This is a genomic window from Geomonas sp. Red276 (genome assembly GCF_054784495.1).
The window spans coordinates 1-56,158 of the sequence record NZ_BLXW01000001.1 but is presented as its reverse complement, the minus strand read 5'-3'; the positions used below and the strand labels follow the sequence as shown (position 1 = coordinate 56,158).

Below are 56,158 nucleotides of genomic sequence, written 5' to 3'. Positions count from 1 at the left end.
GGCGAGGGTATATTGTGGAGGGGCTCCGGCCACTCTCCCCTGAAGGGGCGAGGGGATATTGTGGAGGGGCTCCGGTCACTCTCTCATGAAGGGGCGAGGGGCAATTGTGAGGGCCTTCGGCCATTCTCTCCCGGGGAGGGTAAGACAGCGGGAATAAAAAAGGGAAAGCCCATTGAGCGTGATGCTCTTCGGCTTTCCCTTTTTGTTGCTGACGGTTTGGTGTGGCCTAGTCGGCCATGGTCCGCATCTGCTTGCGGCAGTTCCTGATCCGGTTGATCTCTTCCTTGCAGACATAGCGGACGATGGCATCGCGGTCGCGCTCGTTGATGTGCATGAAGGATAGGCCGGAGCTGACCACCGAGACGCCGTCGCGTTCCAGCACCTCGCTGTGGACTACCTGGGCCACCACCGGGACCACTTTCGGCTCGGTCAGCGGAAGATGGAAGGTGGCGTAGACGATGTCCCCCATGGCCATGGCCATCTCGGTCTCGGTCCTTAACCCCCCGCCGCTGATGTTCACGATCCGCGGGACGCCTCCCTTGCCGGCCACCCGCAGTCCGCCGAACCCGTTCTCCTCGGCGGTGCCGGCTGTCACGTTGAAGAGCACCACCGGGATCTCGGTCCCCAGCCGGAAAAACTCCCGGCTGTCCTCGGGGACCACCGGACCGGCAAAGCCCGCCCTCAGCTCCTCGCTCGAGTCGTCGAGCAGGACCACCTTGCAGCTGTAGCCGTACCCGATGCCTCCGACCCGGACCACCAGCGGGGCCTCGCGGTGGAGCTGCGCGCCAAGGGGTACCTTGTCCCAGCTAAGGCGAAGGCCGATGTGCCCGTCATCCACCGCGGTGACGACGGCGCCGTCGTTGAATACCTTGCCGCCCTCTACGTTCACTTCGACGACAGCACGCTGCCCCGGGTGAAAGTAGTCCCTATAATTGCAGGGTTCCTTTTCCATTTCCCGCCGCCCATCATTGAATTGAATGACAATAAACAAGTCTGCTTGAGTACCGACAGAATGCAAGCGCGAAGCCAACCGCAGCTGCATTCATTAGTGCCATGAAATTGCTAGTGATATACACCTCCTGCGACCTTATTTCAACGAGATATTTCCCGGGGGCGGTTGGTACGTTCCAGGCCCCAGTTATTTCACGGAAATTTCCCCGCCGGCCCCGTCATCTGGCGGACATATATTCCTTGACTTTGCGTCCCCGGTGGCTATGCTAAAAAGAAATCATTTCCATTTAGGAGCGCAGATGGACCAGCGTCACGTCCAGGCTCTCAAACAGGCCGGCATGAAGGCCACCCCCAAGCGGCTCGCCATCCTCGACATGCTGGACGGCGAGAGCTCCTACGCAAGCCCGGAAGAGCTCTGGAAGCGGCTTCGCGACCGCTTCGAGCGGCTCGGGCTCCCCACCGTGTACCGTAACCTCGAGGAGCTGGCGGCCAGCGGGGTGATCACCAAGGTGATCCACCCGAACCGGCAGCTGTATTACTTTTTCTGCGGCAACCGCGAACACCACCATCATTTCGTCTGCCTCAACTGCCGCAAGGTGGAGGACATCCCCTCCTGCGGAATCGAGGCCCTGGAGCGCGAGGTGAGCGGGAAGACGGGGGGGAAGGTCCTCTCGCACATCCTGCAGTTGAACGGGCTGTGCGGCGGGTGCCTGGAAAAGGGAGAGAACAAATGACATCGTCACCGACGCCGCCGGGGAGCGACCAGGTCGTCCTTTCGGTCGAGCACCTTTCGGCGGGCTATCACGGGACCGAGGTGCTGAAGGACATCTCCTTCAGCGTCCGGGCCGGCGACTACATCGGCATCTGCGGCCCCAACGGCTCCGGGAAGAGCACCATGGTCAAGGTCATCCTGGGGCTCCTGCCCCCGATCAAGGGAGAGATCTCCCTCCTGGGGATACCGCGGGGGGCCTTCAAGAACTGGGAGCGGATCGGCTACCTGCCGCAGGGACTCCAGTTTTTCAACCCCCACTTCCCGGCCAAGGTGGAAGAGGTGATCAGGCTCGGCCGCCTCTCCGCCAAGAAGTTCCCCAAGCGCTTCAACCGCGAGGACACCCTGGCCGTCGAGCGGACCATGGAGTGGATGGGGATCTCCGGGATCCGCGGTGCGATGATCGGCGAGTTGTCGGGCGGACTGCGGCAGCGGGTCCTTTTGGCGCGGGCGCTCGTGAACGAGCCGGAGCTGCTGGTCATGGACGAGCCGACCACCGCGCTCGACCCGGAGACCCGGGAGAGCTTCTACAAGCTGATCTTCGAGATGAACCAGGAGAAGAAGTCGACCGTGCTGCTGGTCACCCACGACACCGCCACCATCGGCAAGTACGCCTCCCATCTTCTCTACCTGGACAAGAAGATCATCTTCTACGGGAGTTTCGACGAGTTCTGCAACTCGAGCGAGATGACCGGCTTCTTCGGGGAGCACGGGCAGCACCTGGTCTGCCACCGGCACTAGGCTTTCATCGTCTGCCCACCCTCTTTCTCGGCAGCCAGAGACCTGGGTCGACAGGAACCTGGTGGCGCCTTCCCCACACCCCCTTGCCCCCTCTCCAGGGGAGGGGGTGGCCGGCATATGAGGTTCGCATGGTTTTAACGGAAATGCTCAGCTACGGATTCATGCAGAGGGCCTTGATCGGCGGGTCGCTGATCGCCATTCTCTGCTCGGTGCTCGGGATATTCCTGGTGCTCCGGAGGCTGTCTCTCATTGGCGACGGGCTTGCCCACGTCACCTTCGGGTCGGTGGCGCTGGCGCTCTTTTTCCGTCTCTTCTCGTTCTACATGACGCTCGCCATCATCCCGGTGGTGCTCGCCTCCGCCCTCGGCATCCTCAAGCTGGCGCAGCGGGCGCGCATCTACGGCGACGCGGCCATCGGCATCGTCTCCGCCCTGGGAATCGCCCTCGGTGTCATGCTGGCGAGCCTGTCGGGCGGCTTCAACGTCGATCTCTTCAGCTACCTCTTCGGCAACATCCTTTCCATCAGCCGCGACGAGCTGATCATCGCGGCGGTACTCTTCGCCGTGGTCATCGCCGGCGTACTCGTCTTCTACAACGACCTCTTCGCAAGCACCTTCGACGAGGAGCTCGCCAAGGCCTCCGGGATCGACACCGGCCGGATCAACGCCATCCTGGTGCTGCTGACCGCCCTCACCGTGGTGCTGGCGATGAAGGTGGTCGGCATCATGCTGATCTCGGCGCTCCTGATCCTGCCGGCCGCCACCGCCCTGCAGCTATCCAAGGGGTTCAAGACCGCCATCGTCTGCGCGGCCTGCATCGGGGTCTGCACCGTCATCCTCGGCATCGGGGTCTCCTTCCGAGCCAACCTCCCCACCGGGGCCACCATCGTGCTGGTCAACTTCATCACCTTCATCACCGCCTTTTCGACCCGCTCGCTGATCAGGCACCGGTGAAAGGCGATGACGGGGCAGCGATCCTCCCGAGCGTTTCACGGGAGGCTGCCGGGGAGGACTTCATACGTAACGGGGCTTTTTTCTGTCAACTTTCCGGCCGCACTGCCGAATAGCTGTAGAAGTGGGCTACGCCCGCGCAGGGTTTCCGCCAACGAGGCTAGTACATGAGTGAACCAAACGCGACCAACGACGGCCGGCTTGGCAGGTACTCCGGCTACGACCGGATAACCGGCCTGATCTGTTGGTTGCTCATAGCGCTGGCGTCGTGGTACGCCACCCTTCACCAGCTGGGGCAGCCCAACATCTCGGTGCTCGGGGTCGCCTGCCTCGCGCTTTGCTGTTACCGTGCGGTGGCCGCCAACTTCCTCCCCCGCGGCCAGTTCAAGGGCGCCTTCGACCTTCTCCTTCTCCATCTCTTCGTGGTGACCATCTGCTGGGTGACCGGCAAGTCCGCGAGTCCTTTTCTGCCGGTCCTCTACCTGGTCCTGATGATCACCTCCCTCACCATGGGAACCCGCATCACCTATCTCATGGCCGGCCTCTCCATCGCCTCCTTCACCGTGCTGGCCCTGGTCCAGGGACCCATCGCCGGCGTCGGGCTCATGGAACGGATCGTCGAGCTTTTCCCCTTCGTGATGACCGCCCACCTCGGTGCGCTGATCTCGGGGCAGGCGGAGGCGGCGCGCCTGGAGGTGGAAAAGCTTTCCCTGACCGACGACCTGACCGACCTCCACAACATGCGGAGCTTCGAGACCCTGGCCGGGCAGCAGGAGAAGATCTCCAAGCGTTACGAGCGACCCTACGCCATCTGCATGATCGATTCCGACAACCTGAAGCAGGTCAACGACCGCTACGGGCACCTGGCCGGCACCGCGCTGATCCGCTGGACCGCCCACATCATCACCGAGAACATCCGCGAGTGCGACATTGCCGCCCGTTTCGGCGGGGACGAGTTCATCGTCATGTACGAGGGGCACGACAAGGAGAAGATCCTTCCCGCGGTGGAGAGGATCGTGAGGGCGATGGCCACCTCCCCCTTCACCTTCGAGGGGCACCTGGTGGAGACCACCCTCTCGGCGGGGGTCGCCTCCTTCCCGGATGACGGCTACGACCTGCGGACGGTGATCATGCGGGCGGACCAGGCGATGTACAGCAGCAAGAGGCTCGGGAAAAACCGGGTGACCCTCTTCGACGGGGATGGGGTGGCCAAGCGCGGCTACCCGGGACTACAGATAGGGGGAGAGCAGTTTGGCGGCGCCGTCGCGCAGTTTCGCCGCAAGGCTGCGGCTGTCCATCTCGACGAGGGTGATCTCGCGGGCGGCGGCGAGGGCGGAGGCGCTGCGGGCTTCAAGCACCCGGGCGAAGGCTAGGTCGTAGACCTCCAGGTCGAACTCGAAGTTGAGCCTCAGGCTGCGGGGATCGAGGTTGGCGCTCCCGATCAGGCTCCAGCTGCCGTCCACCACCAGGTACTTGGTGTGCACGAACGGCCCCGGCTGGTAGTAGATCCGCACCCCCTGCTGCAGGAGCTCCCAGAGGTAGGAGCGGCTGGCCCAGTGGACGAAGGGGAGGTTGTTGACCTCCGGCAGCAGGAGCACGATCTCCACCCCCCGCAGTGCCGCGGTGATCAGCGCCGAGACCAGCGCCCGGTCGGGGATGAAGTAAGGGGTGACGATGGTCACCTGGCGCCTCGCGCAGGAGAGCGCACCCAGCACCATCCAGTGCAGTTTCCGGAAGTCCTTGTCCGGCCCGTCACTCACCGCCCTCACCAGCGCGCTCCCCGTCTCGGGGAGCTTCGGAAAGTACTTCTTCCCCGGTAACGACTCCCCTTTCACGAAACGCCAGTCATCCAGGAAGGTGCGCTGCAGGTCCGCCACCGCGGGACCGTCCACCCGGAAATGGAGATCCTTGACGACGGGGGGGCGCCCGGTCACCATGTGGCGGCCGCCGATGTTCATCCCGCCGGTGAAGCCGGTCTTGCCGTCCACCACCAGGATCTTGCGGTGGTTGCGCAGGTTGAGGTATCCCCCCGGACGCAGGGGGAGGAATCGCTCGAACTGGACCCCCGACCCCTTGAGCAGTACCCGCGCGGTCGGGCGGGAATACTTCTCACCGAGACTGTCCACGATCACCCGCACCTCGACCCCGCGGCCGGCCGCCCGGGCCAGCGCATCGGTGAAGCGTCTGCCGGTCTGGTCGCCGTCGAAGATGTAGGTGCTGAGGTGAATAGAGGAGCCGGCGGACTCGATGGCCTCGAGCATGGCGGGGTAGGCCTCCTCGCCGTTTTCCAGCGGGATGATGCTGTTGCCGGTTCTCAGTGCCCTGCTGACCACCCGGTCCGAGAGGCTGCGGAGCTCGTTCAGGTAGCCGATTTCCGCCGGCAGGGGGACGGGGAGCTCGATGCGGTGACGGGGGGGATGGGTGGGGGCCTCCGTCTTCCCATGCCAGCGCCGGGCCCGGCTGTAGATCCGGTTGACCCCGAGCCCCCAGTAGGCGAGCGGGCCGAAGAGCGGGACGGCGAGGCAGGTGACGATCCACCCCAGCGCCGAGCGCGGGTCGCGCTTGTTGATGAGCGCGTGCCCGGCCGACAGCAGGGCCAGCACGGTCAGGCAGAGCTTCATCGTGTAGGAGAGAACCAGTTCCACCCAGCCTCCGGCTCCTCGTGCCGCCGGGGGGTCCGTTCGGCGCGGGGAGCTGTGTCATGCGAAGGGCAACCACCAACCTTTCGGGTTTTGCCTGCAAAAAAGGGGCGGCAAGATGCCGCCCCAGGGATGACTTACTTCGTGCTGCGGTGACGGATACTACAACAGCGCAAACGGCTCGGCCCGTTTGGTCCAGTCGCTTTGGGGGAACTCGCTTTTGAGCTGCTGGTAGGTCTCCTTCAGGGTGGCGGCGGTCTGGCTGGTCTTGAAGCGGGACACGCCGCGGAGGTAGATGGCCTCGGGGGCAGCCGCGCTGGTGGGGTACCCGTTCATCAAGGTGTTGAACTGAAGCACCGCCTCGTTGTGCTGGCCCTTGTCGAGGGCCGTTTTGCCGATACCCAAGAGCAGCCAGGCCACCATCTCGTCGGGGGGGAGGTAGCCGACCGTCCTTTGGTGCTCCCGGCCGTAGAAGTCGAGCACCACCAGGGTCGGGGTCCATACTACGTTGAAATCTGCCGACAGGGTGCTGGTCCCGGCCGCGGCGTGAATGGGGACCATCCTGTCGGTCAGGAAGTTTGCTACCGACTGGTTGGGGAACGTCACCTCTTCCATCTGCTGGCATCCGATGCATTCAGGACTGAAGAAGTCGAGCAGGATGCATTTCTGTTCGGCTTTTCCCCGCGCCAGAGCCTTCGACATCTCGCTTTCCCAAGGGATCATTGGCAGCCTCCATGAACATCCTTTTCAGTAAATAAAGGTTAGCCGCGCTTTTATCTATGTCAAGTGCCCTAACGGCTTGCAGTTTTAGGCAGAATGCATATAATCAACGGTCATCTGTCGACTTGCCCAAAACAAAGGATCACCCTCTTGTCCAATAAAAATCCTCGCCGCGCAGCCTTTGACATACTTGTGAGAATCGAACGCGAGAGGTCGTTCGCGGACATTCTTTTGGACCACGAGCTCACTCACGGGATGATCACGGGAGCCGACCGCGGTCTCCTTACCGAACTCGTCTACGGTGTCTTGAGACGGCAGGCGACCCTGGATCATATCATCAGCCAGTTCTCCAAACAGCGTCCCCACAAGCTCGAGCTTGTGGTGCGGCTCCTTTTGAGACTGGGGCTGTACCAGTGCTTCTATCTCGACCGCGTCCCGGTGTCGGCGGCGGTGAACGAGACGGTCAACCTGGCCAAGCAGATCGTTCCCCGCGCCTCGGGATTCATCAACGCCGTGCTGAGAAACGCCGACCGCGGCCGCGACGCCATCGTCTACCCCGACCGCGAGACCGATCCCGCCCAATACCTGGCGATCCGCTATTCCCATCCGGCCTGGCTCACCGCGCAGTGGCTCAGGCAGCTGGGCGAGGAGGCCGAACCGCTGGCGGCCGCCATGGCCGAGCCTCCCCCGATCACCGTGCGGGCCAACCGGCTCAGGATCTCGCGGGACGGGCTCATCAAGAGACTCGTGGGGGAAGGGGTCGCTGCCGGCGCCACCACCTGGTCCCCCGACGGCGTCCGGCTCTCCCACGCCGGGGCGGTCACCCGGCTCGCCTCCTTCCAGGAGGGGCTCTTCACGGTGCAGGACGAGTCCTCCCAGCTGGCTCCCATCTTCCTCGACCCCAAGGAGGGGGAGCGGATCCTGGATGCCTGCGCGGCCCCCGGCGGGAAGACCACCCAGATCGCCCAGCTGATCGGCGACCGGGGGGAGATCCTCGCCTGCGACGTGAGCCAGAAGAAGCTCAAGCTGATCCGGGAGACCTGCGACCGGCTGGGGATCACCTCGGTGCGCACCTTCTCGATGGACGCCACCGCCCCCTCGGCGGCCCTGGGGGATCTCCGCTTCCGGAAGATCCTGGTGGACGCCCCCTGCTCGGGGCTCGGGGTGATCAGGCGCAACCCGGAGGGGAAGTGGTGGAAGTCGCCGGCCGATCTCCCGCAGCTCGCCGCCACCCAGCTGGCCATCCTGGAAAACCTCTCCGGGTACCTGGAGGCGGGCGGGACCCTGGTCTACGCCACCTGCTCCACCACCGTGGAGGAGAACGAGGAGGTCCTCGACCGCTTCCTGGAGCGGCATCCCGAGTTCGTCGTCGAGGATCTGCGGACCCTGTTCCCCTCCCTGTCACCCCTTTTCACCGAGCGCGGGTTCTTCAGGAGCTGGCCGCATCGTGACGGCATGGACGGCTTCTTCGCGGGCCGCCTCAAGAAAATCCAGTAGGAGATACCATGAAAAAGATAGCCCCTTCCATTCTCTCGGCCGACTTCGCCCGCCTGGGCGAGGAGGTCGCCGCCATCGAGGCGGGTGGCGCCGATTACGTGCATGTCGACGTCATGGACGGCCACTTCGTCCCCAACATCACCATCGGGCCGCTGGTGGTCGATGCGGTGCGCAAGGTCACCAGCCTCCCGCTGGACGTCCACCTCATGATCTCCCAGCCGGACCTCTACATCGAGTCCTTCGCCAAGGCCGGTGCCGACATCATCGTGGTCCACGCCGAGGCGACCGTGCATCTCCACCGCACCGTGCAGCTGATCAAGTCCTTCGGCAAGCGGGCGGGGGTCTCGCTCAACCCGGCCACCCCGCTCACCGCCCTCGACTACATCCTCGAGGACCTGGACCTGGTGCTCCTGATGACGGTCAACCCCGGCTTCGGCGGGCAGTCCTTCATCGAGAACTGCATTCCCAAGATCCAGGCACTGCGCGCCATGTTGGACAAGCGGGGTGTGGAGGCCGAACTGGAGGTGGACGGCGGGGTCAAGACCGACAACATCGCCCGCATCGCCCATGCCGGTGCCGACGTCTTCGTGGCCGGGAGCGCGGTCTTCAACAGCCCCGACTACGCCGCCACCATCTCCGAGCTGAAGAGGCGGGCCAAGGAGCCGGTTCTCTGATCCACGGGGGGGAAACCGCGCCGGGGGGCGCCATGGGAGAGATGCTCGCCATGAAGGAGAAGATCCGCTCCGTGCTTGCCGGACGGCAGCGGATTCCGATGGCGCCGGGGCCGGTCCCCGCCGCCGTGCTGGTCCCCCTGTTCGAAAAAGACGGCGAGTTCCATCTCCTCTTCACCAAGAGAACGCCCCACCTCACCCACCACAGCGGCGAGATCTCCTTCCCGGGAGGGCGCTGCGACCCCGGCGACCGGGACAGCACCGACACCGCGCTTCGCGAGGCCTGGGAAGAGGTCGGCATCCGTCCCGCCGACGTGGAGATCCTCGGCGAGCTCGACGACTGCCATTCCATCCACAACTACCTGGTGACCCCGGTGGTCGGGGTCTTCCCCGCCGGCTACCAGCTGACGGTCAACGACGCCGAGATCGAGCGGCTGATCGTGGTGCCGTTGTCGCACCTCAGCAGGCCCGAATACTTCCGGGCCGAGTGCTGGCCCTGGCGCGGGAAGCGGCACGCGGTCTACTTCTACCAGTACGGGGATGACGAGATCTGGGGATTGACGGCGAGGATCCTGAAGCAGTTCCTGGATCTTTTGGAGGGAAGGGAGCCGGCCCTGGACATCGAGTGCAGCGAGCCGGACGAGTTCGAGGACCAACCGGCGGAGTAGGAAGTGCCGGTAAGCGGAAGCACACCACATATTGCTAAAGTAAGGGCGACGTTAAGCTAGGTGACGTCGACTTTTGCTTAAACAAGACCTTCAGTAGCCTAGAGTACCTGCCGCGCACCTCACGCACCCCGCGTTTCCAGCCAGGGAAGGCACGGCCTCCGCCGGTGAGCGCCCCGCCTTTCGTATCCATCCCTGACCTTTAGCCGCCAGCCCCTCGCATTACCTTCCGGAAGGCCACCTTTGGGCCGGAAAGGGAGCGCCGTCTTCATGAGGCGTTCCCGTTAGCTTAACTGCGGTCATGTTTTGCTTAACCGCGACCGGCTTTAAGCAAAAGTTGACCTGCTTTTGCTTAGGTGTAGGCGACTTCGGCTTAACTGCGGCCGGCTCCGGCTTAACTGCGGCCGGCATCGGCTTACGTACGACCGTCTTCGGCTTACGTACGACCGTCTTCGGCTTACGTACGACCGGCTCCGGCTTAAACCTGACGGTTTCGGTTTAGACGTAGGTCGCGTTGAGGAACGAAACGCGACATCTTCCACCGGTAGCGGTGATTGTCGCTACGGTGGGTGGTCAGGCGGGGGGCACTATCGACTTGCAGATGCCGGCCAGCGGACACCCTTCGCACAAAGGCGTTTTCCGGCAGTGCCTTTTGCACTGCTCCACGATGAGGGCGTGGTACTCGTTGAACAGCTGCACCTGGTGCGGGAGGCTCCCCATGAACAGCGAGCGGACCTCCTCGTAATCCGCCGTCTCCTCCACCACGCCCAGCCTCGAGAAAACCCGCTTGGTGTAGGCGTCCACCACGAAAGACGGCTTCTCTCCCGCGTAAAGAAGAATGGAGTCGCAGGTTTCCCTCCCGATTCCCCTCACCTCGAGCAGCTCTTCCCGCAAACGTTTCCAGTCCCCCTCGAACATCTTCTCCAGGGTACCGTAACGCCCGATGATCCAGGCGACGAGCTCCTTCAGCCGCACGCTCTTCACGTTGAAGAAGCCGGAGGGGCGGATCAGGTCGGCGAGCCGCTGGTGGTCGATCTCGGCGATCGCCTCCAGGGAGAGGACGCCGGCGTGCTTTAGGTTGAAGATGGCTTTCTCGACGTTTCCCCAGTTGGTGTTCTGGGTGAGGACCGCGCCGACGCAGACCTCGAAGGGGGTGTCGGCGGGCCACCAGTCGAGCGGTCCGTAGGCTTTCAGGAGGAGGTCGAAGACCTCCATGAGAAGGGATGGTTGAGCGGGGTACTGCCGGGACATCGTTCTCAGTCGAGCTTCTCCAGTTCGTCGGCCATGAACTCCCGGGAGTAGCGGACATAGTTGCCGGCCGAGCGGGAGAGCCAGGCGATCTCTTCCGGGGTGAGGTCCCGCTTGTACTTGGCGGGGGACCCCATCCAGAGGGTGTGCGGAGGGATGACGGTCCCCTCGGTGACCAGCGCGCGGGCGCCGACCAGGGCCCCTTTGCCGACCACCGCCTTGTCCATCACCATCGCCTGCATCCCGATGAAGGCGCCGTCCTCGATGGTGCAGCCGTGCAGGGTGACGCTGTGGCCGATGGTCACGTCGTTGCCGATCACGAGCGGGGCGCCCGGATCGTCGGCGTGCTTTTTGTGGGTCACGTGGAGCATGGAGAGATCCTGCACGTTGGTCCGGTCGCCGATGCGGATGAAGTTCACGTCCCCGCGCAGTACGCAGTTGTACCAGATGCTCGATTCCTTGCCGATGGAGACCTCGCCGATGACGACCGCCCCTTCGGCAACGAAGGCGGTTTCATCTATCTGGGGCTTCATCCCCTTGAACGAACGGATCATGCGCTTTAACTCCTGACGAAATGCTCCTTGCCGGAGCTCATGGTTTTTCTGGAGGGAACTCGGGTGAGGATGGAGCCCCTCGATGGGGGCTTCCCTTTAGTCCCGGGGGATGGCCAGCATCCGGTCCAGCGCCCGTTTGGCCGGAACCCTGATCTCCTCGGGGACCTTCACCACCGGCTGCATGGTCTGGAGGGCTTCCAGGATGTCTTCCAGGGAGGTGAGCTTCATGTTCGGGCAGATCAGCGCCGGGGAGGCCAGGATGAACTCCTTGTCCGGGTTGTCGATCCTGAGCCGGTAGAGGATCCCCGCCTCGGTCCCGATGATGAAGCGCTTGGCGCTGCTCTGCTTGCAGTAGTCGTACATCCCGGTGGTGGAGCAGACGTGGTCGGCAAGGGCCACCACGGCGGGGTTGCACTCGGGGTGGCAGATGAAGAGGGCGTCGGGGTTGTTCTTCTTGAGCTCCTTGACCACCTCGGGCTTGAGCCGCTCGTGGGTGGGGCAGTACCCCTCCCAGAGGTGGAAATTCTTGTCGATGAAGCCGGAGACGTACCCGCCGAGGTTCTTGTCGGGGGCGAAGATCAGCTCGTCCTCGGAAAGCGAGCGGACCACCTTCACCGCGTTGGCCGAGGTGCAGCAGATGTCGCTTTCGGCCTTGACCGCCGCCGAGGAGTTCACGTAGGTGACCACCGGGACCCCCGGGAGCTTCGCCTTCAGGACCTTGAGATCCTCCACCGATACCATGTCGGCCATCGGGCAGCCGGCATCGAGCCGGGGGAGGAGCACGGTCTTGTGGGGGGAGAGGATGGAGGCCGATTCGGCCATGAAGTGGACTCCGCAAAAGACGATGACGTCGGCGTCGGTCTTGGCTGCCTCGATGGAGAGTCCCAGGGAGTCACCGGTGATGTCGGCGATTTCCTGCACCTCGTCCCGCATGTAATTATGGGCCAGGAGCACGGCGTTGCGCTCCTTGAGTAGCTGTCTGATTTCGGATTTGATGGACTGCTGCGTCATGTCTGTCACCGCCAGAGACTGCTTTTCTTGAGGAGTAATAGGGGTAATCGGACCGATAGTAGACAATGTTTACAATCATGTCAAACCCTTTGAGCCGTAATGTATGCAAGCTTGACACCGTTCGGCAAAACCTCTATTATTTCTGTAAATTTTTTTCATCCCGGGCGGCTTTGCCAGGGTGACAGCGAGGTAGAAAGTATGTTCGGAATCGGTATGCCTGAACTCATAATCATCATGGTCATCGCACTCATTGTGCTGGGCCCTCAGAAACTACCCGACCTGGCCAAATCCCTCGGGAAGGGGCTCGCCGAGTTCAAGAAGGCGACCGACGACTTCAAGCACAGCATCGACGCCGAAGCGAGAAGCGCCGAGGAGAAGGAGCAGCAGGCGGCGCTGGCCGAGTCCAAGGCCCAGGCCGAGAAGGAGAAGATGGAGATGGCCGAGCGCGTCAGCGGCGAGGCCAAGGAGCCGGAGCCGGCCAAGGTCGAGGCCGAAAAGAAGAGCGTCTAAGGGCGCGGTTTGAGATTGGCAACCAAGAGGCGGGCACCTGACCCGCCTCTTTTATTTAGCGCACCCGCCGCCTTGACCGGCACCGCAGGTGCGGTACCGTTTTAGCATCCCGTTCGGGTGGCTCCCCATTACTCCCGGCAGCACCGAGGCAAGGCTCATGGTCGACTGGCCCTGGAAAAAAACACCGAAGGTTCTGGAATACCGCGACAACGACCAGGCGTTCGCCCAGGCCTGCAGCGAGGGGTACCTCCCGCTGATAGGGGCGCTGATCCCGGCGCTGGTCGAGGAGGATGGGGGGCTCGGGCCGGACGGGGAGAGGACCTTCCGGATCAGGGTCGCCGATTCGGCGGGAGGGAAAAGCATCTGGAGCTGTACGCTGAAGGAGTCGCGCTCCTTTCCCTGCCCCGGGGACTTCGTCGGCTTCCGGATCGTCACCATCGCCTCCGACCTGCCGGATGAGGCGAGCCTGATCGGCTACATCGCGTGCAAGTTGCAGCCGGTCTTCGTGACGGGGAAAGGTTGGCGGGTGGGGGAGAGCTATACGCCGAAGGACATCAAGCAGGATATCCATCTCTGACGCGGGACGGTTTCCTCCTCGCCCCCTGACCGCGGGGAGGGCAGTGGACCGCAACCAGGGAAAAACGGAAGGCCGCCTCTAAGGGCGGCCTTTTCATTTTGGGACGGATGCAATAGGGCGGGCGGCTTACTGGTCGCTGATGATGAGGTCCACCGGCAAAGGGTCGCTCTCCCAGGTCACTTGCGGATACAGTTTCTTGTCGAGCTTGAGGTACGTCCCGTCCACCCCCGACTCCGCCCACCAGCACTCGTTCCCCTTGGTGGGGATCTTGTCGAAGAGGTAGAGATCGCCGTTTTTGTCTCTGGCCAGGTACATGGTCACTCCTTACGCTATGGGTCGTGATGATGGTCGGGAAGGGAACGCCTACTTGATGGAGTGCAGCTTCTCCTTGGCAACCTTCGCCTCGTCCGACTTCGGGAACTCCTCGATCAGCTTGCGGTAGACGTAGACGGCGCTCTTGGGATCCCCCATCTCCTTGAAGGCCATCCCCTGCTTGAGCATGGCGGCGGGGACCTTGTCCCGGTTGTCGGGGAAGTTGTTGATGACCTCCTGGAATTCCAGCACCGCCTGGTCGTAGTTCTTGTCGGAGTAGTAGGTCTCGCCGAGCCAGTAGTGGGCGTTGGCGGCCAGCCGGTGTTTCGGGTAGCTCTCCAGGAACTTCCCGAAGCCCTCCCGCGCCTTGGCCATGTCTCCACGCTTGTAGGCATCCTGGGCCTGCTGGTAGAGCCACTCCGGAGTCTGCTGGGCGAGCGCCGCCTTCTTCTGCTGTTCGGCCAGTCCCGCCTCCATCTTGGCCATGCGGTCCTCCAGGGCGGCCAGCCGCTTGTTGAGGTCGTCCTTCAAGAGGGCGATGTCGTCGGCGGGCTTTTGGGCCAGGATGCGGACGTCGTCGATCTTGCCGGTCAGCACCTGCATGTCGACCCGGGAGCTGTCCAGGGTTGCCTGCAGGTCCGCGGCGCTCTTTCTGATGGTCTCCATGTCCTTCTGGTAGCCCCCCACGTCCTTTTGCAGGGCCTCCAGCGATTTGCGGTTGGTGGCCAGCGACTTCTCGATCCCCTCCTTCACATCGCCGCGTACCTCGTTGAGCCCCTTCTCCATGGCGAAGATGCGGTTCTTCATCTCGTCGTTGTCCCGGCGCAGGACGTCGACGTCGGCCTTGGAGGCGCAGCCGAACAGGGCGAGTGCGATGAGCGAGGTTGCTGCTACCCTCAGTGCTTGCATGGGTGGATCTCCTTGAACGTGTATCGCGCCAAGAAAAAGGGAGCCGGTCGGCTCCCTTTCCCAGCGGCATCTGCCCTACTTGGCTATGACGAAATCGTCTCTTCTGTTCTTGGCCCAGGCGGCCTCGTCGTGCCCCTGGTCTACCGGCTTCTCCTCGCCGTAGCTGATGACCGTGATGCGGTCGGGGGCGATCCCCAGGTTCACCAGGTAATCCTTGGCGGACTTGGCGCGCCGTTCGCCGAGCGCCATGTTGTACTCGTCGGAGCCGCGCTCGTCGCAGTTACCCTCGATCCTGATCTTCATGCCGGGGTTTTTGTTGAGAATCTCGGCATTCTTGGAGAGGGCGTCGCGGGTCTCGGCGGAAAGATCGGAGGAGTCGAAGGCAAAGTAGACGGTCTTCAGGTCCATCCGCATCTCGCCGGCGGCCTGCCCGGCTTCCCCGGCAGCTGCCTGCTCCCGGGCGACGGTCTTCGGCGCCTCGCTGCTGACCGGGGCCTCGGCCGCGGGGGTCTCGGCGACCTGCGGGGCCTGCTCAGGCGGCTTGGGCGTCGGCTTCACCTGCTCGACGGCCTTCGGCTGCTCGGCCGGTGCCGGGGTTACGGGTGCTGCCTGGGCCGCGGGGGCCTCCTCAGGCTTGACCACATCCTTTTTGGCGCATCCACCGCACAGAAGGGCGCCGGCGAAGATGAAAACGACGGTTCCGATGATCCTGTTGCGCATTGCCCACTCCTTTTTGATGAATTGATATGTGCAGACCGTGTGGTCTTCACGAAAACGATAATGAATTATAGCGATCTTTGCGTTGTAATCAACGTCAATTTAATGTCAAATCACCACCCGGTGGACCAGGTGGGGTGGGAGTCCGGCCCGCGTCCACGGGAGATGCGGGTCTGGCCGCTGCCGTCGGCCCGCATGAGGTAGATGGCCTCGCCACCGTCTCGGGTGGAGCTGAAGACGATGAAGCGGCCGTCGGGCGACCAGCGGGGATGCTCGTTGCTTCCCGAGGTGGTGAGCTCGGTGTCCTGGGTGCCGTCCGGGTTGATGGCGTAGATCTGGAAGCCCCCCGGGACCTGGCGGGCATAGGCGATCCGGTCCCCCTTGGGAGACCAGCGCGGCGTCACGTTGTAGGCCCCCTCGGTGGTGAGCCTCCGCACGTTGCCGCCGTCGGAATCCATGATGAAGAGCTGCGGCTTGCCGAGGCGGTCGGATACGAAGACGAGCTTCTTGCCGTCCGGCGACCAGGCCGGCGAGACGTCGATGGCGGGGTTGCGGGTCAGGCGGGCGAGCTCCTTGCCGTCACGGCTGATCAGGTAGATTTCTGCGTTGCCATCCTTGCTCATCACCTCGGCGATCTTGCTGCCGTCCGGGGAGTAGGTTCCCTGGGCGTTGATTCCGGGGCGGGCCGATATCCTCGCTTCGGCGCCGGTGTAGATCTCACGCCGGTAGAGGTCGGGGTTCCCCTTCTTGTACGAGGTGTAGACGATCTCGCGTCCGGAGGGGGAGAAGTCGGGATTGATGTTGATGGAGCCGTTGTTGGTGAGGCGCTGGGGGTGAAAGCCGTCGTAATCCATCACGAAGATCTCCTTGTTCCCCGAGACCTTGGTGACGTAGGCGATCTTGCCGGTGAAGGGTCCTTTCTCCCCGGTCAGCGCCCGGAGGACCTCGTCGGAAAAGGCGTGCCCCATGCGGCGCAGCTCCTTGATGGACCCGCTGTAGCGCTTGGCGGTCAGCTCCCGGTTGAGGACCTGGTCGAGGAGGCGGCACTCGATGACGAGCGAGTTGCCGTCGACGGCGTAGGCGCTTTTTAGGAGCAGGGGCGCGCCCGGTGCGGCCTGGCCGGCGGTGGTGACATCGAAGAGCCCCGCCAGCCCGAGGTCGAGGCTGAAGAGCTCCGACAGCTCCTTGGCCACCTCGGGGGAGGCGGGGCCGGAGAGGGTGGTGGAGGGGGCCAGCACCAGCTGGGGTTTCCCCGATACCGGGGCGGCGATGTCTAAGTAGGTCTGCCCGCTGCAAAGGCCGGGAAGAAGGAGCAGTATCGATATCAGCAGAAGCTTCTTGATCATTTGGCTGTAACCTCTTCGGGCCGGAAGTGGAGCTCGTACCTGAACTGCTGCCCGCTGGGCGGGGGCTTGAGCGATCTTCCGGCCACGGTGACGGCGCGGGTGACGGCGTCGTCGAAGACCCGGTCTCCCGAAGGCTTGGTCACCCGGAATTCGGCGACCTTCCCGTCGGTGCCGATGGTGATGATGGCGATCAAAAGCGGCGACCTGGTCTCCTTGGCCATCTCCCTGGTCAGGGCGTCTTTGAGGCGGGACTGGATGTAGGAGGCGTAGTCGCTCCCGGCCTGGGTTCCGCGGGCGCCCGGCATCCCGGTCCTGGCGTTCTTCCTCAGCCGGGCCAGCACGTCGGCCTGGCGGCGGTCTTCGGCCTGGCGCTCGAGTTTGGCCATGCGCTCGTTGAACGCGCGGGCGTCCTCCTGGCTCTCGCCGGGAGAGGTCTGCTGCGGTTTCACCTTGGTGCTCGGCACCGCGGTTTGGCCTCTGGAGCTGCTGGCAGGTTTATTGGCCGGAAGGGCCATGGCCGCCGGGGGGGGCTTGGGCGCGGCGGGCGCTGGCGGAGTCGGTGCCTTGGACGCCGCAGGGGTGGCCGGAGCCGGCATCCCGCTTTGCGGCGAGGCTACCGGCAGGGTGACCATGTCGACGTAGGTGACCGGCTGCTCCTGGGGCTGGAAGATGGGAAGCAGGTCGCCGAAGATCATCAGGAGACCGACGGCCAGGTGAAGCGCGAAGGAGATGGCGAACATCCCTCCGGGGCCGGGGTATCGGTTTTTGAACCGCTGTGTCATCGCCGCTCGGGGGACTCCGTTACCATGCCGAGCCGCTCGACGCCCGCTCCCTTGATCTGGGCCATGACCCGCACCACCTCGCCGTAGGGAACGGCCTGATCGGCCTTCAGGAAGACCTCGCGCTTCTCGCGGCCGGCCAGCATGGTGTTCAGCTTATCCTTGAGTTGCTCGACGTCGACCGCGTTGCTGTTGATGAAGGTCCTGCCGGTCTTCTCTATCGAGACGACGATGGTGTCTTCCTTGGGGGCGAGCGACTTGGTCTCCGCCTTGGGGAGGTTCACCTGGACACCCTGCTGCATCATGGGGGCGGTGACCATGAAGATCACGAGCAGCACCAGCATGACGTCGACCAGCGGGGTGACGTTGATCTGGGACATGGTGCTGCGGTTGTCGTTTCTGTTGCCGAACTCCATGGATTATCTCCCCGCGAAGTTACGCTGAACGATGTTGAGGAATTCGGTGGAGAAGCTGTCCATCTCCGAGATCAGCACCCTGATCCTCTGCTGGAAATGGTTGTACCCCATGACGGCCGGGATGGCGGCTACCAGGCCGATGGCGGTGGCGATGAGCGCCTCGGCGATGCCCGGGGCGACGACCGCCAGCGAGGCGGAGCCGGACTGGCCGATGTTCTGGAAGGCGGACATGATCCCCCAGACGGTGCCGAACAGGCCGATGAAGGGGGCGGTGGAGCCGGTGGTGGCGAGGAAGGTCAGGTACTTCTCCAGCCGGGTGATCTCGGAGGTGGTGGCGCGGCGAAGGGCGCGGGAGATGTTCTCGATCCCCCCGAGGTCGGTGCTGATCACGTTGGGATCGGCCTTTTGCTCAACCTTTTCCTGGAGCCTCCTCAGCTCGGCGTACCCTTCCTTGAAAAGGACGGTGAGCGGGGAGTTCTCGAAGCGGTCGAGCTGCGACCCGATGGTGTCGAACCGCTTGGACTTCCAGAAGAACTCCAGGAAGCGCTCGCTGGCGCCGTTGGCGCGGTAGATCTGCAAGAGTTTGTAGAAGATGATGCCCCAGGAGACCACGGAGAAGTACAAAAGCACGATCAGGACGAGTTTTACGACCAGGCCGGTCGAGGCAAGCATACCCAAGGAAGGATACCTCCGCTGAAGTTATTGGTTAACGAGAAAAAATATGCCTTACCACCGTTGAAGTCAACAGGAAAGCTCTGCGAGCGTCGCCGGCTTCAGTAGCAATCGGGGCGGCGGTCCCGGAAGCAGGTGATGCTCTGGCGCCAGGCGGTCACTTCGGCCGGGTCGAGGGTCGCCACCGCCTCCCCGCATGCGTATCCGGCGTCGGCCAGGATCTCTCCCTTCGGTCCGAAGATCAGGCTCCGCCCGAAGAAGTCGAGCTTTCCCACCACCCCGCAGGCGTTGGCGGAGAGGACGAAGAGCTGGTTCTCGATGGCGCGGGCCTTGAGGAGCGTGTACCAGTGCTCCTCGCGCGGCTTGGGCCACTCGCCGGGGACCACGATCAGGTCGGCGTCTGCGAGGGCGAGCTTGCGGGAGAGCTCGGGGAACCTCAGGTCGTAGCAGATGATCACCCCGACCTTGCCGATGCTGGTATCGGCCACCAGCACCGAGTCCCCGGCGTCGAGGGAGCGGTCCTCACCCATCAGGGAGAAGAGGTGGAGCTTGCGGTAGCTTCCCGCCAGCCGGCCGCGGTCGACCACGTAGGCGGTGTTGTACACCTTCTCGCCGTGGGGCTCCGGCAGGCTCCCCACGATGACCATGGAGAGCTCGCGGGAGAGCTCCTCGAGCCGGGAAACCAGCTCGGGGGTGCGCTGGGCCAGGGCGTTAAGCTCACGGTAGGCGAAGCCGCAGCTCCACATCTCCGGGAGGACGGCGAGCTCCACCCCCTGGGCGGCCAGGCGCCTGAGCGCTTCGGTGGCCTTGGTGACGTTGGCATCGATGTCGCCCAGCGCGATGGTGAACTGTACCACGCCGGCCTTGATCGCTTTTTCCATGATCCCTCCAAATCGAGCATTGACGGACATTCGGACGCAAGCTCGCAGTGTAATATACTGCCAGACGGTATTTCAAGTGAGATATGCGCCCCTTAGCCGCTTTTAGGTGACAGCGGCGAGCCCTATCTGCTAGAAATGAGAGTGCTCCCGCCGGTGAAAGGTTGCCTTAGGCGGGGAAGGAGTGTTTTTCCCGTCATGAGAACCGGCATCTATCTTCATTATCCGTTCTGCGTCCGGAAGTGCCTCTACTGCGATTTCGCCTCCACCGCCTCTTCGCCGGTCACTCCTAAGGCCTACGTGAAGGGGGTGCTCGCCGAGATGGAGCTTAGGCGGCGCGGCGTGGACGGCCCGGTGCAGGCTTCCACCCTCTACCTGGGGGGAGGGACCCCCTCGCTGATGGGGCCGGAGCTGGTAGCGGGGCTGGTGGAAGGGGTGGAGCGGCTCTTCGGCCTGGAGCGGGATGCCGAGGTCACCATCGAGGCCAACCCCGGGACCCTGACACCGGAAAAGCTCTCCGGCTACCGGGCGGCGGGAGTGAACCGGCTCTCCCTCGGGGTGCAGTCCTTCGACGACCGTTACCTCGAAAAGCTCGGGAGGATCCACACCGCCGCCGACGCGGTGGAGGGGTTCGCGGCGGCGCGGCGGGCGGGCTTTGCCAACCTGAGTATCGATCTCATGCACTCGCTCCCCGGCCAGAGCCTGGAGGAGTGGCGCGTCTCCCTCGACCGGGCCATCGCGCTCGCGCCCGAGCACATCTCCGCCTACGCCCTCTCCGTCGAGGAGGGGACCCCCTTTGCCGCCATGAAGGAGGCGGGGAAGCTCCCGCTGCCGGAAGAGGAGCTCGCCGTCGCCATGTTCGAGGAGACGGTAACGAGGCTCGCTAAGGCGGGGTACCTTCACTACGAGATCTCCAACTTCGCCCGCCCAGGCTGCGCCTCCCGGCATAACGGCGCCTACTGGCGGCGGGAGAGCTACCTCGGTTTCGGGGCCGGGGCGCACTCCTTCCTGAACCCGCGTCTTAAAGATGGACCGGCGCGTCCGGCCGCGGCTGACCGCCTTCGTCCCCTCCCCCCTCCCCCGGAGGGAGGGGCCGAGGGGTTTGGGGAAGCCTGCCCGCGGCATTGGGGGCGGCGCTGGAAGAACGCAGCCGATCTTTCCGCCTACCTGGAATCGGTCGCCGCCGGCTCCCTTCCCGAGGAGGATGTCGAACTGCTGACCCTCGATGATGCCGTTTCCGAGGCCTTCTTCCTCGGGCTGCGGGTGCTGGACGGTATCGACCTGGCGGAGTTACGGACTCTCTACGGGGAAAATCCCCTGGAGCGGCACCTGGCGGAGGTGGCTCGGCTGGAGAACGCCGGCCTTCTGCTGCGCGACGGCGAGCGTGTCCGCCTCTCCCCGCCCACCGTGCTGATCGCCAACTCCGTCTTCGCCCGTTTCCTTTAGCTAGGTTCCCCCCTTGACAAAGCCCAACCCCGTTGCTACCTTAAGCTCGTTAGCACTCGATCACTCGGAGTGCTAATCTGCATTGTGGGGTGTTCAAAATGGCAGATCAGCTTTCGGATCGTGGCAAAAGGATATTAGAGGCGGTAATCGAGGATTACATCGCGACCGCCGAGCCCGTTGGAAGCAGGACCATCACGCGCAGCCACGCCTTGGCCCTTTCGCCCGCCACCGTGCGCAACGTGATGTCGGACCTCGAGGAGATGGGCCTTCTCGCCTCTCCCCACACCTCGGCCGGCCGGATCCCCACCGAAAAGGCCTACCGGCTGTACGTCAACTCCATCCTCGAGGTGAAGAACATCACCCGGGACAAGAAGGACGAGATCCGCCGCCGCTGCCAGATGGCCGGCAAGGACCCCGCCCAGGTGCTCAAGGAAACCAGCCGGCTCCTCTCCACCACCTCGAGCTACATGGGGGTGGTGATGGCGCCGCGCCCGGCTTCCAGCGTGTTTCACCAGATCGAGTTCGTAAAGCTCCCGGGAAAGCGGGTGCTGGCCATCCTGATCGCCAAGAACGGGACCGTGCAGAACCGGCTGGTCCAGGTCGATGAGGACATCCGCCAGGAAGACCTGGTCCGCATGGCCAACTACCTGAACGACCAGTTGCAGGGGCTCACCATCGCCCAGGTGCGCGAGCGGATCCTCAACGAGATGAAAAGCGAGAAGGTCCGTTACGACTCGCTGATGGCCCGGGCGCTGACCCTCTCGGAGCAGACCATAAGCTCCGACAGCCCCGAGCTCTTCCTGGAAGGGCAGGCCAACATCCTCGACCAGCCGGAGTTCTCCGACGCCGGCCGGATGCGCGAGATCTTCCGGGCCTTCGAGAAGAAGAGCCTGCTCCTCGACCTCCTCGACCGCGCCATGCAGGCGGACGGGGTGCAGATTTTCATCGGCTCCGAATCCCATCTCCTCAAGATGGAAGGGATGAGCCTCATCACCTCCACCTACATGACCGGCAAGGACACGGTCGGCGTCTTGGGGGTGATCGGCCCCACCCGGATGGGGTACGGAAGGGTGATACCGATTGTCGATTACACGGCCAAATTGATAAGCCGCCTGCTGGAGACCGAGTAGGGCGGGAAAAGGAGAGGTACCAGGATGGAGAAGAAAAAACATGCGCATCAGCACGAGCATAAGAAGGAAGAGCAGGCTCCCCAGGCGGAGACCGCTGCCGTGAGCGATGCGGACCGCATCAAGGAACTGGAGGAGTCGGTAGCCGCCAAGACGCTGGAAGCCACCAACAACTGGGACAAGTACCTGCGTGAGCGTGCCGACCTGGAGAACTACCGCAAAAGGGTGCAAAAGGAGAAGGAGGAGATTCTCAAGTACGGCAACGAGAACTTCATCCTGGAGATCCTGCCGGCCCTCGACAACCTGGAGCGCGCCGTCTCCCACGCCGAGGACGATTCCTCCGCGGTCATCCAGGGGGTGAAGATCACCCTTGCGATGTTCGTCTCCACCCTCAAGAAGTTCGGGGTGACTCCGATCGAGACCCCGGCCGGGGCCCCGTTCGATCCGGCCTTCCACCAGGCCATGAGCCAGGTGGAGACCGCCGATCAGGCGCCCAACACCGTGGTGACCGAGCTGCAGAAGGGGTACCTCCTGAACGAGCGGCTCTTGCGCCCGGCGATGGTGACCGTGGCGGTGGCCCCCAAGGGATAACCGGAGCCAGTTCTGCCCAATAAAAATTTTTCCTCCCCCCTTGTAATTCACCGGGGGGATGACTAGCTTTCAGTTACAGTTACCATACAGGAGGCACGACATGAGTAGAGTAATAGGAATCGACCTCGGGACCACCAACTCCTGCGTCGCAGTGATGGAGAGTGGTGAGCCGGTCGTCATAGCCAACGCCGAAGGGAGCCGTACCACCCCCTCCATGGTGGCCTTCGCCGAGAGCGGCGAGCGGCTGGTGGGACAGCAGGCCAAGCGCCAGGCGGTCACCAACCCCGAGAACACCCTTTACGCGATCAAGCGTCTGATCGGCCGCAAATTCGAGACCGACGCCGTTAAAAAAGACATCGCCATCTCCCCCTTCAAGATCGTGAAGGCCGACAACGGCGACGCCTGGGTCGAGGTGCGCGGCCAGAAATACTCCCCGCCCGAGATCTCTGCCATGGTGCTTCAGAAGATGAAGAAAACCGCCGAGGACTACCTGGGCGAGGCCGTCACCGACGCCGTCATCACCGTCCCGGCCTACTTCGACGACTCCCAGCGCCAGGCCACCAAGGACGCCGGCAAGATCGCCGGTCTCAACGTGCTGAGGATCATCAACGAGCCGACCGCGGCAGCCCTTGCCTACGGCCTCGATAAGAAGAAGGACGAGAAGATCGCCGTCTTCGACCTGGGGGGCGGTACCTTCGATATCTCCATCCTGGAGCTTGGCGAAGGGGTCTTCGAGGTGAAGTCCACCAACGGCGACACCTTCCTGGGTGGCGAGGACTTCGACCAGAAGGTGATCGACTGGATCGCCGACGAGTTCAAGAAAGACCAGGGGATCGACCTCCGCGGCGACAAGATGGCCCTCCAGAGGCTGAAAGAGGCCGCCGAGAAGGCCAAGTGCGAGCTCTCCACTTCGCTCGAGACCGACATCAACCTCCCGTTCATCACCGCCGACGCCTCCGGTCCCAAGCACCTGACCATGAAGCTTACCCGCGCGAAGCTCGAGTCCATCTGCGCCGAGCTTATCGACAAGCTCGAAGGCCCCTGCCGCACCGCCCTCAAGGACGCCGGCCTCTCCCCGTCCGACATCGACGAGGTGATCCTGGTCGGCGGCATGACCCGCATGCCGATCGTCCAGAAGAAGGTGCAGGACATCTTCGGCAAGGTCCCCAACCGCGGCGTCAACCCTGACGAGGTGGTCGCCATCGGCGCCGCCATCCAGGGTGGCGTGCTCAGAGGCGACGTGAAGGACGTGCTGCTCCTCGACGTCACCCCGCTCTCCCTCGGTATCGAGACCCTGGGCGGCGTCATGACCAAGCTGATCGACAAGAACTCGACCATTCCGTGCCGCAAGTCGCAGGTCTTCTCCACCGCGGCCGATAACCAGCCGGCGGTCAGCATCCACGTCCTGCAGGGCGAGCGCGAGATGGCGGGCGACAACAAGACCCTCGGCAACTTCGAGCTCTCCGGGATTCCGCCGGCACCGCGCGGGGTACCGCAGATCGAGGTCACCTTCGACATCGACGCCAACGGCATCGTCCACGTCTCCGCCAAGGACCTCGGCACCGGCAAGGAGCAGTCCATCCGGATCACCGCCTCCTCCGGCCTCTCCAAGGAAGAGGTCGAGAAGATGGTCCGCGAGGCCGAGGCCCACGCCGCCGATGACAAGAGGAAGCGCGAGCTGATCGAGGCCAAGAACCAGGGCGACAACCTGGTCTACTCCACCGAGAAGTCCCTCAAGGAGTACGGCGACAAGATCGACGCCTCCGAGCGCCAGAAGATCGAGGACGGCGTGGCCGAGCTCAAGAAGGCCCTGGAAGGGGGCGACCTGGACACCATCAAGAAGGCGAGCGACAACCTCATGCAGGCCTCCCACAAGCTGGCCGAAGCGGTCTACGCCAAGGCCCAGGCGGCGGGCGGCGAGCAGGCCGGCGCCGAACCGCACGGCGAGGCCGATGCCGGCCAGGCCAAAGGGGAGAAGGTGGTCGACGCCGACTTCGAAGAAGTCAAGGACGACAAGAAGTAGTTGCAACCGGGTCCATTTTGATGGATGATGTCGCAATAAATTAACGAAACGCACCACGGGCAGCGTCTCATGAGAGACGCTGCTCTTTGTGTTACGAGGGTAGATTTGGCAAACGGCGATAAACAGGATTACTACGAGCTCCTCGAGGTCAACCACAACGCCTCCGAGACCGAGATCAAGAAGGCCTACCGGCGGCTGGCCCTGAAGTACCACCCGGACAAGAACCAGGGGGACAAGGCGGCGGAGGATAAGTTCAAGGAGATCTCCGAGGCCTACGAGGTCCTCTCCGACGGCGAGAAGCGGGCGCGCTACGACCAGTTCGGCCATGCCGGCGTGAACGGCGGCGGCTTCTCTTCGGCCGGCTTCGGGGCCGGTTCCCCGTTCGGCGACATCTTCGGCGACATCTTCGGGGATATCTTCGGCGGCGGCCGCCAGCGGACCAGCCGGGGCAAACGGGGCGACGACCTCCAGTACAACATGGAGATCAACTTCGAGGAGGCCGCCTTCGGCGTCGAGAAGAAGATCGACATCCCCTACGCCAAGCGCTGCGAGGCCTGCGGCGGCTCCGGTGCCAAGGCGGGGACCCAGCCGAAGACCTGCCCGACCTGCCAGGGTGCGGGCCAGATGCGCTTCCAGCAGGGGTTCTTCTCCGTCTCCAAGACCTGCTCGCACTGCAACGGCGAGGGGCGCGTGGTGGAGCATCCGTGCCCGACCTGTCGCGGCAACGGTACCGTGCGGGACAAGAAGACCATCTCGGTGAAGGTGCCCGCCGGGGTGGAGACCGGCATCCGGCTGAAACTCTCCGGCGAAGGGGGGCAGGGGACCAAGGGGGGACCTAACGGCGACCTGTTCGTGGCGCTTTCCGTCAAGGAGCACCCGATCTTCCGCCGCGAGGACAACGACGTCATCTGCGAGATCCCCATCAGCTTCACCCAGGCGGCGCTCGGCTGCGAGATCGAAGTGCCGACCCTGGACGGCAAGGTCTCCATGAAGGTCCCGGAAGGGACCCAGTCCGGCGCGGTCTTCCGGATGCGCGGCAAGGGGATCCCCGCCCTGCAGGGGTACGGCCGCGGCGACCACCTGGTGGTCACCAAGGTGGAGACCCCGACCAACCTCAACCGCCAGCAGCGCGAGCTCCTCGAGGAGCTGGCCCGCATCAGCGGCGAGGACGTCAATCCCATGAGGAAGAACTTCTTCTCCAAGGTGATGGACATCCTGAGCTAGCAGAAGGCCTCAAAATATACCTTCGCCCCTTCGGCGAGTGGTACCCAGAAGGCGGTAATGAATATACCCTCGCCCCTTCAGGGGAGAGGGTGCCCGAAGGGCGGGTGAGGGAGGTTCTCAGTCTGACAAGCCCCCCTCCCTCGCCCATCCCCCTCTCCCTTGAAGGCGGGGGATTGTGAAGTACCTCCCCCTCTCCTGAAAAGGGAGGGAATAGTGTTCACCTTCTGAAGGAGTTCACCTTGCAACGCCCGTCCTGTTTGAAAAAGCCGGCGGCCCTTTTGGCCGCCGGAATCCTGCTGGTCCTCGTTTCTCTCACCTCCGCCTTCGCCTCCCAGAACATCGCCACCTACCCGCTGCTTCCGACCGGCTACAGCTCCATCAGGGTCTTCGACAACCACGGCCGGTTCGTGGGGCGCATCCTTCCCACCCAGCGCTACTGGACCCCGATCGAGCGGATACCCGTCTTTCTGCGCAACGCCCTGGTGGCGGTGGAGGACTCCCGCTTCTACGAGCACAACGGCATCGATGTCCGGGGGATCGCGCGCGCCCTCATGAAGGACGTGGTGAAGGGGAGGATGGCCGAGGGGGGCTCGACCATCACCCAGCAGCTCATCAAGAACAAGTTCCTCTCCGGCGAGAAGACCTTCGACCGCAAGTTCAAGGAGGCCCAGCTGGCGCTGGAGTTCGAGAAGAAGTACAGCAAGGACCAGATCCTCGAGATGTACTTCAACACGATCTATTTCGGCAACGGGGCCTGGGGGATCGCGCAGGCGGCGCGGCTGTACTTCGACAAGAACCCTGAGGAGCTGACCGAGTCGGAATGCTCGCTCCTTGCCGGGGTCCCCAAGAACCCGGGTCGCTACAACCCGCTCGGCAAGCCGGCCGACGTGAACGCCCGCCGCAGTGTCGTTTTGAAGCGGATGGAAGATGTGAAGTTCATCTCGAGCCGCCAGAAACAGGAGATCGTCGCCCATCCGGCGGCGGTGATCAGGTCGGCCCTGGCTCCCACCTACCTGGGACACCTGCGCAACCAGCTGATCGAGCGCTACGGCCGCGGGATCGTGGACCAGGGTGGCTTGGACGTGATCTCGGCGATGGACCTGAACCTGCAGGTGGCGGCCGAGAAGGCCCTGACCGAGGGGGTGAAGAAGGTCAACCCGAAACTGCAGGGATCGCTTCTCTGCATGGATCTGGCGACCGGTGACGTGCTGGCGGCGGTGGGGGGCGTCGATCTCTCCATCAACGGCTATGACCGGGCCTTCGTGGCCAAGCGCCAGCCCGGGTCGTCCATCAAGCCGCTCATCTACGCGGATGCCATGGAGAACGGCTTCACCCCCGGCACCATCATGAACGACGATCCGGTGACCTACAACTCCGGCAGCGGACAGGGGTGGCGGCCGACCAACTACGAGAAGCATGCCTTCGGGGCGCTCTCGCTTCGGCAGGCGCTCGCGCACTCCAACAACGTGATCGCGATCAAGCTTTTGGACTCCCTCGGGGTGCCGAAGTTCCTGGAATTTGCCCGCAGCAAGGGGCTGCCGCTGCAGAAGCAGGACCTCTCCCTGGCCCTGGGGACCGAGGAGGTGACCCTGAACGAGCTGGTCACCACCTACTCGGCGCTGGCCAACAGCGGGATGCGGAGCGAGTCGAGGACCATCGTCCGGATCTACGACCGCTACCGGAAGTCCTGGACGGAGTTCCCCTCGACGGTGACACCGGTGATGGCGCCCGCCACGGCCTACCTGACCACCCAGATGATGAAGGACGTCTTGACCTACGGTACCGCGAAGAACCTGAAGAAGTTCAGCCAGGAACACCCGAGCGCCGGCAAGACCGGCACCACCGACGATTATCGCGACGCCTGGTTCGTGGGGTACACGCCGCAGATCATCACCGGTGTCTGGGTGGGATACGACAAGCCGAAGCCGGGAGGAAAGGGATTCACCGGTGGGGGGATTTCGGCACCGATCTGGGGCCGCTTCATGAAGACCGCGCTCGCCTCGCGTCAGCCGGTGGACTTCCCGAAGCCTGACAACGTGGTCACCGCCACCATCGACCCCACCACCGGTCAGCTCGCCACTCCGGACTGTCCCAACAAGAAGGACGAGTTCTACCTGGCCGGGACCGAGCCGGCCGAGTATTGCGCGAAGCATGGGGGTGCGGGAATGAAGCCGGCACAACCGGAGGAACTCGCCCCGGCCGATCAGCAGGATAACGGCGGCCAGGGAGGCCAGGAGGGTCAGGAGGGTCAGGAGGGGGGCGAGCCGCTCTCCCTCACCGACCAGAACGGCAAGGCTCCCGAGTAGGGGACGCCCCCTTGGGGGAGAGGGGGGCCGAAGGCCGGGTGAGGGGGATTGCCGCACCCGGATGGTGTAGCTATTCGCCAGGTAGGGTGGGCACCCCGTCCCCACGCGGCGGGAAGTTCTGGTGGGCAGAGGGCTGCCCACCCTCCGTTTGGGATTGGCCTAGCTAAAGGTAGTAGTTCTTGAGCGGGTTGAGCCCCTCGTCCAGTTCGTAGACGATCGGCTTTGCGGTGGGGATCTCCAGGTTGACGATATCCGCGTCGGATATCTTGTCGATGTACTTGACGAGCCCGCGCAGGCTGTTGCCGTGGGCGACGATCAGCGGCCGCTGCCCACTCCTCAACACCGGCACTATCTGCTCGTGCCAGAAGGGAAGCACCCTTTCTATGGTGTCCGCCAGGCACTCGCAGCTGGGGAGTTGGCGCGGGTCCAACTGCCGGTACCGCAGGTCGAAACGGGGATGCCGCGGGTCGTTTCCCTCCAGGGCGGGAGGGCGCACGTCGTAGCTCCTTCGCCACAGCTTCACCTGCTCTTCGCCGTATTTCTCCGCGGTCTGGGCCTTGTTCAGCCCCTGAAGCGCCCCGTAGTGCCGCTCGTTGAGGCGCCAGTCCTTCACCTCCGGTATCCAGGTGAGATCCATCTCCTCCAGCATGTTCCAGAGGGTTTTCACGCCCCGCTTCAACACCGAGGTGAAGGCGACGTCGAACAGCAGGCCGGCCTCTTTCACCGCGATCCCCGCCTCGCGACTTTCCCGCTCTCCCGCCGGTGAGAGCTCGACGTCGGTCCAGCCGGTGAAGAGGTTCTCCCTGTTCCAGACGCTTTCCCCATGACGTACCAGCACCAGTCGCGGCATCTTTGACTCCCTACTTCCTGATATTCACGCTCACTTCGAACATGTGGAAATCGACTCCCGTGTTGCGGGGGCCGTCGAGCCCGCCGTTGGACATGTGCTGGAAGCGGTAGCCGACCCCGAGCCCGTTATCGAAACGATACTGTACGCCGACATGGCCGTCAAAAAGGAGGTGCCCGTTCAGGTCGACGTTGCCGAACCGGTACTGTGACAGGCCGTTGAGATCGCCCCCCACCACGAAGGCAAAACCCTTTCCTCCCGCCTTGTCGACGATGAAGCCGGGGCCTGCCGCGGCGATGAAGCCGGTCTGCCCCGCCGCATGGATACCCCCGGCCGCCGCGTTCACCGACATCTCCAGTCCCCACCCGCTGTCTCCGCGGACCGACCACGGAAGGCCGAAACTCACGAAGGCCTCGTACTGGTGGAAGTATACATTGCGTTGGGTGGCCATGTAGCCTCCCCGGATACCGAAGCTCTGAAGTCCCTGGTCGGGATCCTGACAGAACCCGGTCGAGGGGAACGCTAACATGACCGCGAGCAGAAGCAGGAAGGCGGGCGTCGCTCTCATGGCATCTCCGGTGTATGGATTAAATTTTTTTTATCTTAGAGAAATGTAATGTACTGTCGGTAAAAGTCAAACGGGCCGCCGGTGTGGAAAGCCGGGCGGCCCGTTCAGTGCCAGTGCCCCTGCAGCTACGAAGCATGTGCAGGGGCGCCGGTCTTGGGGTGAGTGACTATTTGGCGGGGTTGGTTTTCTTTGCGGAGTCGAGTTTGCCGGTAACGTTATTCCTGATCCAGGAGGGATCCCACCACTCGATCGGATTGACCTGCTCGCCGGAGACCACCACGCCGAAGTGGAGATGGTCCCCCCCGGCCAGCCCGGTGTCACCGGTGGTGCCGATCTGCTGCCCCTTCTTGACCTCGTCCCCCACCTTGACGTCGATACGGCTCAGATGGCCGTACAAGGTCTGCAAACCCATGCCGTGGTCGATGATCACGCACTGGCCGTAGATCCCGAGGTCGTCGGCGTAGACGATTTTTCCGTTGTTGGCGGCCGGGACCGGTGCGTGGGCGAGGGCGGCCAGGTCGATGCCGAGGTGCGTCTGGTGGTCGACGAGTTGCCCATGGTAGAAGTAGTCACGCGCCTGGGCGAAGGTCCCCTTGGGGGCCGAGTTGGGCAGCCGGAGGAAGACCCCCTCCCAAAGCGGCGTCGGCGAGCTCTTCTTCCCGCAATCCGCCAGGATCTTCAGGTCGTGGGCGCGCAGGTCGCGGTTGGCCTTCAAAAAGATCTCCAGCGGGGTCTTGGCCTCGGGGAACTTGTCCTTGAACTCGGCGCCCACCTTGTCCAGGTAGGAGTCGGGGAGTTCCAGGTGGTCCTTGGGGAAGGACTTGGGGATCACGTGGAAGTAGATCCCGGTCAGCCGCTCGTTGCCGGCCCTGTCCACGGCCAGGATCTTGGGGATGAAGGACGCCTCGTTCATGTCGTGGGGAAACGGGAAGAGGCAGGCGTAGACCTCGCCGAACTGGTGGTAGCCGGGGTAGAAGCGGTCGGCGAAAACCACGCCGGTCCTGGTCGGTTCCCGGTTCACCGTGTAGACCACCAGCCCCACCCCTCCCCTGGCGATGTTGTGGGCGGTGCTCAGGGCGGTGACCGCGGGAGGCTTGTTCAGGTAGGTGTAGTCGAGGTTTTCGACGGTGCGGTTGCCGGCACCGAAATGGTAGATGGCCCGGTCGGTCGAGGAGACCACCAGCTTGAAGGGGCCTTCCTTGAGCCCCGCCGCGGTGGAGAGCTTGAAGGTTTCCCGGGCGGAGGAGGTTTTGGGGGGATACTGCCGGGAGAAGACCGCGAAGTTCTCCCCACCCTGTTGGGCTTCCACGGTGACGTTCTTCAAGCCGGAACCGGTGTCCTTGAGCGACATCACCACGTCGAGCCGTCCCGAAACCGCGCCGGGGCCGGGGGTGAGGATGATCTGGGGACCGGAGATGTCTCTTAGGTAAAAGAATCCGGCTACGATGAGGACGACGAGGACGATGGCACCGAAGATAGCGGAAGTTTTCACGAGCTCCTCCGTAAAGGTGGCAGGGGCGGGAGCCGGCAGCCGGGGGCTGCCTTCAGTGAAAAGGTTAACATTGCCCCTATTGTTGTCCAGTTAGGAGGCCCAAAGGGCGCAGGTTTCCCCTCCCGTTTCCGTTTATGGTGCATTCCTCTTCAAGGATAGACCGTCCCAATTCCCGTTCGCGAAGCATTGCGGCAGCTCGGAAAACTACTGGACGAAGACCGGCAGACATGGCTGTCCAGACTAAGACAGTCGCTAAGTAGGTGCAATGACAGAGGAGATTGGCCTGAGAGGGTGAGTGATGTCACAGGGGAGGGGGAATGGGGACGTAAGAGCGCGAATTTTCCGACTATACACGAAAAAAAAATTTTGTGACAGACTGTAAAAAACTTGTGACAGGTGGTATATATTTACTCAGCTAGCTAGCAAACGGTAGAACGCTAAAAAAAGGAGGTTGCGCAGCATCGAAGAAACTCCACCGATTGGAATTCTAACAAGATGAGCAGCAGCCCATGCCGGGGTCGAGATGGCTCCGGAATAACCCTTGATAAGGGAAATCCGTAATCACAAAAACGAAGGCCCGCCGAATTTAGGCGGGCCTTTCATTGTTTACCCCGCTTAGCGGCCACCTTCCACACCGCCAAATCTCCCTCCCTTCAAGGGGAGGCGGGGCGAGGATGGGGAAGATGGTACGCGGGTGGCGCTCTTCGGCAATCGGCATATAGAAGGAGACCCGCTGCATGTCCCACGCTTCCTCTCAAGCCGGCAGTTCCTCACCGTCCAAGGAAAGCGGACCGGCGCGCCGCTTCCACTATGCCTGGCTGGTAATCGCCGCCACCTTCCTCACCCTGTTGATCACCGCCGGGATCCGCTCCACCCCGGGAGTGCTCATCGTCCCGCTCGAGCAGGAGTTCGGCTGGTCGAGGGCCACCATCTCCCTCTCCGTTTCGGTCAACCTCCTCCTCTTTGGCCTTATGGGCCCCTTCGCCGCCGGCTTCTTCGACAGGATCGGGATCCGCCGGACCATGGCCATCGCGCTGGCGCTACTGGCGGCCGGGGTGGGAGCCACCGTCTTCATGACCAAGCCGTGGCACATGATCCTCATCTGGGGCATCGTCGTCGGCTGCGGGGCCGGGATGACCGCCTACAGCCTGAGCGCCACCGTGGTGACCCGCTGGTTCGCACGATCCCAGGGGACGGTGATGGGGGTATTGACGGCGAGCTCGGCAACCGGGCAGCTCCTTTTTCTCCCCATCCTGGCCCGGCTCGTCCACCACCACGGCTGGCGCACCGCCGCCATCGCCATCGCCTCGGCGGCCGCCGTCATTCTCCCGCTGGTGCTCCTGGTCATGCGCGACCGCCCGAGCCAGATCGGCCTGCGACCGTACGGTGCCGACGACGGGGAGGCGGAAGCGGCCGCCGCTCCCCGGACGGGGGCGGCGAACCCGTTCACCGCCGCGCTGGACGGGCTGAAGACCGGGCTTCGTTCGGTCGACTTCTGGCTTTTGGCCGGGAGTTTCTTTATCTGCGGGGCGAGCACCAACGGGCTGATCGGCACCCACCTCATCCCCGCCTGCGTCGACCATGGCATCCCCGAGGTGCGGGCAGCCGGCCTTCTGGCCATGATGGGGATCCTCGACCTCTTCGGGACCACCTTCTCGGGGTGGCTGTCGGACCGCTACAACTGCCGTTATCTCCTCTTTTGCTACTACGGCTTCCGGGGCCTCTCGCTTTTGTGGCTTCCCCACGCGCTGAGCGGCCCGGAATGGACCCTTTCCGCCTTCGCCATCTTCTACGGGCTGGACTGGATCGCCACCGTCCCTCCCACCGTCAAGCTCACCGCCGAGGCCTTCGGTACCAAAAACGTCGGCCTCATGTTCGGCTGGATCTTCGCGAGCCACCAGGTCGGCGCCGCGCTGGCCGCCAGCTTCGCCGGCAGCGTGCGGACCTGGCTTGGCGACTACACCGTGGCCTTCATCCTCTCCGGGGCCATCTGTCTCCTGGCTTCGGGGCTCGTGCTGAAGATAAACCGCCGCAAGGTGGAGGTCGCCATCGAGCCCGCCTAGCGGAAGGTGCCAGGAGACCGCGGCCGTCGGTGGATCCTGCGGGCGTTGCTGGGACCTGGTGAGCCGGGAAGGCCACCGGTAAGCCAGCGCCTGTAGTAAGATGGAAAAGAGGCGGGCCGGCCGGAGTTCATGAAAGGATCGGCTAACTTCTGGATCCCATCCGCGGTCGCCGGCCTGATCATCTCCTGGAGGCTCTGGATGGATGGGAGAAGAGAGGTAACGTCATGGCAAAGAACACTATCGAGTTTCATCGGGTACTGAAAGCGCCCCCCGAGCGCGTCTATCGGGCGTTCCTTGATCCGGAGGCGATGGTCAAGTGGCTGCCGCCCCATGGATTCACCGGACGGGTCCACCATCTCGAGGCCCGGGTGGGGGGGACCTACCAGATGTCCTTCACCAACTTCACGACCGGGAAGGGGCACGTCTTCGGCGGCGAATACGAGGAGCTGGTTTCCAACGAGCGGATCCGCTACACCGACCTCTTCGACGATCCGAGCCTCCCGGGAGAGATCACGACCACCATCACCTTCCGGGCGGTCTTCTGCGGCACCGAGCTGAGAATCGTCCAGGAGGGGATTCCGGAGGTCATCCCGGTCGAGGCCTGCTACCTCGGCTGGCAGGAATCGCTGACCCTGCTGGCTCAACTGGTGGAGACCGCGGTGACCGAATAACGGGGATAACAGCGCGAGGAAGGAAACGAGAGGTCATGGGGGCAATCCCTGTGACCTTTTGTTTGTGTGGCCGCCAGGGCGAGTCGGGTGGCGAGAGTTTTCTGAAGCTCACGTTCTTCGCTGCCCTCACCTTTGACACCCAAAACCCAGTCTATATAGTTTCGTTTAATGTGGGCGGCAGGGGCACCTCGGCAGTAGGGGGATGCCCTTCTGTGTCAGAAATTGCGCATGGCACAGGCGCGGCGGATACGAGACGGGTAAACGGTTCCTTCCGCCGGTGCGCCACCGTGCTGTCAGGGGGCAGAATGGAAATAAACAGAAAAAGCCTTGAAGAAGCCTGTGCCAGGGGGATCGTGACAGAGCTGCAGGCGGAGCGGCTTTGGCAGTTCTTGTCAGAGCAGCAAACCGACACGCCGCGTTTCCATTTCACCCACATCCTTAATTATCTGGGCGGATTGATAGCTATAGGGGCCATGAGCTTGTTCATGAACCTCGGGTGGGAACGGTTCGGTGGCGGCGGGCTTTGCGTGATTGCCTTCCTTTATGGCGGGGTGGGGCTTTGGCTGACGGAGTATTTCCTCAACCGCAAGCAGCTGGAAATTCCTGCCGGGATCATGGCAACCTTCGTGGTGGTGCTTACTCCATTGGGTGTCTATGGTTTGCAAGTTGCTCTCGGTTTCTGGCCGGAGGGACAGGTCTACAGGGAGTATCACAGTCATATAGATTGGCGCTGGATACTTATGGAGCTCGCCACCCTGGCAACCGGAACGATCATGCTGTGGCGGCACCGGTTCCCTTTCCAGGTCATGCCGGTAGCCGTGACGCTCTGGTATATGAGTATGGACTTGGCACCCTTCCTGTTTGGCGAAGCCGATCTGACCTGGGGGTTGCGCAAGTTGGTGTCGCTGTGGTTCGGTCTGCCGATGTGCCTGCTCGCTTTCTGGGTCGACATCCGCTCCCGTCGGGAAAAAGACTTTGCCTTTTGGCTTTACATCTTCGGTGTGCTGGCCTTCTGGGGGGCTTTATCGTTGATGACATCGGATAGCGAGTTGAACAAATTCATCTATTTCGGCATAAACATCACGATGATAGCCATCGGAGCAGTCCCGTCCCGGCGACGCTGGGATCAGTGGGGAACGTGGTAGTCCTCCTGGTGGCGCACACCTGGAGGCTTGGCGAGAAAGAGGACGAGGTACGGGTTATAAGGCAGACGCACACGAGAGGAAGCGCTATGAAGAAGGGGCTTAGTGAGGAGCAAGTGAAAGAGATTGCCGAACTCGCCGCGATGACCGACGAGGAAATCGACTATTCAGACATCCCCCCAGGCGGGGATTGGGAGGGTGCCGTGGTCGGAAAATTCTACCGCCCCATCAAGCAGGCCGTCACCATCAGGCTCGATGCCGACGTGGTCGATTGGCTAAAGCGGGGTGGCAAAGGATATCAAACCAGGGTGAACAAACTCCTCCGCACCGCCATGGAACGGCAACTACAGCAAGCGCAGAAACATCCCCGAAAAGAAGGATGACAAGATACAGTAGGAGCAAAACAACAAAAAGGTCACAGGGTAATCCCTGTGACCTTTCGTTTTTTACTGGAGCCGAAGAGCGGACTCGAACCGCCGACTTGCTGATTACGAATCAGCTACTCTACCAACTGAGTTACTCCGGCTGATCGTAAACTTCGTATATGTCTCCGACCGAATCCGCCGGGGACACTCTGCCAAAGACATCGTAGATGTGTACCGTAAAAAGCCGGCTGAGTCAAGCCATACCTAGGACGGAAAGCGCTGTGAGAGCGGATCCGACCTAGTTGACTCCGGCGAGACATCTCCTGACTTTGCTGGTGATCTGGATGGGGGAGAAGGGTTTGAGAATGTAGCCATCGGCCCCGGTCTCCTGTGCCAGTTGCCGCATCTCCTGATCGCTCTTCGAGGAGAGAAGCAGGATCGGGATGTCTTTGCACGTCTCGTTCTCCTTGAGGAGTTTGGCCTTGGTGTCCCCGGAGAGCATCGGCATCATGATGTCTAGGATGATCACGCCGGGGCGGTTTTTCGAGAAGATGTGCTTGTTGGCCTCGATGCCGTTGGTTGCGGTCGCCACCTGGTACCCCGCCTCCTCGAGCGCGTCTTTGGCCATGGTCAGCACCAGTTCGCTATCGTCAATGACAAGGATGTTTTTATTCATTTTTCGTCTCCTGCAGGTTGGTTATAGGCGAAGCTCTCGTGTCGCGTGCGCCATCAAATCCGGATCGTTCAGCAAGATTAATGCCTCTCTGGACCAGAAAAAACAAACTGTAATACCGGTGGTTAGCCTTTAGCGCTGCCGCGTTCGGGTGAAGGGGGTGTCCGGTTTAGTCGGCGGTTGCGGTATTTCCCAGCGATTACCGGCGAAAAAACAGCATGTTGGACGGGTGCGAAAAATGAGACAGCTGTTCGATTTTTTGCAGGCCTCTGTACCGATTTTCGCAGGGGGGCCATACGAGGGGGAAGGCGGCGGTATGAAAAAAGGGGTGGCCGAGAACGACCACCCCCTTGAGGTTTGCAACGGGATTAACCGGCGGCGTTGGCCAGCTCGCGCTCGGTGGCGTCGTCCATCACCTTGTAGGCGCAGAATTCGCCGCACATGGTGCAGGCGCCGTGGTCGGCCACCCCGGACTCTTCCCGCAGACGGCGGGCCTTGACCGGGTCGATGGCCAGGGCGAACTGCCCTTCCCAGTCGAGCTTCTTGCGGCAGCGGGCCATCTGGTTGTCCTTCTCCATGGCGCCCTTGACCCCCTTGACGATGTCGGCGGCGTGACCGGCGATCCGGCAGGCCATGACCCCCTCGCGCACGTCCTCGACGGACGGCAGGCGCAGGTGCTCGGAAGGGGTGACGTAGCAGAGGAAGTCGGCGCCGGCGGAAGCGGCGATGGTGCCGCCGATGGCGGAGGTGATGTGGTCGTAGCCCGGGGCGATGTCGGTGACCAGCGGTCCCAGCACGTAGAAGGGGGCGCCGTGGCAGAGCCTTTTTTGCAGGAGGATGTTGGCCTCGATCTGGTTGAGCGGCATGTGGCCCGGCCCCTCGATCATGACCTGGACGCCGTACTCCTGGGCGCGCTGGGTCAGCTCGCCGAGCAGGATGAGCTCGTGGATCTGCGCACGGTCGGTGGCGTCGGCCAGGCAGCCGGGGCGGAACCCGTCGCCCAGCGAAAGGGTCATGTCGTAGGCCTTGGTGATTTCGAGGAGGCGGTCGAAGTGCTCGAAGAGCGGGTTTTCCTTGTTGTTGTGAGCCATCCACTCGATGGTGAAGGCGCCGCCGCGGGAGACGACGTCCATGATGCGCCCTTCCTTGCGCATCCTCTCCACGGTGGAGCGGGTCACGCCGCAGTGGACGGTGATGAAGTCGACGCCGTCCTCGGCGTGCTTGATGACCCCTTCGAAGATGTCGTCAACGGTCATGTCGACGATGGCCTTCTTCTTGGTGCGGACCGCGTCGAGGGCGGCCTGGTAGAGGGGAACGGTGCCGATGCAGGCGGAAGTCTCGGCGATGATGGCGCGGCGGATCTCGTCGACCGGGCCGCCGGTGGAGAGGTCCATGATGGCGTCGGCGCCGGCGGCGACCGCCACGCGGGCCTTCTCCAGTTCCTTCTGGATGTCGAGGTCGTCGGCGGAGGAGCCGATGTTGGCGTTCACCTTGGTGCGGAGCCCCTTGCCGACCGCGAGCGGGGTGCCGTTTAAGTGTTTGATGTTGTGGCAGATGATGATGTTCCCGGCGGCGATCCCGGCGCGGATAAATTCGGGCTCCACCCCTTCGGCGAGGGCGGCCGTCTTCATCTTGTCGGTGATGATCCCCTGGCGGGCGTATTCAAGCTGGGTCATGACTACTCCTTTTTCGAGCCCTCATGGGGCAAAAGATATGCGACGGGTATGGCTGAACTCTCCGCTGGGGACCTCTGAACCCGTGGTTACCCTCGCCCCTTCAGGGGAGAGGGTGGCCGAAGGCCGGGTGAGGGTGCTTTTCGACCCCGATGGGGACCTGCGGAGAGAAAGATTACGGTAACGGTTCCGATGGGTCGCGGGCGGCCTGGTAGTGATTGACCGGACCGTGACCGTGCCCCAAGGGGTGGGCGAACTTGATCGCCTTGGTGATGAAGAGCTTCCCTCGCAGCACGGCTCCAGGGAGCGGCTCGCCCTGGGCCAGGAAGGTGGCGATGGCGGATGCCAGGGAACAGCCGGTGCCGTGGGTGTTGCGCGACAGCACCCGCGGCGCGGTGAAACGGGTAAAGGCGTTGCCGTCGTAAAGGATGTCGGTCACCATCCCGTCGGTCAGGTGCCCCCCTTTGATCAGCACGTTCTTGGCCCCCATCAGGTGCAGCGCGCGGGCGGCGAGCTCCATCCCCGCGGGGTCGATGATGGTGAGCCCGGTGAGCCGCTCGGCCTCGGGAACGTTGGGCGTCAGGAGGTAGCTGAGCGGGATCAGCCGCTTCTTCATGACCGACAGCGCCTCGTCCTCCAGTAACGCGGCTCCCCCCTTGGCGGTCATCACCGGGTCGACGACGACCATCCTCATGCCGTGGGCGGTGAGGCGCTCGGCGAGCACGGCGGTGTTCTCGGGGGTGGAGAGCATCCCGACCTTCACCACGTGCACCGGGAGGTCGCCCAGTACGGCGTCGATCTGCTCGGCCAGAAACTGAGCCGGCACCGGCAGCACCGAAGAGACGCCGGTGGTGTTCTGGGCGGTCAGGGCGGCGATCGCCGAAGCGCCGTAGCTTCCCAAAAGGGAAATGGTCTTCAGGTCTCCCTGGATGCCGGCTCCCCCGCCGGAGTCGCTTCCCGCGACCGTGAGCACGATCCCGCGCGGATGGGGGGCGTTGCGGTTGAAGAGGAGCGATATCTCGGTGGCGGCCAGGCCGGGATGGCGCGAGGACAGGACCGCCGAGATGACGGCTACCGCATCGGCCCCGGCCTCCAGCACCGGCGGTGCGTTGTCGCGGGTGATGCCACCGATGGCGACCACCGGGATGCGGAGTTTCCCCTTCAAGGCCTCCACCCCTTCCGGTCCGCGGGTTTCCGGGACCTCCTTGGTGCCGGTGGGGTAAATGGCTCCGAAGCCCACGTAATCCGCCTGTGCTGCCTGGGCGGCCAAAGCCTCTTCAAGCGAATGGGTGGAGATCCCGAGGAGCTTGCCGGGGCCAAGCAGCGCACGCGCCACGACCGGGTCGCCGTCCTCCTGCCCCAGGTGGACGCCGTCGGCATCCAGCTTGAGGGCCAGCTCCAGGTCGTCGTTGATGATGAACTTGACCTGGTGGCGGCTGCAAAGTTCCTTGAGCTCCTTGCCGATGGCGAGCCGCTCCTCGGGGGAGCGCATCTTGTCGCGGTACTGCAGGACGCTTACCCCGCCGGTCAGGGCCTCGGCTACCCGCTCGACCAGGCGCTCGCCCTGGTCGGTGATCAGGTAGAGACCTTCGACGCAGGGCTTGTTCTTGCAGCGATCCACCACGAGCTTGAGCATGATCGGCGTCCTTTTCGTGAGCCACGGAGACACGGAGAAAAATCGGAGAAAACCTTATCTGATTAGCAACCGTCTTCCGCTGAGACCAACTCACCCTCTCCTTCAAGGAGAGGGTGGGGGTGAGGATGGGGTAAAGGAGGCGGAGCGAGCCCCCATCCTCATCCTGTCCTTCCCCTTGAAGGGGAAGGGACGCACAGCAAAAGATCATTGCCAATCGGCAAATAAAAAAGCCGCGACGGTTGTCACGGCTCCTGGGTGTCGGTTATGGTCGATCGGAGAACGTGCCGCTTCCCTACGCCGGTTTCAACCGGATCAGGTTCGAAGGGTCTCAGGCACCGCCTGTCTCAGTTCTTGCGAACTCCCCTAGCTGGCTTGGATAGCGTGCCTAAAGGTAATGGAATCGTTCTGCAAAGTCAATCGTTTTCAGGTTTTTACCTTTACACTGTGGGGGAGAAGTGGTAGAAAAAACTGATGGCTGAGTCAGTCCGGAACTACTGTTTGCGGACTTTCCCAGCCATCGTGTCGTTTTGAGAGGTAATCACCGTAAACACAAAACCTCCCTCACCCGCCCTTCGGGCACCCTCTCCCCTAAAGGGGCGAGGGTAACGTTGGCAGCCCTTTGGGCACCCTCTCCCCTGAAGGGGCGAGGGTAAAGTAGTTGGCAGCCCTTCGGGTGCCTTGTTGTGGAGCGGCGAGGGGATTAATGACAGGAAGCTGATCATGGACAGTCGGCCGACCGTTGTTGAGATCGACCTTGCCGCTTTGCGGCATAATTATTCGCTGGTGAAGAAGGCAGCCCCCAGGGGATGCGGCATCCTGGCCGTCGTCAAGGCGGACGCCTACGGCCACGGTTTCGAATACGTCTCCAAGGAGTTGGATACCCTCGGGGTGGATGCTTTCGCCGTGGCCTTCCTGGCCGAAGGGGTTCAGCTGCGAAGAAGCGGCGTGGACAAGCCGGTGCTGATCCTCGGTGGGGTCTATCCCGGCGAGGAGAGGCGCTGCATCGGCCTCAATATCTCGACCGCCATCTTCACTCTCGAGCAGGCTGCGGCGCTGGACCGCGCGGCGGGGGAGCTGGCGGCGCCGCGTCCCGCCAAGATCCATCTCGAGATCGACACGGGGATGGGAAGGCTGGGGGTGCCCCACCACGAGGCTCCCGCCTTTCTCGCCAAGCTCAAGGAGTTCAAGCACCTGGAGCTGGAGGGGATCTTCTCCCATTTCGCCAGTGCCGACGAGCTCGACGAGGACGGTCGCAGCTATACGAAACTCCAGGTGGAGCGGCTTTCCGCGGCGGTCACCGAGGCAAGGCGGGTCGGTTTCTCGCCGACCTACGTGCATACCTCCAACAGTGCCGGTATCCTTACCCTGGACACCCCTTTCTGCAACCTGATTCGTCCCGGTATCATCCTTTACGGTGGACTCCCCTCGGGGGATTTCGCGGGCATGGTCAGCTCCAGGCCGGTGATGCGGCTCGTCAGCAGGGTGGCCATGTTGAAATGGGTGGAGCCGGGGACGCCGATCAGCTACGGCAGGAGGTTCATCGCGGACAAGCGTACCCTCATCGCCAGCGTTCCGGTCGGTTACGCCGACGGCTATCCGCGCAGCCTCACCAACAAGGGGGAGGTACTGATCCGCGGCCAGCGGGCGAGGGTGGCGGGCACCGTCTGCATGGACTGGATCATGCTCGACGTAACCGACGTGGAAGGGGTGACCGTCGGAGACGAGGTAACCCTTCTCGGACCCGATCCCCTGGGCGGCTCCATCAGCGCCGAGGAGTTGGCCCAGAAGGCAGGGACCATCCCGTACGAGATCTTCTGCGGCATCGCCACCCGGCGCGTCCGCAGGGTCTACATCGGATAAAACTCACGATACCCTCGCCCCTTCAGGGGAGAGGGTGGCCGAAGGCCGGGTGAGGGAAGATTTTTTAAAATGGGCGTGGGGATGTCTCAGGCAAAAACAAAGAGGGTGTTATGGACGACAGTACCGTGAGACTCACGGCGATCGTGAAGGCGGCGGGTTGAGCTGCTAAGCTGGGCCCGGCGGGCCTGGAAGATGCCATTCGCGACATATCCCGCTCCGATGATCCGAACCTCCTGGTCGGCATCGAGAAGGCGGAGGATGCGGGGGTCTACCGCATAGGGGATAGCCTCGCCCTGGTGCAGACCACCGACATCATCACTCCCCTGGTGGACGATCCCTTCACCTTCGGCCGCATCGCCGCTGCCAACGCACTATCCGACGTCTACGCCATGGGCGGCCGGCCGGTGACCGCGATGAACCTCGCCTTTTTCCCGGCCTGCTCGCTCCCCACCTCCACCCTCGCCACCATCCTGGCCGGCGGCGCCCATGCCATCAACGAGGCGGGAGCCTGCCTGGTCGGCGGCCACACCGTGGAGGACGACGAGCTGAAGTACGGCCTCGCGGTGACCGGGCTCATCGATCCCGCCGGCGTGGTGAGAAACTGCACCGCCCGTCCCGGCGATCACCTGGTCCTCACCAAGCCGCTCGGAACCGGCATCATCTCCACCGCCATCAAGGCGCAGATGGTGGAGCCGGAGGTCGAGGCCGAGGCGATCCGCTGGATGTCCCTTTTGAACAAGGAGGCCGGCGAGCTGATGGTCTGCTGCGGCGCCACCGCGGCCACCGACGTCACCGGCTTCGGCCTGATCGGCCACGCCTGCGAAATGGCCGCCGGGGCCGGGGTGACTTTCAGGATCCACATATCCGAAATCCCGCTCATGAAGGGAATCCCGCAGCTGGTTCGCGACGGGCTGATCCCCGCCGGCTGCTACCGCAACCGCACCCACTACTCCCCGCTTGTTTCCGGGATCACCGGGGATACGCTGCTTCCGCTCTTCGATCCGCAGACCTCGGGTGGCCTCCTGATTTCGCTCGCCCCCAAGGATGCCCGCGAGTTCATCAACCGCTCCAAGGCCGTCGGGACCTTCGCCGCCCTGATCGGCGAGGTCGAGCCCTCCGGAGAAACCCCGCTTGTCTTCATCTAGACGCCTCCATATCGCCTTCGACCTGGGGACCACCACCATCGCGGCGTCCCTCGTCGACCCTGCGGTTCCGGAGCGGCTGGCGATAGCCGGTGCCCTCAACCCCCAGCGCCAGTGGGGGGCGGATGTCCTCGCCCGCCTGACCGCCGCCGCGGTTCCCGAGACCCGCACCGCGATGCAGCTGGCCCTTGCCCGCGAGATGCAGCGCCTGGTCGAGGATCTCCTCTCGTCCGGCGAAGCCAAGGCAGGAGAGCTCGCCGCCGTCGCCGTGGCCGGCAATCCCGCCATGGAGCACCTGGCCCTCGGGCTCCCGGTCGGCTCGCTCGCCCACCCGCCGTTTCGCCCGCTCTTCACCGAGGGAAAAACCGTCTCCACCCGCGATCTCGGCTGGACCATCGACGTTCCCGCCTATCTCTTCCCGCTCCCCGGCGGCTTCGTCGGGGGAGACCTGGTCGCCTTTCTCTTCGGGCTCGAAGAGGAACCGCAGGCGGGGAGCCTCTACCTCGACATGGGAACCAACGCGGAGATCGCCCTGTACGACGGCACCCGTTTCCTCGCCACCTCGGCCGCCGCCGGGCCCGCCTTCGAGGGGGGGAACCTTCGCTGCGGCATGCCCGCTCTCCCCGGCGCGGTAGCCAAGGTCGCCATCGAGGGGGACCGGGTGCGGATCTCGACCGTCGCCAACGCTCCCGCCACCGGTATCTGCGGCTCCGGCGCCCTCGACACGGTGACCGCCCTCTTGGGATGCGGGGTGATCAACCGCACCGGCCGGCTGCTCCCCCCCGACGAGATCCCTTCCAACCTCGCCAACCGCGTCCAGGAGGTCGACGGCCAGCTCGCCTTCGTGCTCCACCGGGACGCCAAAAGCCTCGTCTACCTCGGCCAGGATGACATCCGCGCGCTCCAGCTCGCCAAGGGAGCTCTGCGTGCCGGGATCGACGTCCTCGTGGCCAAGGCGGGCTTCACCTACGAACAGCTTTCCAGGGTCGTGCTGACCGGCTCCTTCGGGGCGGTTCTTTCGCCGGACGGGCTAAAAACTGTTGGAATTTTCACCGAGAACATGGTAAAAATCACCGGATTTATCAGGGAGGGTGCCCTGGCCGGCGCCGAACGGCTGATCCGGGACCCGGACGGCCTCGGGAAGCTCGAAAAGCTGGCCGGCGAGGTGCGGGTCATTCCCCTTTCCGGCACTCCCCTGTTCGAGAAGCACTTCCTGGCCCACATGGATTTTCCCAGGGCCGCTGGTGATCGTTGAAATCCGAACTCCCCGAACAAGTGATGACCGCACGTGCGGTATACTCTGTAACTGGCAACACCCTGTCACCAACATTTCCCGACACTGTCTGGTCGAATCAATTTCTTTCTGAAAGGCAATTTCCATATCCGGAGTGACTTATCCCTGTGGCTGTGAGAGCACCTCTGTCTCATAGCGCAGGTTTTTCGTTTTTTTCTGGCGGTTTTTTAACTCATAACGACACGTAGAAAAGGAGCAGTCATGGCAAAGATTGGGCGCGCGTTGATCAGCGTATCGGAGAAGACCGGGGTGGTGGATTTCGCACGCACCCTGGCCGGGTATGGCGTGGAGATCCTCTCCACCGGCGGCACCGCAAAACTGATTCGCGATGCGGGCATTGCAGTGAAGGACGTCTCCGAGTTCACCGGTTTCCCCGAGATGCTGGACGGCCGGGTGAAGACCCTCCATCCGAAGGTCCACGGCGGGATCCTCGGCATGCGCGAGAACCCGGCCCACGTGGCCAAGATGCAGGAGCACGGCATCGAGCCGATCGACATGGTGGTGGTCAACCTCTACCCGTTCGAGGCCACCGTGGCCAAGGAAGGGTGCACCATGGAAGACGCCATCGAGAACATCGACATCGGCGGCCCGACCATGCTCCGCTCCGCCGCCAAGAACAACCGCGACGTGACCGTCATCGTCGATAACGCCGACTTCCAGGTGGTGCTCGACGAGATGAGGGCCAATAACGGCAGCGTCTCCCGCGAGACCAACTTCCGGCTGGCCGTGAAGGTCTACCAGCACACCGCCGCCTACGACGCCGCCATCTCCAACTGGCTGGGCGCCCGCACCGGCGAAGGGGTCGCCGAGTTCCCCGACACCTTCACCGTGCAGTTCAAAATGGCCCAGGGTATGCGCTACGGCGAGAACCCGCACCAGGGCGCCGCCTTCTACGTCGAGAAGGGGGCCAAGGAAGCCTCCATCTCCACCGCGCGCCAGCTGCAGGGAAAAGAGCTCTCCTACAACAACATCGGGGACACCGACGCGGCGCTCGAGTGCGTGAAGCAGTTCACCGAGCCGGCCTGCGTGATCGTCAAGCACGCGAACCCCTGCGGCGTCGCCGTGGCCGCCAACATCTTCGAAGCCTACGAGGCGGCCTACAAGACCGACCCGGAATCCGCCTTCGGCGGCATCATCGCCTTCAACCGCGAGCTCGACGAGACCACCGCCCGCGCCATCGTCGACCGCCAGTTCGTCGAGGTCATCATCGCCCCCAAGGTGACCGAGGCGGCCAGCGAAGTGGTCTCCGCCAAGAAGAACGTCCGCCTCTTGGAGTGCGGCTTCTGGCCGGAGACCCCGGCCAAGCGTCTCGACTTCAAGCGCGTCAACGGCGGAATCCTGGTGCAGGACGCCGACCTCGATCTCTTCACCGAGCTCAAGGTGGTGACCAAGCGTGTCCCGACCGACGCCGAGATGGAAGACCTCCTCTTCACCTGGCGGGTCGCCAAGTTCGTGAAATCCAACGCCATCGTCTACGGCCGCGGCAACGCCACGGTCGGCGTGGGCGCCGGCCAGATGAGCCGCGTCAACTCCGCACGCATCGCCGCCATCAAGGCCGAGCATGCCGGGATCCCGGTCCAGGGTGCCGTCATGGCCTCCGACGCCTTCTTCCCGTTCCGTGACGGCCTCGACAACGCCGCCGCTGCCGGCGTCACCGCGGTCATCCAGCCGGGCGGCTCCATGCGCGACGCCGAGGTGATCGCCGCCGCCGACGAGCACAACATCGCCATGGTGTTCACCGGGATGAGGCATTTCAGGCACTAAGTCAAAATCGATAGAACGCGGATGACGCGGATTTAACGGATTTACGCGGATAAACCTAAGATCTTTTTGAGTTAACATTCAAAAGCTTTTCGATCGATCCGCGTAGATCCGCCCAATCCGTGTCATCCGCGTTCTAATAGGTTTTTAGGGTTTTTAAAGGAGTCGTTTATGAAGGTTCTGGTGATAGGAAGCGGTGGGCGCGAGCACGCGCTGGTTTGGAAGATCGCCCAGTCCCCGCTGGTTGATACGGTTTACTGCGCCCCGGGAAATCCGGGTACCGCGCAGCTTGCGACTAACCTGAACATCGCGGTGGACGACCTCCAGGGGCTCGTCACCTTCGCCAAGGAGCACGGGATCGGCCTCACCGTGGTCGGCCCGGAGCTTCCGCTCTCCCTGGGGATCGTGGACCTCTTCGAGAAGGAGGGGCTGAAGATCTTCGGCGCCCGCCAGAATGCCGCCATCATCGAGGCGAGCAAGGCGTTCTCGAAGGACCTGATGAAGAAGTACAACGTCCCGACCGCCGCCTACGAGGTCTTCACCGAGGTGCAGCCGGCCATCGAGTTCATCGACAAGACCGGGATTCCCATCGTCATCAAGGCTGACGGCCTGGCGGCCGGCAAGGGGGTCATCATCGCCCAGACCCGCGACGAGGCGGTGGAAGCGGTCACCGACATGCTCTCCGGCAACGCCTTCGGCGCCGCGGGCTCGCGCGTGGTGATCGAGGAATTCCTGAAAGGGGAGGAGGCTTCCTTCCTGGCCTTCACCGACGGTAAGAACATCATTCCGCTCGCCAGCGCCCAGGACCACAAGGCGGTCTTCGACGGCGACAAGGGGCCCAACACCGGCGGCATGGGCGCCTATTCCCCGGCTCCGGTGGTGACCAAGTCCATCCATGACAAGGCGATGGCCGAGGTGATGAGAAGGACCGTGGACGGCATGGCCGCCGAAGGGAGGCCGTACCGCGGGGTGCTCTACGCCGGGCTCATGATCGACGGGGAGAACGTGAAGACCCTCGAGTTCAACGCCCGCTTCGGAGACCCGGAATGCCAGCCGCTTCTCATGCGTATGAAGTCGGACATCGTGCCGATCCTGATGGCGGTGGCGTCGGGCGACCTTTCCGGCGTCGAGATCGAGTGGCACGACAAGGCAACCGTCTGCGTGGTGCTGGCTGCCGAGGGGTATCCCGGCGATTACCGCAAGGGAGACGTCATCAACGGGCTCGACGAGGCCGCAACCATCGAGGACCTGGTGGTGTTCCACGCCGGGACCAAGTCCGCCGATGCCGGGATCGTTACCAACGGCGGCCGTGTGCTGGGAGTGACCGCACTCGGGAACACCGTGAAGGACGCCATCGACCGCGCCTACGCGGGGGTCGCCAAGATCAACTGGCCCGGGATGCACTGCCGGAAGGACATCGGCGCCAAGGCTATGAACCGCTAAAGATTTAAGGAGCAATTAGATATGTCGAATGCTGCAGTACTGATTCTGATGGGAAGTGATTCCGACCTCCCGGTGATGGAAGAGACCGCGAAGGTGCTCGACGACTTCGGCGTATCCTTCGAGATGCGCATCTCCTCGGCCCACCGCTGCCCCGAGCGGACCGCCAAGCTTGCCAGCGAAGCGGCCGGCCGCGGAATCCAGGTCATCATCGCGGCAGCCGGCATGGCCGCCCACCTGGCCGGTGTCGTCGCCGCCGAAACCACCCTGCCGGTGATCGGCGTTCCCATGCCCGGTGGCGCACTCAACGGGGTAGACGCCCTCTACTCCACCGTCCAGATGCCGGGCGGGATTCCGGTTGCCGCCATGGCCATCGGCAAAGCCGGGGCCAAGAACGCCGGCCTCTTCGCCGTGCAGATCCTGGCCCTTTCCAACCCCGCCCTCCGCACCCAGCTCGCCTCCTACAAGGCCCAGATGGTCGACGAAGTGGAGCAGAAGGACCAGGCGTTGCAGTCGAAGCTTAACGCGAAGTAAACGAGCTAATCAGAACCTGCCCTCACCCCTGCCCCTCTCCCCTAAAGGGGCGAGGGAATAGTGAAAGATATCCCCTCGCCCCCCTTGGGGGAGAGGGTGGCCGAAGGCCGGGTGAGGGTAGGTGTAAGGCCTAGGTAAAAGGTATGAGGGTTTCGGCCCCTGATTACGTAAAGATGAAGCTACCCATACCGGCAGTTGTCATTTTTCTTGACATTGTTCTAATTACTGTATTAGTTTCTTAAAATTTCCAAATAAGGAGGGGCTTGCCCATGAGGAATATTCTTTCAGTGATCGCTATGACTGTCATTCTCGCCGCATCCACCGCTATGGCTGCCGATCAGGTGGTCTACAACGCAAAGAACGGCACCACCATCACCTTTAACCACAAGGCCCATCAGGCACGGACCGAGTGCAAAGTCTGCCACGGCCAGGGAGCCCCGACCAAGATCGTCATCGAGGGGAAACAGGCCCACGCCCTGTGCCTCGATTGCCACAAGAAGACCAACAACGGAAAGATTTCCGGCGCCTGCAAGGAGTGTCACAAGAAGTAAATCTCCTCTCCGGTTTGGCTTGGACTGATCCCATGACGATGGGGTAACCGCCTGCTGTTACCCCATTTTTTCGGCAATTTTTCTATTAGTGAATTTTATTTTGCTCTTATCATCATTTTGTCTATAATGCCTTGCTTGTGATTTGATCCACGATCCAAACCTAGAGACGGGAGAGTACCTTGACAACGAATAAACGCGGACTTGCGGAACAACTGTGGGATTTTTTCTGCTCGTTGAGACTCACCATTTTCCTTCTGATAGGGCTCGCCCTGGTCTCCATCATCGGCACCGTAATCCCGCAGGGACCCCAGCGTGAATACCTCGCCACCATCAGCGAAACCAAGATTCGCCTCTACAGTTCCCTCGGCTTTTTCGACATGTACCACTCCTGGTGGTTCATCCTTCTTCTCTACCTTTTGACCCTCAACCTGATCTGCTGCTCCATCAAACGGCTCCCCCGCGTCTGGAAGATCGTTTCCGAGCCGGTCCTGACCATGGACGAGTCGTTCGAGAAAACCCTCTCCAACACCCAGGAGCTGAAACTCAAGGGGGGCAAGTCCGAGCTCCGTGATCGCGTCAGCGCCGTCCTCGGCTCCGAGTTCGCCAAGCCGGTGGTCACCGAGAAGGATGGCGTCATCCACCTCTTCGCCCAGAAGAACCCCTGGTGCCGTCTCGGGGTCTACGTGGTGCACTTCTCCATCATCATCGTCTTCATCGGGGCGCTCGTCGGCTCGTTCTTCGGCTACAAAGGGTACGCCCAGATTCCCGAGGGCGGCAGCGTCAACCAGGTAATGGGGCGCAACGGCAAGATCGTTGACCTCGGCTTCGACGTACGCTGCGAGAAGTTCACGGTCTCCTTCTACGACACCGGCGCTCCCAAGGAGTTCAAGAGCATCCTGTCGGTGTTCGACGGCGGTAAGCCGGTCGCCGGGCTGCAGAACATCCCGGTCATCGTCAACGACCCGCTGACCTACAAAGGGGTCACCTTCTACCAGGCGAGCTACGGCCAGTCCGATGAGGGGGCTCTCTACCACCTGACGGTCTCCAACCGCAAGACCGGCAAGGTCGAGAAGATCGACGCCCGTCAGGGCGAGCGGGTTGCCCTTCCGGGCGGCGCCTTCCTCTCCGTCATGGAGGCCACCCAGAACGTCACCCCCTTCATGAAGGAGTTCGACGGCCCCGGCGCCCAGGTCGAGTTCACCCCGCCGGGTGGCCAGCCGGAGCCCTTCGTCATCCTCAGCGACAAATACCAGTCCTTCAATGCCCAGCACGGCGGGGACTTACTCATAAGCTTCGATGGCATGGACCAGAAGTTCTACACCGGCCTCCAGGTCGCCAAGGACCCGGGTGTCTGGGTGGTGTGGACGGGATGCGCCCTGATGGTGTTCGGCATCATCATGGCCTTCTTCATGTCCCACCGCAGGGTCTGGGCCAGGATCTCTGACGACGGCGTGACCGTGGGCGGGTCCGCCTCCAAGAACCCCGCCGGGTTCGAGATGCAGTTCGACGACCTGGTGGAGAAGCTCAACAAAGCATAGAATCCCGGGGGTGCCCACCCCCTCGTCGCGCACACAACGACCGGAGGATTATCGATGTCCAGTTCCAACCTGTTTAACGTCACCATGGTCATATACATGGTTACCACCTGCATATTTTTCGCCTTCCTCGCCTCGCGGAACAAGGCGATCGGCCTGGCCGGCACCTACGCCGCCCTGATCGGTTTCCTGATCCAGACCGCGGCGATCGGCATGCGGTGGAAAGAGTCCTACGACCAGGGGCACGGCCACGCGCCGCTCTCCAACCTCTTCGAATCGGTGGTCTTCTTCTCGTGGACCATCATCCTGATCTACCTGATCATCGACTTCAAGTACAAGTACCGTGCGGTCGGCTTCTTCGTCGTTCCGTTCGCCCTCTTCGGGATGGCCTGGGCCCAGCTGGGGCTCGACAGCGGCATCGAGCCGCTGGTGCCGGCCCTGCAGAGTAACTGGCTCATGTACCACGTCATCACCTGCTTCCTCGGCTACGCCGCCTTCGCGGTGGCCTGCGGCATCTCCATCATGTACCTGATACGAGACAAGGTGGAGAAGGGGGGAGGCAACTCGGCCGCGGGGGGGATGCTCTCCATGTTCCCCGCCATCCGGGTGCTCGATGACCTGAACTACAAGGCCATCATGATCGGCTTCCCGCTTCTGACCCTGGGGATCGTGACCGGCGCCGCCTGGGCCAACTACGCCTGGGGCACCTACTGGAGCTGGGACCCCAAGGAGACCTGGTCGCTGATCGTCTGGTTCGTCTACGCCGCCTTCCTCCATGCCCGCATCACCCGCGGCTGGGTCGGGCGCCGGGCGGCCATCCTGTCGGTCATCGGCTTCGCCGCCACCATCTTCTGCTATCTGGGTGTTAACCTCTTCCTCTCCGGTCTCCACAGCTACGGCAAGTAGCGACGGACCGGCAGGGCCCAACGTACGAACGTGGGCCGTCCTCCGCACGGGGGGCGGCCCGCGCCGCGTCTGCCTGGGGCCTCCGGCTGCGGCGAGGGAGTCGGCACTTTTCAAGGAAGGTTTGATTTCATGCGACGTTTTTGGGGTAGGCTTGCCGCGGCAGGCGCATTGCTGACCATCTCCCTCGTACTGGTGCCGGGCCTTGCCCGTGCCGAATTCAAGTGCAGCTCCTGTCACCGCGGGCTCATCACCGGGAGCGTCGCCCATCCGCCGGTCGCCGCCGGCGAGTGCACCCACTGCCATAACCAGCTCTCCGACGCCCACCCCCTCGAGAAGGGGAGCATGGGCTTCGTGGTCCCCCGCGAAAAGCTCTGCCTCCATTGCCACACCAAGCTCCTGACCGACTCCAAGCCGTTCTTCCACAAGCCGGTCGCCGAGGGGAAGTGCACCGGTTGCCACAACCACCACTCCTCCAACTACAAGGCGCTCCTGAAGGACGACCCTCCCAACCTCTGCTTCCGCTGCCATGACCAGGCGAAGTTCACCGGCGCCGCCTTCACCCACAAGCCGGTGGCCGAAGGCAAATGCCTCGCCTGCCACGAACCGCACCAGGCGACCGGAAGGTATCTCCTGAGAAAGCCGGGCTCCGAGCTCTGCCTGATGTGCCACGACAAGAAGTACGCGACCGGCAAGTCGATCCACGGGCCGATCAAGACCGGCGAGTGCACCAAGTGCCACCTGGTCCACGGCTCCCCCAACCGGAAACTCTTGAAGGCGGAGATGCCGACCGAGCTGTACCGTCCCTTCACGCCGGACGCCTTCCCGCTCTGCTTCTACTGCCACAATCCGGACCTGGTCTCCGAGGTGAAGACGACCAAGACCACCGGCTTCAGAAACGGCGACCGCAACCTGCACGCGGTCCACGTCAACAAGCAGGGTAAGGGGCGCTCCTGCCTCCTTTGCCACAACCCGCACGCCTCCAGCCAGGACCGCCTGATCTACACCCACGCCCCCGGCTTCGGGAGCTGGCAGATCCCCATCCGTTACACCAAGACGGATACCGGCGGACAGTGCTCGGTCGGTTGCCACAAGACCTACCGCTACGACAGGGTCAAGGCACTTGATAACAACTAACTTGGCAGATGGCCCGCTTTCTGTCCGGAGGTCGCCGCCAGCCCACAGACCGCTGCCAGCCCACAGACCGCTGCCAGCCGCGGGTCCCCCCCTTTGCGAAGGGGGGACAGGGGGGATTTTCCTCGCGGGCAACCCACTCCGCCCCGCCCTAAGCTTGACCGGGCTCTCCCTCTCCCTCCGGGAGAGGGCCGGGGTGAGGGAAGCCGGGAGGGAGAGGGGATGAGAGACCTATGAACCTTCCCCGTGTTTCCATCATCATTCCGGTGGCGCCGGGTGGGAAGGTCCGGGCACTGGCCGGGCTCGCCCAGGTTACCTATCCGCAGGAGCTTTTCGAGGTGCTGGTCGCCTACGGCCGCGCCCCGAGCGTGCAGAGAAACCGCGCCGCCAACGAGGCGACAGGGGACATCCTCTACTTCCTGGACGACGATTCCCGGGTCGCCCCCGGATTCCTCGAACGGGCGGTCCCCCACTACGACGACCCCAAAGTGGCCGCGGCGGGAGGGCCGTCACTGACCCCCGCCACCGATTCCCCCCTGCAGCGGGCGATCGGGGTGGTGCTCTCCTCGGCGGTCGGGGGAGGGGGCGTCCGTAACCGTTACCGCAAGGCTGGGAAAGCGCGCCACACCGGCGACAGCGAGCTCATCCTCTGCAACCTGAGCTTCCGGCGGGAGATCTTCCTCTCCCACGGCGGCCTCGACTCCCGGCTCTATCCCAACGAGGAGAACGAGCTGATGGACCGGCTGGTAGGTGAAGGGTTCTATCTCGTTCACGACCCGGAACTCGCCGTGCAGCGCAGCCAGCGCCCGACCTGGAAGGCCTACGTCAGGCAGATGCTCGGCTACGGCCGCGGGCGCGGGGAGCAGACCAGGATCTCCGGCCGGATCAAGCCGGTGGCCATGGCACCGTCGCTGTTCGTGGTCTACCTGCTGCTCTTGCCGCTTTTGGGGAGCTGGATCCTCTCGCTCCCCTTTTTCGCCTACCTCGCCCTGATGCTCGCCGCCTCCCTTATGGGGGCGCTTGGCGCGCGGGACCTCACCCTGCTCCCGCGCCTGCTGGTTCTCTTCCCCGCCCTGCACATCCTGTACGGCGTGGGGGTGGTCTGGGGGCTCGTAAGCCCGCGCTTCAAGGGCGCCCCCCGTTCGACCGAGGGGATCGAGATCCGCAGGGTGAAGGCGTTCGGGGAGCCCCTCCGCTCACGCTAGAACAAAATACCAAGGAGTTTCCGTGGATATCAGTGTCGTCGTTCCCATCTACAACGAGGAAGAGAACATCCCCATCCTGCACGCCCGCATCAGCGAGGCGCTGACCCCGTCCGGGTTCGCCTACGAACTGATCCTGGTGGACGACGGCTCCTCGGACAACTCCTACGCGGCTTTGAAAGTCCTCGCCGCCAAGGACGCCCGCGTCAAAGTGGTTAAACTCAGGAGGAACTTCGGGCAGACGGCGGCCATGGCTGCCGGTTTCGATCTCGCCAGCGGCCGGGTGGTGATCCCCATGGACGGGGACCTGCAGAACGACCCGCTGGACATCCCGCTCCTGATGGAACGCATCGACGAAGGCTTCGACGTGGTCTCCGGCTGGCGCAAGGACCGGAAGGACACCTTCGTCAACCGCAAGCTCCCCTCCCTGATCGCCAACGGCCTCATCTCCCGGATGACCGGCGTCCATCTCCACGACTACGGCTGCACGCTGAAGGCCTACCGCCGCGAGGTGCTGGAAGACGTGAATCTCTACGGCGAGATGCACCGCTTCGTGCCGGCGCTGGCCCACCAGGTGGGGGCCAAGGTGACCGAGATGCCGGTCAGGCACCATGAGCGTCTGCACGGCACCAGCAAGTACGGGATCTCCCGCACCATGAAGGTCATCCTGGACCTGATGACCGTCAAGTTCCTCTTGAGCTACTCGACCAAGCCGATCCAACTCTTCGGCCGCTGGGGGATCTACACCTTCTGCGCCGGTGTCATGAGCGGGGCGCTCACCCTGTACATGAAGTTCTTCGAGAACACCAGCATGAACCGCAACCCCTTGCTGATCCTCACCGCGTTCCTGCTCTTCATGGGGGTCCAGTTCATCGTCATGGGGCTTTTGGCCGAGCTGATCGCCCGTACCTATTACGAGGCGCAGGGGAAGGCCATCTACACCATCAAGGAAAAGCTCAACTTTGGCTGAGTCCCCGCTGCGAGTCCTGGTGTTGGCGCCGACCCCCTTCTTCGCCGACCGTGGCTGCCACGTACGGATCCTGGAGGAGGCGCGCGCCGCCATGGCCCAGGGCGCACAGTTGCGGATCGTCACCTACCACATCGGCCGGGACATCCCCGGCATCCCCACCGACCGGATCCCCCGCATCCCCTGGTATAGGAAACTGGGGGCGGGGCCGTCCTGGCACAAGCCGTACCTCGACCTGCTGCTGCTCTGGAAGGCCTGGAAGGTGGCCAAGACCTTCAAGCCACACCTCATCCACGCCCATCTCCACGAAGGCGCCTTCTTCGGCGCCATCTTAAAGCGCATCCTCGGCATCCCGATGCTCTTCGATTGCCAGGGGAGCCTGACCGGGGAGATCACCGACCACGGCTTCGTGAGGCAGGGGTCGCTTCTCCAGCGCTTCTTTGTCGCCCTGGAAAGCTGGATCAACAACTCCTCCGACTTCATCGTCACCAGTGCGACCCCGACGGTCGAACTGCTCATTTCCGACGGGGTGCCGCGCGAGCGGGTGGCGCCGCTTATTGACGGCGTGGACACCGATGTGTTCGCGCCTCAGCCGAAGGTGGAGATAAGAAAGCGGCTGGGACTTCCGCCGGACCGCCCGGTGGTGAGCTATCTCGGGTTATTGAACAGCTACCAGGGGGTCGATCTCCTTCTGGAAGCGGCGGCCGATCTGAAGAACCAGGGTGCGAAGATCCACTTCCTCGTGATGGGTTTTCCGGAGGAGCGCTACAAAGAGATGGCGGCCGAGATGGGGATCGAGGACATCGTCACCTTCACCGGCCGCATCCCCTACGACCAGGCGCCGCTCTACCTCAGTGCCGGGGATCTCGCCGTCTCGCCCAAGATTTCCCTCACCGAAGCCAACGGAAAACTTTTCAACTACATGGCGTGCGGCCTTCCTACCGTGGCCTTCGACACCCCGGTCAACCGTGAGATCCTGGGCGATGCCGGTTACTATGCGAAGCTCGGAGACGTGGCTTCGTTGTCCGGAGCCATCGGCCGGGTCGCCGGCGACCGGGAGCTCCGCGAAGAGTTAGCCTACCTCGGTCGCGAGCGCGCCATCCGCGAGCACTCATGGGAAGCGCGCGGCAAGGCACTTGTTGGGGTCTACCGGCGCCTGTATAATCACAAGGGTTGATTCGGTATCTAACGGCAGACCAGGGAGGTTTCCCTCATGAAAAACGAGCATTTCGAGATAATGTTGGAGAAGATGGATAGCAACTTCCAGTTGGTGCTCGATGCATACTCTGCCCTTGACCGAAAAATCGATGCTTACCGTGAGGAATCCAACGCCAAGCACGACCATACTGCCTTTCAAATTCAGGTGTTGAACAACAAGATTGACGGCGTCGAAGAGAGGTTGACGGCAGGACTTGAGAAGGTCGAAGACAGGCTAACCCGAGTGGAAGGGCGTCTGGATTCCGTCGAAGAGAAGCTCGATACCGTTGGTGCCGACCTAGCCGCCCATCGCATGGACACCGAGGCGCATCGTGGAGCCTACATTGTGAAGGAACCGTGAGAGAGGCGGCTGCTCATTTTTCTCGGTTGTACAGTAGGGTGGGCACCCCTTGGCCACCCGCCCGGCAACAAAATGGTAGGCACTGCGCTGGAGTCGAAGCGCCTCTCCTCTGCATCGCAGGTGGTCTCGAAAAGGTACCTCTTGAAACTTGAAATCCTCCTGGTAAAATGCTTTATCCTTCCCCGTGGTGTGTAACCCCGGCAAAGATTGCACTTCCTTGTGGAATGTCGCACTTCCTTTCAAAAAATTGCACTTCAAATTGGAAAGTGACACTTTTCCTCCAAAAAATTGCACTTCAAATTGGAAAGTGACACTTTTCCTCCAAAAAATTGCACTTCAAATTGAAAAGTGACACTTTTCCTCCAAAAAATTGCACTTCAAATTGAAAAGTGACATTTTTCCCCAAAAAAATTGCACTTCAGATTGAAAAGTGACATTTTTCCCTCAAAAAGTGACACTTCGTTTAAAAAAACCTGATTAGCGCCAATCTTCCGCTGGAAGACAAGCGCGACATATTACGTCGTAGGTGGTTCATATAATCACGGCACATTCCATCCGAGGAGGCTGCCGTGAAGAATCGTTTCCAGTTCCAGTCAGGCCTTAGCCTGAACGATTTCCTCGCCAAGTACGGTGAGGAGCAGCAGTGTGAAGCCGCAATCGAACAGGCTCGGTGGCCCACAGGCTTCCAATGTCCGAAGTGCGGTGGCAAGAGGCATTGCACTTACCGTCGAGGCGCCGTCAAGGTCTTCCAGTGCTGCATCTGCCGAAACCAGACGACTTTGACTCAGGACACGATCTTTCATTCGACGAAACTGCCACTGACCAAATGGTTTCAGGCCATGTTCTTTCTGACTCAGAACAAGAACAACGTGTCTTGTCTCGAGCTCAAGCGGCTGAT

The 56,158-nt window shown here is 62.9% G+C and carries 53 protein-coding genes, 1 tRNA gene, 1 pseudogene and 1 riboswitch; of the genes and pseudogenes, 34 read left to right on the top strand and 21 right to left on the bottom strand.

Going from position 1 to position 56,158, the window contains the following annotated elements:
* Positions 1-226 precede the first annotated feature (226 nt).
* A complete protein-coding gene (locus tag ACYVL5_RS00275; RefSeq protein WP_460593539.1) occupies positions 227-952 on the bottom strand; it encodes a PilZ-like domain-containing protein in 726 nt (241 codons plus the stop codon).
* Between the two features lie 298 nt (positions 953-1,250).
* On the opposite strand from ACYVL5_RS00275, the gene ACYVL5_RS00270 reads away from it, so the two are divergent.
* From ACYVL5_RS00270 to ACYVL5_RS00255, 4 genes and pseudogenes are all read left to right on the top strand, one after another.
* Entirely contained in the window at positions 1,251-1,685 is a 435-nt protein-coding gene (locus ACYVL5_RS00270) for a Fur family transcriptional regulator (protein WP_460593538.1), read from the top strand.
* Positions 1,682-2,461 (top strand): metal ABC transporter ATP-binding protein, encoded by a 780-nt coding sequence (locus tag ACYVL5_RS00265; protein WP_460593537.1) that lies wholly within the window; start codon positions 1,682-1,684, stop codon positions 2,459-2,461. Before ACYVL5_RS00270 ends, ACYVL5_RS00265 begins: the two co-directional genes overlap by 4 nt.
* 128 nt (positions 2,462-2,589) lie before the next feature.
* A complete protein-coding gene (locus ACYVL5_RS00260) occupies positions 2,590-3,414 on the top strand; it encodes a metal ABC transporter permease (protein ID WP_460593536.1) in 825 nt (274 codons plus the stop codon).
* 164 nt (positions 3,415-3,578) lie between these two features.
* Positions 3,579-4,589, top strand: a pseudogene (locus ACYVL5_RS00255) (GGDEF domain-containing protein); the annotation flags it as partial.
* A gap of 51 nt (positions 4,590-4,640) precedes the next feature.
* On the opposite strand, the gene cls reads toward ACYVL5_RS00255, so the two are convergent.
* Together cls and ACYVL5_RS00245 are read right to left on the bottom strand one after the other, a co-directional pair.
* Positions 4,641-6,032, bottom strand: coding sequence for a cardiolipin synthase (gene cls, locus ACYVL5_RS00250; RefSeq protein WP_460593873.1), 1,392 nt, complete (start codon positions 6,030-6,032; stop codon positions 4,641-4,643).
* Between the two features lie 180 nt (positions 6,033-6,212).
* Positions 6,213-6,773, bottom strand: a complete 561-nt coding sequence (locus ACYVL5_RS00245; protein WP_460593535.1) for a thioredoxin fold domain-containing protein — start codon at positions 6,771-6,773, stop codon at positions 6,213-6,215.
* A 189-nt stretch (positions 6,774-6,962) separates the two neighbouring features.
* Here ACYVL5_RS00245 and rsmB point away from each other — a divergent pair, with 189 nt between their 5' ends.
* Genes rsmB through ACYVL5_RS00230 form a run of 3 tightly spaced genes read left to right on the top strand, consistent with a single transcriptional unit; the run spans position 6,963 to position 9,606 of the window.
* A complete protein-coding gene (rsmB, locus tag ACYVL5_RS00240; protein WP_460593534.1) occupies positions 6,963-8,267 on the top strand; it encodes an RsmB family protein in 1,305 nt (434 codons plus the stop codon).
* A gap of 8 nt (positions 8,268-8,275) precedes the next feature.
* Positions 8,276-8,941: a ribulose-phosphate 3-epimerase gene (gene rpe / locus ACYVL5_RS00235; protein ID WP_460593533.1), complete on the top strand. Its 666-nt coding sequence runs from the start codon at positions 8,276-8,278 to the stop codon at positions 8,939-8,941.
* 32 nt (positions 8,942-8,973) lie between these two features.
* A complete protein-coding gene (locus ACYVL5_RS00230) occupies positions 8,974-9,606 on the top strand; it encodes an NUDIX hydrolase (protein WP_460593532.1) in 633 nt (210 codons plus the stop codon).
* Positions 9,607-10,176: 570 nt separating this feature from the next.
* Here ACYVL5_RS00230 and ACYVL5_RS00225 read toward each other — a convergent pair.
* The 3 genes from ACYVL5_RS00225 to nadA all read right to left on the bottom strand — a co-directional run bounded on the left by ACYVL5_RS00225 (position 10,177) and on the right by nadA (position 12,416).
* Positions 10,177-10,854 carry an endonuclease III domain-containing protein gene (locus ACYVL5_RS00225; RefSeq protein WP_460593531.1) on the bottom strand — a complete coding sequence of 226 codons (678 nt, stop codon included), beginning with the start codon at positions 10,852-10,854 and terminating at the stop codon, positions 10,177-10,179.
* Between the two features lie 5 nt (positions 10,855-10,859).
* Complete coding sequence (locus tag ACYVL5_RS00220) at positions 10,860-11,405, bottom strand: gamma carbonic anhydrase family protein (protein WP_460593530.1); 546 nt, start codon at positions 11,403-11,405, stop codon at positions 10,860-10,862.
* 96 nt (positions 11,406-11,501) lie between these two features.
* The gene (gene nadA, locus ACYVL5_RS00215) at positions 11,502-12,416 is read right to left on the bottom strand and encodes a quinolinate synthase NadA (RefSeq protein ID WP_460593529.1); all 915 of its coding nucleotides are present in this window, start codon (positions 12,414-12,416) and stop codon (positions 11,502-11,504) included.
* Positions 12,417-12,629: 213 nt separating this feature from the next.
* Between nadA and ACYVL5_RS00210 the strand changes: the two genes are divergently transcribed.
* Together ACYVL5_RS00210 and ACYVL5_RS00205 are read left to right on the top strand one after the other, a co-directional pair.
* On the top strand, positions 12,630-12,926 hold the full coding sequence (locus ACYVL5_RS00210; protein WP_460593528.1) for a twin-arginine translocase TatA/TatE family subunit: 297 nt from the start codon (positions 12,630-12,632) through the stop codon (positions 12,924-12,926).
* 88 nt (positions 12,927-13,014) lie between these two features.
* Entirely contained in the window at positions 13,015-13,503 is a 489-nt protein-coding gene (locus tag ACYVL5_RS00205) for a hypothetical protein (RefSeq protein ID WP_460593527.1), read from the top strand.
* A gap of 126 nt (positions 13,504-13,629) precedes the next feature.
* Here ACYVL5_RS00205 and ACYVL5_RS00200 read toward each other — a convergent pair whose 3' ends face one another.
* The 8 genes from ACYVL5_RS00200 to ACYVL5_RS00165 all read right to left on the bottom strand — a co-directional run bounded on the left by ACYVL5_RS00200 (position 13,630) and on the right by ACYVL5_RS00165 (position 19,535).
* The gene (locus ACYVL5_RS00200) at positions 13,630-13,818 is read right to left on the bottom strand and encodes a hypothetical protein (protein ID WP_460593526.1); all 189 of its coding nucleotides are present in this window, start codon (positions 13,816-13,818) and stop codon (positions 13,630-13,632) included.
* 48 nt (positions 13,819-13,866) lie between these two features.
* On the bottom strand, positions 13,867-14,724 hold the full coding sequence (gene ybgF, locus ACYVL5_RS00195) for a tol-pal system protein YbgF (RefSeq protein WP_460593525.1): 858 nt from the start codon (positions 14,722-14,724) through the stop codon (positions 13,867-13,869).
* A 75-nt stretch (positions 14,725-14,799) separates the two neighbouring features.
* Positions 14,800-15,444 (bottom strand): peptidoglycan-associated lipoprotein, encoded by a 645-nt coding sequence (gene pal, locus ACYVL5_RS00190; protein ID WP_460593524.1) that lies wholly within the window; start codon positions 15,442-15,444, stop codon positions 14,800-14,802.
* A gap of 110 nt (positions 15,445-15,554) precedes the next feature.
* Positions 15,555-16,787: a Tol-Pal system protein TolB gene (gene tolB, locus ACYVL5_RS00185; protein ID WP_460593523.1), complete on the bottom strand. Its 1,233-nt coding sequence runs from the start codon at positions 16,785-16,787 to the stop codon at positions 15,555-15,557.
* Positions 16,784-17,569, bottom strand: a complete 786-nt coding sequence (locus ACYVL5_RS00180) for a TonB family protein (protein WP_460593522.1) — start codon at positions 17,567-17,569, stop codon at positions 16,784-16,786. Before ACYVL5_RS00180 ends, tolB begins: the two co-directional genes overlap by 4 nt.
* On the bottom strand, positions 17,566-17,982 hold the full coding sequence (gene tolR / locus ACYVL5_RS00175) for an ExbD/TolR family protein (protein ID WP_460593521.1): 417 nt from the start codon (positions 17,980-17,982) through the stop codon (positions 17,566-17,568). Before tolR ends, ACYVL5_RS00180 begins: the two co-directional genes overlap by 4 nt.
* 3 nt (positions 17,983-17,985) lie before the next feature.
* A complete protein-coding gene (gene tolQ / locus ACYVL5_RS00170; RefSeq protein ID WP_460593520.1) occupies positions 17,986-18,660 on the bottom strand; it encodes a MotA/TolQ/ExbB proton channel family protein in 675 nt (224 codons plus the stop codon).
* A gap of 95 nt (positions 18,661-18,755) precedes the next feature.
* Positions 18,756-19,535, bottom strand: coding sequence for a carbon-nitrogen family hydrolase (locus tag ACYVL5_RS00165; protein ID WP_460593519.1), 780 nt, complete (start codon positions 19,533-19,535; stop codon positions 18,756-18,758).
* Between the two features lie 195 nt (positions 19,536-19,730).
* Between ACYVL5_RS00165 and hemW the strand changes: the two genes are divergently transcribed.
* The 6 genes from hemW (at position 19,731) to ACYVL5_RS00135 (ending at position 28,249) form a co-directional block, all read left to right on the top strand.
* A complete protein-coding gene (gene hemW, locus ACYVL5_RS00160) occupies positions 19,731-20,978 on the top strand; it encodes a coproporphyrinogen-III oxidase family protein (RefSeq protein ID WP_460593518.1) in 1,248 nt (415 codons plus the stop codon).
* 98 nt (positions 20,979-21,076) lie between these two features.
* The gene (hrcA, locus tag ACYVL5_RS00155) at positions 21,077-22,108 is read left to right on the top strand and encodes an HrcA family transcriptional regulator (RefSeq protein ID WP_460593517.1); all 1,032 of its coding nucleotides are present in this window, start codon (positions 21,077-21,079) and stop codon (positions 22,106-22,108) included.
* Between the two features lie 24 nt (positions 22,109-22,132).
* Entirely contained in the window at positions 22,133-22,696 is a 564-nt protein-coding gene (grpE, locus tag ACYVL5_RS00150; RefSeq protein ID WP_460593516.1) for a nucleotide exchange factor GrpE, read from the top strand.
* A 100-nt stretch (positions 22,697-22,796) separates the two neighbouring features.
* Positions 22,797-24,719, top strand: coding sequence for an Hsp70 family protein (dnaK, locus tag ACYVL5_RS00145; RefSeq protein WP_460593515.1), 1,923 nt, complete (start codon positions 22,797-22,799; stop codon positions 24,717-24,719).
* Positions 24,720-24,824: 105 nt separating this feature from the next.
* Positions 24,825-25,943, top strand: coding sequence for a molecular chaperone DnaJ (gene dnaJ / locus ACYVL5_RS00140; RefSeq protein ID WP_460593514.1), 1,119 nt, complete (start codon positions 24,825-24,827; stop codon positions 25,941-25,943).
* Between the two features lie 239 nt (positions 25,944-26,182).
* Positions 26,183-28,249 (top strand): penicillin-binding protein 1A, encoded by a 2,067-nt coding sequence (locus tag ACYVL5_RS00135; protein ID WP_460593513.1) that lies wholly within the window; start codon positions 26,183-26,185, stop codon positions 28,247-28,249.
* A 163-nt stretch (positions 28,250-28,412) separates the two neighbouring features.
* Here ACYVL5_RS00135 and gpmA read toward each other — a convergent pair whose 3' ends face one another.
* From gpmA to ACYVL5_RS00120, 3 genes are all read right to left on the bottom strand, one after another.
* A complete protein-coding gene (gpmA, locus tag ACYVL5_RS00130) occupies positions 28,413-29,099 on the bottom strand; it encodes a 2,3-bisphosphoglycerate-dependent phosphoglycerate mutase (protein ID WP_460593512.1) in 687 nt (228 codons plus the stop codon).
* Between the two features lie 10 nt (positions 29,100-29,109).
* Positions 29,110-29,664, bottom strand: coding sequence for an acyloxyacyl hydrolase (locus ACYVL5_RS00125; RefSeq protein ID WP_460593511.1), 555 nt, complete (start codon positions 29,662-29,664; stop codon positions 29,110-29,112).
* A gap of 166 nt (positions 29,665-29,830) precedes the next feature.
* The gene (locus tag ACYVL5_RS00120; protein ID WP_460593510.1) at positions 29,831-31,156 is read right to left on the bottom strand and encodes a M23 family metallopeptidase; all 1,326 of its coding nucleotides are present in this window, start codon (positions 31,154-31,156) and stop codon (positions 29,831-29,833) included.
* 737 nt (positions 31,157-31,893) lie between these two features.
* Here ACYVL5_RS00120 and ACYVL5_RS00115 point away from each other — a divergent pair.
* The 4 genes from ACYVL5_RS00115 to ACYVL5_RS00100 all read left to right on the top strand — a co-directional run bounded on the left by ACYVL5_RS00115 (position 31,894) and on the right by ACYVL5_RS00100 (position 35,415).
* Entirely contained in the window at positions 31,894-33,219 is a 1,326-nt protein-coding gene (locus ACYVL5_RS00115) for an MFS transporter (RefSeq protein ID WP_460593509.1), read from the top strand.
* A gap of 224 nt (positions 33,220-33,443) precedes the next feature.
* Positions 33,444-33,890 (top strand): SRPBCC family protein, encoded by a 447-nt coding sequence (locus ACYVL5_RS00110; protein WP_460593508.1) that lies wholly within the window; start codon positions 33,444-33,446, stop codon positions 33,888-33,890.
* Between the two features lie 305 nt (positions 33,891-34,195).
* Positions 34,196-35,035, top strand: a complete 840-nt coding sequence (locus ACYVL5_RS00105) for a hypothetical protein (RefSeq protein WP_460593507.1) — start codon at positions 34,196-34,198, stop codon at positions 35,033-35,035.
* A gap of 86 nt (positions 35,036-35,121) precedes the next feature.
* Positions 35,122-35,415, top strand: a complete 294-nt coding sequence (locus tag ACYVL5_RS00100) for a BrnA antitoxin family protein (RefSeq protein ID WP_460593506.1) — start codon at positions 35,122-35,124, stop codon at positions 35,413-35,415.
* A 67-nt stretch (positions 35,416-35,482) separates the two neighbouring features.
* Here the strand turns inward: ACYVL5_RS00100 and ACYVL5_RS00095 are convergent.
* The 4 genes from ACYVL5_RS00095 to thiD form a co-directional block, all read right to left on the bottom strand.
* A tRNA-Thr gene (locus ACYVL5_RS00095) sits at positions 35,483-35,558 on the bottom strand.
* A 137-nt stretch (positions 35,559-35,695) separates the two neighbouring features.
* Positions 35,696-36,073, bottom strand: coding sequence for a response regulator (locus ACYVL5_RS00090; protein WP_460593505.1), 378 nt, complete (start codon positions 36,071-36,073; stop codon positions 35,696-35,698).
* 365 nt (positions 36,074-36,438) lie between these two features.
* Entirely contained in the window at positions 36,439-37,746 is a 1,308-nt protein-coding gene (gene thiC / locus ACYVL5_RS00085; protein ID WP_460593504.1) for a phosphomethylpyrimidine synthase ThiC, read from the bottom strand.
* 172 nt (positions 37,747-37,918) lie between these two features.
* Positions 37,919-39,379, bottom strand: coding sequence for a bifunctional hydroxymethylpyrimidine kinase/phosphomethylpyrimidine kinase (thiD, locus tag ACYVL5_RS00080; RefSeq protein ID WP_460593503.1), 1,461 nt, complete (start codon positions 39,377-39,379; stop codon positions 37,919-37,921).
* 272 nt (positions 39,380-39,651) lie between these two features.
* A riboswitch (TPP riboswitch) is annotated at positions 39,652-39,754 on the bottom strand.
* A gap of 345 nt (positions 39,755-40,099) precedes the next feature.
* Between thiD and alr the strand changes: the two genes are divergently transcribed.
* The 15 genes from alr to ACYVL5_RS00005 all read left to right on the top strand — a co-directional run.
* Entirely contained in the window at positions 40,100-41,239 is a 1,140-nt protein-coding gene (gene alr / locus ACYVL5_RS00075) for an alanine racemase (RefSeq protein WP_460593502.1), read from the top strand.
* Positions 41,240-41,349: 110 nt separating this feature from the next.
* On the top strand, positions 41,350-42,384 hold the full coding sequence (gene selD / locus ACYVL5_RS00070) for a selenide, water dikinase SelD (protein ID WP_460593501.1): 1,035 nt from the start codon (positions 41,350-41,352) through the stop codon (positions 42,382-42,384).
* Positions 42,371-43,636 carry an ASKHA domain-containing protein gene (locus ACYVL5_RS00065; protein ID WP_460593500.1) on the top strand — a complete coding sequence of 422 codons (1,266 nt, stop codon included), beginning with the start codon at positions 42,371-42,373 and terminating at the stop codon, positions 43,634-43,636. The genes selD and ACYVL5_RS00065 overlap by 14 nt, the downstream gene beginning before the upstream one ends.
* A gap of 240 nt (positions 43,637-43,876) precedes the next feature.
* Positions 43,877-45,439 carry a bifunctional phosphoribosylaminoimidazolecarboxamide formyltransferase/inosine monophosphate cyclohydrolase gene (purH, locus tag ACYVL5_RS00060; RefSeq protein ID WP_460593499.1) on the top strand — a complete coding sequence of 521 codons (1,563 nt, stop codon included), beginning with the start codon at positions 43,877-43,879 and terminating at the stop codon, positions 45,437-45,439.
* A 168-nt stretch (positions 45,440-45,607) separates the two neighbouring features.
* Complete coding sequence (purD, locus tag ACYVL5_RS00055) at positions 45,608-46,879, top strand: phosphoribosylamine--glycine ligase (RefSeq protein ID WP_460593498.1); 1,272 nt, start codon at positions 45,608-45,610, stop codon at positions 46,877-46,879.
* A gap of 21 nt (positions 46,880-46,900) precedes the next feature.
* Positions 46,901-47,410: a 5-(carboxyamino)imidazole ribonucleotide mutase gene (gene purE / locus ACYVL5_RS00050; RefSeq protein ID WP_460593497.1), complete on the top strand. Its 510-nt coding sequence runs from the start codon at positions 46,901-46,903 to the stop codon at positions 47,408-47,410.
* A gap of 296 nt (positions 47,411-47,706) precedes the next feature.
* Positions 47,707-47,961, top strand: coding sequence for a cytochrome c3 family protein (locus ACYVL5_RS00045; protein WP_460593496.1), 255 nt, complete (start codon positions 47,707-47,709; stop codon positions 47,959-47,961).
* A gap of 179 nt (positions 47,962-48,140) precedes the next feature.
* Positions 48,141-49,499 (top strand): cytochrome c biogenesis protein ResB, encoded by a 1,359-nt coding sequence (gene resB, locus ACYVL5_RS00040; RefSeq protein ID WP_460593495.1) that lies wholly within the window; start codon positions 48,141-48,143, stop codon positions 49,497-49,499.
* 54 nt (positions 49,500-49,553) lie between these two features.
* On the top strand, positions 49,554-50,402 hold the full coding sequence (gene ccsB / locus ACYVL5_RS00035; RefSeq protein ID WP_460593494.1) for a cytochrome c biogenesis protein: 849 nt from the start codon (positions 49,554-49,556) through the stop codon (positions 50,400-50,402).
* A 129-nt stretch (positions 50,403-50,531) separates the two neighbouring features.
* Positions 50,532-51,536, top strand: a complete 1,005-nt coding sequence (locus ACYVL5_RS00030) for a cytochrome c3 family protein (protein ID WP_460593493.1) — start codon at positions 50,532-50,534, stop codon at positions 51,534-51,536.
* A gap of 230 nt (positions 51,537-51,766) precedes the next feature.
* A complete protein-coding gene (locus tag ACYVL5_RS00025; protein WP_460593492.1) occupies positions 51,767-52,738 on the top strand; it encodes a glycosyltransferase family protein in 972 nt (323 codons plus the stop codon).
* 22 nt (positions 52,739-52,760) lie between these two features.
* Complete coding sequence (locus ACYVL5_RS00020) at positions 52,761-53,705, top strand: glycosyltransferase family 2 protein (protein WP_460593491.1); 945 nt, start codon at positions 52,761-52,763, stop codon at positions 53,703-53,705.
* A complete protein-coding gene (locus tag ACYVL5_RS00015) occupies positions 53,698-54,879 on the top strand; it encodes a glycosyltransferase family 4 protein (protein ID WP_460593490.1) in 1,182 nt (393 codons plus the stop codon). Before ACYVL5_RS00020 ends, ACYVL5_RS00015 begins: the two co-directional genes overlap by 8 nt.
* 36 nt (positions 54,880-54,915) lie before the next feature.
* A complete protein-coding gene (locus ACYVL5_RS00010) occupies positions 54,916-55,260 on the top strand; it encodes a hypothetical protein (protein WP_460593489.1) in 345 nt (114 codons plus the stop codon).
* Positions 55,261-55,829: 569 nt separating this feature from the next.
* The coding region (locus ACYVL5_RS00005) for a transposase (RefSeq protein WP_460593488.1) at positions 55,830-56,158 on the top strand (329 nt) is incomplete at its 3' end.

What these genes read in the sequence shown, in the direction of transcription:
- ACYVL5_RS00275 (WP_460593539.1), bottom strand. Translation starts at nt 952, where the DNA reads ATGGAAAAGGAACCCTGCAATTATAGGGACTACTTTCACCCGGGGCAG.
- ACYVL5_RS00270 (WP_460593538.1), top strand. Translation starts at nt 1,251, where the DNA reads ATGGACCAGCGTCACGTCCAGGCTCTCAAACAGGCCGGCATGAAGGCC.
- ACYVL5_RS00265 (WP_460593537.1), top strand. Translation starts at nt 1,682, where the DNA reads ATGACATCGTCACCGACGCCGCCGGGGAGCGACCAGGTCGTCCTTTCG.
- ACYVL5_RS00260 (WP_460593536.1), top strand. Translation starts at nt 2,590, where the DNA reads ATGGTTTTAACGGAAATGCTCAGCTACGGATTCATGCAGAGGGCCTTG.
- cls (WP_460593873.1), bottom strand. Translation starts at nt 6,032, where the DNA reads ATGAAGCTCTGCCTGACCGTGCTGGCCCTGCTGTCGGCCGGGCACGCG.
- ACYVL5_RS00245 (WP_460593535.1), bottom strand. Translation starts at nt 6,773, where the DNA reads ATGATCCCTTGGGAAAGCGAGATGTCGAAGGCTCTGGCGCGGGGAAAA.
- rpe (WP_460593533.1), top strand. Translation starts at nt 8,276, where the DNA reads ATGAAAAAGATAGCCCCTTCCATTCTCTCGGCCGACTTCGCCCGCCTG.
- ACYVL5_RS00230 (WP_460593532.1), top strand. Translation starts at nt 8,974, where the DNA reads ATGGGAGAGATGCTCGCCATGAAGGAGAAGATCCGCTCCGTGCTTGCC.
- ACYVL5_RS00225 (WP_460593531.1), bottom strand. Translation starts at nt 10,854, where the DNA reads ATGTCCCGGCAGTACCCCGCTCAACCATCCCTTCTCATGGAGGTCTTC.
- ACYVL5_RS00220 (WP_460593530.1), bottom strand. Translation starts at nt 11,405, where the DNA reads ATGATCCGTTCGTTCAAGGGGATGAAGCCCCAGATAGATGAAACCGCC.
- nadA (WP_460593529.1), bottom strand. Translation starts at nt 12,416, where the DNA reads ATGACGCAGCAGTCCATCAAATCCGAAATCAGACAGCTACTCAAGGAG.
- ACYVL5_RS00210 (WP_460593528.1), top strand. Translation starts at nt 12,630, where the DNA reads ATGCCTGAACTCATAATCATCATGGTCATCGCACTCATTGTGCTGGGC.
- ACYVL5_RS00200 (WP_460593526.1), bottom strand. Translation starts at nt 13,818, where the DNA reads ATGTACCTGGCCAGAGACAAAAACGGCGATCTCTACCTCTTCGACAAG.
- ybgF (WP_460593525.1), bottom strand. Translation starts at nt 14,724, where the DNA reads ATGCAAGCACTGAGGGTAGCAGCAACCTCGCTCATCGCACTCGCCCTG.
- pal (WP_460593524.1), bottom strand. Translation starts at nt 15,444, where the DNA reads ATGCGCAACAGGATCATCGGAACCGTCGTTTTCATCTTCGCCGGCGCC.
- tolB (WP_460593523.1), bottom strand. Translation starts at nt 16,787, where the DNA reads ATGATCAAGAAGCTTCTGCTGATATCGATACTGCTCCTTCTTCCCGGC.
- ACYVL5_RS00180 (WP_460593522.1), bottom strand. Translation starts at nt 17,569, where the DNA reads ATGACACAGCGGTTCAAAAACCGATACCCCGGCCCCGGAGGGATGTTC.
- tolR (WP_460593521.1), bottom strand. Translation starts at nt 17,982, where the DNA reads ATGGAGTTCGGCAACAGAAACGACAACCGCAGCACCATGTCCCAGATC.
- ACYVL5_RS00165 (WP_460593519.1), bottom strand. Translation starts at nt 19,535, where the DNA reads ATGGAAAAAGCGATCAAGGCCGGCGTGGTACAGTTCACCATCGCGCTG.
- hemW (WP_460593518.1), top strand. Translation starts at nt 19,731, where the DNA reads ATGAGAACCGGCATCTATCTTCATTATCCGTTCTGCGTCCGGAAGTGC.
- hrcA (WP_460593517.1), top strand. Translation starts at nt 21,077, where the DNA reads ATGGCAGATCAGCTTTCGGATCGTGGCAAAAGGATATTAGAGGCGGTA.
- grpE (WP_460593516.1), top strand. Translation starts at nt 22,133, where the DNA reads ATGGAGAAGAAAAAACATGCGCATCAGCACGAGCATAAGAAGGAAGAG.
- dnaK (WP_460593515.1), top strand. Translation starts at nt 22,797, where the DNA reads ATGAGTAGAGTAATAGGAATCGACCTCGGGACCACCAACTCCTGCGTC.
- gpmA (WP_460593512.1), bottom strand. Translation starts at nt 29,099, where the DNA reads ATGCCGCGACTGGTGCTGGTACGTCATGGGGAAAGCGTCTGGAACAGG.
- ACYVL5_RS00125 (WP_460593511.1), bottom strand. Translation starts at nt 29,664, where the DNA reads ATGAGAGCGACGCCCGCCTTCCTGCTTCTGCTCGCGGTCATGTTAGCG.
- ACYVL5_RS00115 (WP_460593509.1), top strand. Translation starts at nt 31,894, where the DNA reads ATGTCCCACGCTTCCTCTCAAGCCGGCAGTTCCTCACCGTCCAAGGAA.
- ACYVL5_RS00110 (WP_460593508.1), top strand. Translation starts at nt 33,444, where the DNA reads ATGGCAAAGAACACTATCGAGTTTCATCGGGTACTGAAAGCGCCCCCC.
- ACYVL5_RS00105 (WP_460593507.1), top strand. Translation starts at nt 34,196, where the DNA reads ATGGAAATAAACAGAAAAAGCCTTGAAGAAGCCTGTGCCAGGGGGATC.
- ACYVL5_RS00100 (WP_460593506.1), top strand. Translation starts at nt 35,122, where the DNA reads ATGAAGAAGGGGCTTAGTGAGGAGCAAGTGAAAGAGATTGCCGAACTC.
- ACYVL5_RS00090 (WP_460593505.1), bottom strand. Translation starts at nt 36,073, where the DNA reads ATGAATAAAAACATCCTTGTCATTGACGATAGCGAACTGGTGCTGACC.
- thiC (WP_460593504.1), bottom strand. Translation starts at nt 37,746, where the DNA reads ATGACCCAGCTTGAATACGCCCGCCAGGGGATCATCACCGACAAGATG.
- thiD (WP_460593503.1), bottom strand. Translation starts at nt 39,379, where the DNA reads ATGCTCAAGCTCGTGGTGGATCGCTGCAAGAACAAGCCCTGCGTCGAA.
- alr (WP_460593502.1), top strand. Translation starts at nt 40,100, where the DNA reads ATGGACAGTCGGCCGACCGTTGTTGAGATCGACCTTGCCGCTTTGCGG.
- purH (WP_460593499.1), top strand. Translation starts at nt 43,877, where the DNA reads ATGGCAAAGATTGGGCGCGCGTTGATCAGCGTATCGGAGAAGACCGGG.
- purD (WP_460593498.1), top strand. Translation starts at nt 45,608, where the DNA reads ATGAAGGTTCTGGTGATAGGAAGCGGTGGGCGCGAGCACGCGCTGGTT.
- purE (WP_460593497.1), top strand. Translation starts at nt 46,901, where the DNA reads ATGTCGAATGCTGCAGTACTGATTCTGATGGGAAGTGATTCCGACCTC.
- ACYVL5_RS00045 (WP_460593496.1), top strand. Translation starts at nt 47,707, where the DNA reads ATGACTGTCATTCTCGCCGCATCCACCGCTATGGCTGCCGATCAGGTG.
- ccsB (WP_460593494.1), top strand. Translation starts at nt 49,554, where the DNA reads ATGTCCAGTTCCAACCTGTTTAACGTCACCATGGTCATATACATGGTT.
- ACYVL5_RS00030 (WP_460593493.1), top strand. Translation starts at nt 50,532, where the DNA reads ATGCGACGTTTTTGGGGTAGGCTTGCCGCGGCAGGCGCATTGCTGACC.
- ACYVL5_RS00025 (WP_460593492.1), top strand. Translation starts at nt 51,767, where the DNA reads ATGAACCTTCCCCGTGTTTCCATCATCATTCCGGTGGCGCCGGGTGGG.
- ACYVL5_RS00010 (WP_460593489.1), top strand. Translation starts at nt 54,916, where the DNA reads ATGAAAAACGAGCATTTCGAGATAATGTTGGAGAAGATGGATAGCAAC.